Origin of the sequence: Mucilaginibacter gynuensis, from assembly GCF_039541195.1 — a bacterium.
Taxonomy (GTDB): Bacteria; Bacteroidota; Bacteroidia; order Sphingobacteriales; family Sphingobacteriaceae; genus Mucilaginibacter; species Mucilaginibacter gynuensis.
The window spans coordinates 173,015-230,685 of record NZ_BAABFT010000007.1; the positions used below are offsets into that span (position 1 = coordinate 173,015).

Consider the following 57,671-nt stretch of genomic DNA (forward strand, 5'->3'; position numbering starts at 1 on the left):
GGCAGGGAAAAGTTATCTTTAGTATGATGAAAGCAGTCTGAATTTCTTATCTTTCTTTCGGATAGGATTTTACAGGCTATATTCCAACGTAAGAGAAGAGGATTGGGTACTATGGCAATTATTGGAGATTGCCCGCGATATTAGGGGATTAGTGATCGAATGCTATCCAGGGAATTGAAAGAAATCGAAGCGCATCAATTAATGGAAAGACAGGTATACGATTTCTTTCCACCGGTGGTGGAATACAGCGCAAACAGTCAAACGCAGTCTTAAGAGCGTGATTACCGCTCTTAAATAATGGGGACATATTCATCGGGATAAAATTATCGGCAAGCCCATGTAAGGCAGCGATCTGCGGAAATGCCAGTCATGATGGAAATCATCCGGCCGCCTGCTTTGAGCCGGCTTCCCTTTGGAATTCAGGGCATTTTTCACCTGAGGGTAATGTCCCCGCATTCGCTTGCTGATAAGCAAACAGTGCCTGGTACTATAAGCATTCTCTTTTGCGAATACAAATCCTTTCAGTGATATTGAAAAGATTTGTTCGACTGAACCGGATATTGTTCATTTAAATTATCTTAAGAAATGTTACCATTGTGCGGTAAAGCCATTGGATCAGGATCGGAAGTGATTTATATCTAAAAGTGAATGCAATTTTTAATAAATAGTTTTAAACAGCTCATCAACATTACCGAAGATGAAGCTCAATTGATCAAGGAGACCTTTACGGTAAAGGAGATCAAAAAAGGAGAACATTTCCTGAATGAAGGAGAAGTCTGCCGGTATGCGGCGTTGATCAGGAAGGGCCTGGTCCGCTATTACATCAATAATGACGGGAATGATGGCACTTATTATTTCGGCAGCGAGGGTGATTTTATGTGCGACTATGAAAGCTTTCTACCTCAACTTCCATCTAATAAAAATATCCAGGCCCTGGAGGACACATCTTTGTATATCATAAACCGGGATGGTCTTCAAAAACTTTATAAAGGTCTTAGCGAGGGCGAGCGTTTTGGTCGGGTCGTCATAGAGCATGTTTTTGTCAATGTGCTTCAGCAGTTATCCTCCTTTTACAAAGACGCTCCTGAACAACGCTATCAGCGTTTTATGAACAGCTATGCAGACATCAGTCAGCGGGTGCCCCAATATTACATCGCATCTTATGTGGGTATCAAGCCGCAATCCTTATCCCGCATACGAAATAGAATTGCCCACCAGCGTTAATTAACCTGGGTGAATGAATAAGAAATGAAGTCAACCGAGATTTGCTTAACAAAAAAAAGTTAAAGCAAATGAAAACACAGCACATCAATTTTTGGGGGCCGCGTTCGGCTTCGTATTGGCTTACTGCCTTGTTAGCCATAGGCATTATCTTTATAGGGGGCAGGTTTATCGTGGCTCCGCAGGCAGGCGCAGATGGGTTTGGCATTCCGCTGGCTCAGACGAAAGAAGCGCTGGCCTATGGCTGGATCAAGGGAGTCAGGGATATTTTCTCCGGTATCGTACTTCTTGTATTCCTGATCCGTCGCCAACCTCACGCTGCCGGTATCGTCTTCGGTGCGGCGACCATTATCCCGATCTCGGATGCCCTAACTATACTTGCCGTCAATGGGACCGGTGATCTGACGCATTTAATGATCCATGGCTTTACCGCTGTTTATATGGCGATTACTACCGTGTTTTTATTTAAAGCAAAAGCTGAAAAATAAGGTCATGCAGTCCATGATACTTAACATCTTCAACGGCCTGGCGATAGTCGCTACAGCTGTTGTCTTCGGCACAGATGTGTTTTTTGCTGTGGTGGGTAGAAAAGCTGTAGCTAAAAGCAAAGATGGATCGATAGCTGATCTGATCGGCCATTTTCATGAAATAGCCGACCAACGAATGCCCGTATTTGGTGTATTGGCGATAATTACCATCTTAATGCAGGTGGTTTTAAATGGCTTATCCACCCTTCATGGGCAGTTCTCTGTCTTATCGCTGATCGCTTTGCTTACGCATTTGATGATCTACGTTAAGATCTCGAAACCCATAAATAAGATCATGGTGGAGGGAATAAAATTCGGAAGGATGATCGGCAACATCAGGGAATTACAGCAACGCTGGGACAGTGTTATCTATTTGCGTGCAGGCGTATTATTGATAGCCCTGACCGGATCGATACTAATCAACTATTTATAAAAGGTGCCGGGCGGAATCACATAAACGGTATGAAAGATTATGTTTGATAGCTCATCAAGTCTTTCCGTCTGATCTGTTCATCAGATCAGACGAAAGGACGCTTCCACTGTTGAATGGTCAGGATCCGAAAATAACGGTAGTTTCTTTCGTGGTCAGCATAACAACTTTGCGCTCATCGAAAAAATTAGCGTGATCCGGTTGCACATTTTTCAGGAAATTCTCTGATGAAAAAAACTGTCGGTAATCTTCAAAAGAGTCGAAATAGATATCTGTGATCGCATCAAAAGCAGGTTCTGGAGATCCCGGTTCAGTGATCGGGTGGCTCACTACATACTTACGAACATATTGCTGCGCTTCAGGTATCGAAGAGAATAGCGGGGCGTGCTTATTTTTGTGATGATCGACGAATGTTTCCAGGCTCATGCCCGGCAGCTTTTTAATTAAAAATGAAAATTTGATCATATCTTTATTTTTTTTGGCAAAGCTATCTCAACTCAGGCCCGGGGTCAAGTACGCATAAATTAATCACTATACTGATCATGGGATACAATACAGAAAATCATGTATGAAAAGAAAATACCGCTTAGGTTAGATTGCGGCCTTCACCTGTTCAAGGAATTATTGAACGGTAAATGGAAACTCATGCTGATCTACTATATCTCAGCCGGGCTGAAAAGACCAGGAGAATTACAAAGAAAGATTCATACTGCGGACAGGCGGGTACTCACGAATCAACTTAATGAATTGGTCAAGCACGGATTTGTTGATAAGACTATTTATGACACGAAAGTGCCAAAAGTTGAATATAAACTTACTGCGTTAGGGCAAAGTCTGCTTCCGATCATCTTAACCCTGGAGTCATGGGGAGAAAATAACAGAATAGTCCTGGAGAAGGCGCTTGAAGCATCAATGTAGTTCAATTTCGGATCGACCTCGCAAAAGATCACTTTCCCTTTTTTTAAGACTACAAATGAGAATAACTTACGAATGCTCTCATCCGTAAGTTATCAGGTAGCTATCCTCACAAGACATTTTGGGGATAGTATACCGATCATTATAATAATTTCTCCTGAACAGCCTGATAGACCGTTCTGATCATTGGCTGAAAGCCAAGACTTCGCGCAAGCGAACTGTCAGAATGGAGATGCCAGGGGTTGATCAAAGGGTCGGCCGACGGATCCATTTGCTCACCTACGAGCTTTAACAATTCATATAATGTTGTTGGTGCTTCATCGCTGATGTTCACTATTTGTTGATCCATGATTCCATCCAAAGCCATGCTGACAGCGGTATAAATGTCACGGTGATGGATCGTGCTCATTCTCATAGCCGGATGAAATTTTGCCGCCGTTACATGCTTTGGCAAATTCTCCAGATGACCATCGCCGTCGCCATAAACAAAAGGGAACCGCAATATCGCCCAGCTCATCTCGCTATTCCTGACCTCTTTTTCTGCGGCTACTTTGCTGGCGGGATAGGCATGCTGAGGATCGACCTCATCGTCTTCACGACCTGGATGCGGGTTGTCGATGTTATAAACGTGACTGGTGCTTGCAAAAATGAAGCGTGCATCAGGCGCATTATTCCTGGCTGCTGAGATCAGGTTGCGGGTGCCCTCCAGATTGCTTTTCCAAATGAGATCAGTATCCGCTGAACGGAACACCGCCGCTAAATGTATAATGGCTGATACGTCCTTCACCGCTTCAGTGAGCGAATCGGCATCGAACAGGTCGCCTTCAACGGTCGTTACGCCATCCGGGACTGCTTTGCCGCCACGCACCAGTGCCCGGCACTCCAAACCAGCATTTACCAAACGCGGTAAAAGACGCGAACCCACCAGGCCATTACCGCCTGTCATTAATATTGTTCTTTTTTGCTTGTTCATTACGATATATATTATTGAACAAAGCTCAGCATCCTGCGATGGGGAATGCCGGACAGATCCAATTAATTCCCTGACAGATCCTGTGAGAATTGTGCGATGGTCTGACCGGTGACCTTCCTGAACAAGCGGGAAAAATATTCCGGATCATTAAAGCCGAGATCAAAAGCCAGCTCCCTGATCGACGAGCGCTCACCATAATATAAACGCCGCCTGGCTTCCAGTATCAAACGATTGGTAATATACTCCTTAGGTGAAAGTCCCGAATATTGTTTAACAACCTGATACAACCCGTTAATGTTGGTACCCAATTCAGCTGATAGCTGACCGATACTTGGATGGTCGGTAAAATTTGTTTCCACCAAGGTTTTGAACGCGGAAAAGGTCGAAAGTTTTTCAGTTAAAGGCTCCTGACCAGTGCTGAAATATGCTGTATTTATTTCTGTTAATAAGCTGTTCAGATGCGCAAGGATGAGTTCGGGATCCGTATTCCAATTACTTAACAATTCCAGGAGTATCCCTAAAACGGTTTTCACACGCATGGCCGCCGACCCATCAAAACTCACTTTCTGGGAGTTTAAAGGGTTCACCAAAAACGGATATTGTTTGGGCAGCAAGGATAGGCAGGCCTCATCAAAACCCAATTTTACATAATCTGCGCCTTTTTCTTTTACCGGTAATTCATGTATTTGGTGGGGCATAACAAAGATCAGATCGTTATTACCTAATTCATAAGTGTTCAGATCTATCGTATGCGAACTGCTGCCATTGATCATGAACAGGAAAAAATAATACGGCAGATGGTGTGGCGCCTTGTAGCTTGCGGCCTCAACTGCGGTGAGATGGCCAAACTCCGGCGACACGATCCTGATCGGAAGTTTATCGTTATGCCTCAGATCATACAGGAAAGACCTCTTGCTTTGCATATTCAAAGGTAAGGACTTTGTATCCAATTTTTTGGATGACGACATTCAGCCTTTTGGCTACAAACCCGCGACTTTTGCACACATTCCGCCGCCGATCTTCCTGCAACTTTGCAGTAACAAATAACAGCAGATATGGATCTACAAAATAGCACAGTGCTGATCACCGGCGGAACCAGCGGGATCGGTTTAGAACTGGTCAAACAGCTTACTGAACTCGGCACGCGTATCATTATTACGGGCCGCGACCTTGATAAACTGACCGAAACACAAAGACGGTTCCCGAAAATCCACTTTTTTCAAAGTGATGTCAGTATTCCCGAAAATATTAGTGAATTGTATAATAATGTCACCCGGCAATTCCCCGACCTGAATATCATCATCAACAATGCCGGCGAAATGCGTCTGCTTGATCTGCAGGATACCGGGAAAAGCCTGGAGAATATGACCCGTGAGATCGATATCAATCTCACGGGGACCATCCAGATGGTGCACCAGTTCTTACCGCACCTGATCAAAAAGCATTCGGCAGCCATCGTGAATGTTTCCTCCGGCATCGCTTTTATGCCTTACTCTGTAGCTCCGGTCTACAGCGCCTCCAAAGCAGGGGTACGTGCTTACACACAGGCTTTGCGTTTGCAACTAAGAGGCACCAGCGTAAAGGTTTTTGAAATGATCCCCCCGGGTGTTAACACCAACCTGCAGAACGACTGGGTATTACCCACCAACCCGTCCATGATGATGAATGTAGACAAAATGGTGAGCCTAACTATTAAAGGGTTGCAAAAGGACAAGCCGGAACTCAAGCCTTTCCTGATCGGCGTGATCAAATGGGTGAGCAGGATCATCCCCGGTGCCCTGATCAATTTCGGGCACAAAGAATTTAAAAAATTCAAGCAATTAAATAATAACTCAAGCGCTAACTAACATGAAAAGAACAATTTCAGCAGCTATCCTGCTGCTTTTAACGATCACATCTTTTGCTCAAAAATTACCTGCGGATCAGATATTGGGGACCTGGCAATGCAGTGATTACAAGATCGAAGTGTATAAGGCCGGTAGCACCTATTCAGCCAAACTCTTATGGTCAAAGGGTATGTTCGAGGCTGACGGGAAAACATCCAAAAAAGATATAAAGAACCCCAACGAAAAACTAAGAAGCAGGCCGGTAGAAGGCTTAACACACATCACCGAACTCGTTTACAAGGATGGCGAATATGTGGATGGCAAATTGTATAGTGTGCAGGATGGCAATACGTACAGCCTGAAAGGAAAGCTAAACGGCGTTAACGATCTGGAAACACGCGGATACAAAGGTGTCCCGATGTTAGGTAAAACTTATAAGTGGAAACGATTACAATAAAAAACTTTAAAACTATAAACATGAAAAATATTCATAATGACAGCTTGTCAAGGTTTTGGTTCTTGGTTTCCAATGCCATGCCGCCTGTAGGTTTTTTCCTGTACTTCAAACACAGGAAGCAATATCCTAACAAAGCAAAAAGAGCCTTAACAAGTGCCATGATCGGTATACCATTGGCATTGGTAATGGGTTACATCATCAATACACATATCCTGAAATGATCATGATAAAAAATAGCATCTCCTTACTCTTGCTAATCGTATCTGTATCGCTCAGCTTCAAACACGCCTGGGATACCGCACATTATCAGTCCAATCCTGCATCACTCACCATGATGACCAGCCTGGGTATCAACAGGTCCGCCGTTCCTGTCTTTGTGTTTTTGACGGTGGCAATTGGTATTCTTTTGATTATGCCCAAAACATTCTTTTTTGGGAACATGCTGAATGCCATGTCTATCGTTTTGATCATGGGACTGGCTTTGCGCGCGGGTAATTACCGGATCGCATTGGTCGAGATCCCGTTCTTAGCGATGCCGCTGATCATGATCTGGCTGAAATATCCTTTTAAAAATTAATTAAATTGCCACATGTCCAAGGCTACGCCATATAGAATAAGTTCGATAACAGAGATCCATCGTTTAATGGGGCTGCCCAAGCCTCACCATCCGCTGATCAGCATTGTTGACCTCGAAGGATTTAAAAATGACCACGACATCGATGCCGTGATATTCGATCTGTATGTGATATCCATGAAACGGGGCTGCGATAACCTGTTTTACGGTCAGCAGAAATATGATTTTGATGAAGGCTTAATGGGGTTCATGTCGCCGGGCCAGGTATTGCGTGGTGAGGAGAACGGCGTGCCACTAAATCTGGAAGGATGGATGCTTTTTATCCACCCCGATTTTCTCTGGAACACATCGCTTGCCTCCAAGATCAAAAAATACGAATACTTCGGTTATGCGACCAACGAAGCACTGTTCCTTTCTGACAAAGAAGAAACCGTTATCAATAACATCATCAGGAACATCAGAAATGAGTATCATTCCAACATCGATAAATTCAGCCAGGATATAATTATTTCAAATCTGGAAACACTGCTAAACTATGCCGAGCGTTTTTATCAGCGCCAGTTTATTACCCGGAAGATAACGAACAGCAAGATACTGGACCGGTTAGAGGAAGTATTGACCGGGTGCATCAATGATGAAGCTATGCTTTCGAAGGGAGCGCCAACGGTGCAATATCTTGCTGATGCATTGCATATCTCATCTAAATACCTGAGCAGCCTGCTGAAACAACTCACCGGGCAAACTACGCAGCAGGTCATTCATGAAAAGCTGATCGAAAAAGCCAAAGAAAAACTCTCGACCACAGAACTATCGGTGAGCGAGATCGCTTATAGCCTGGGTTTTGAACATTCACAGTCGTTCAGTAAGTTGTTCAAAAGTAAGACCAGGCTGTCGCCGCTGGAGTTTAGAGCATCTTTTAATTAGCTTTCATTCTACAGCGGTGACAAAAGGTACGACAGCAACTGTTGATGCAGGTGCTGTCGTATGCTCAGATCGGACTTAAATTCCCTTTATTCACAATGCGCATAGATAGTTCCGGGAACCGGATCACTGCGGTGATCCAGACCAGCGCCTCTATAGCCGCCGGGAAACAAATGCTCTGCCCGTGCTGCAAGTGTGTGGCAATAGCTCCGCCCAGATAAGATGATAATAGCAACAGACCCGGCAAACCTGTCCTGGGGATCATGAACAGCACCGCGGATATCAGTTCGATAATTCCCAGTGAACGGTACGTATCCGGCGAGATCCCGAAAGACCTTGTCATTGCTAATGCGTGTTCACTGCCGCTGATCTTATCTGTAGCTGAAGCGGTCAGCAATAGCAGCACGATACCACTCAGCGTCCAGCCAACAATATTCTTTATTTTCTTATTCATAGCCATTGGTCAGTTAAACAGAACGGGTATGACCACCGTCAACACGTAGTAAAGCCCCGGTAATGTAATTCGTCATCGGACTGGAAAGATAGGCTACAGCGGCGGCAACCTCTTCCGGTCTGCCGAATCGCCCGACATCGTTCTGTACAAATTGCATGACGGCATTCCGCTCGATATCCGCCCATGCTGTGCCCCAGCCATATTGCCCGGCCATATTGAGCAGCATGTTGCGTGTGTTCTCTACCAGCATAGGCCCGGGTGCAATAGTGTTAGAGGTGATCCCCGTACCTTTCAGTTCCCTGGCTAATGATACCGTCAGGTTATGACGGGCAGCGGTAGCCGCCAGATAATCGGGCTGCAGGGCAAAAGGCTCTATGCCGCCTGAGGAACCGATCTGTATCATTCGCCCCCAGCCCAGCGTTTTCATGGCTGGCAACAAGCGGTGGATCATACGCACATAAGCGAGTACGTTGATATTGTAACTTTTTCCCCATTCGGCAGCACTGACATCCATCCAGGCCCTTGGCTGATAGGCGCCCGCATTATTGACCAGGATATCTACCGGCCCGTCGGCCAGCACATTGCCTGCTACAGCGTCTGCGCCTTCATCCGTTGAGAGGTCACCCAGCACAAAGGTGGCCTGGCCACCATCATTTTTAATGCCTTCTGCTACTGCAGCAGCACGGCTTTTATTTCTACCATGAACGATCACTGCAGCGCCCTCGGCAGCCAATAAACGGGCGATCGCTTCACCCAAACCCGCACTGGAACCGGTAACCAGCGCTCTTTTCCCTTTTAATTGAAGATCCATTTTTTCTTTTATTACTTTTGTGTATTAACTTACTTTAAGTAAGTCAAAGCTACACTGTTAGTTAAGTGTTGTCAAGAAGGTACTTGAATATCAGCTACTTACTTATTAGTAACTATTGCTGAAAATGAGCGGTATATGAAAAAAGAAATTTCAAGAAAATGTGAGCATGACCGCGACAACTGTCCGGTCAAGGATGTGCTGAACCGGGTTGGCGACAAATGGTCCATGCTGACGGTCATCATGCTTGCTGATCATGGGGTATTACGTTTTAACGAATTGCATCAGCTGATCGATGGCATCTCGCAGAAAATGCTGACTGTTACGCTTAAGACACTGGAAGCCGATGGCCTGGTTTCGCGAAAAATGTACACCCAGATCCCGCCAAAAGTAGAATATACATTGACATCATTGGGTGAAAGCCTGGTACCCTCACTCTTGCATCTGTACGACTGGGCCAATACCCATATGCCGGAGATCAAAGCCTCCCGTGAACGTTACGAAAAAAACATTTCCCTGTAAGGACAGGCGGTTAAGCCGGGATTTCCGTGAATTGAATATCGGTTAAGGACCTACTTTTTATCCCTAAATAAGACGGTACGATCTCCGTTCTTATAAACCCTTCAACGACCAGCGTCATTATAATTCGTAAGATTCCCGGAGGTAAACAAACAAACCCGGCCGGATATCATCCAGCTTGGAAACCCGGATATGATTTTCGAATTTTTTACCCGATGCCATGCTTTTGATGACCGGTTTTTCGGGATGCGGCACCTTTGAATAAAATTTCAGGTCCAGTTCCTTTTTCATTGGCCGGATAATGAGAAAACCTACCCGCCGGGTAAACACAATGCAATTGGGGGTAACGCCAATCAATACATTTGGCCAGTCCGCTACTTCGGCAATTATCTTGTCAAAGACAAGCACCAGTTCCGCTGAACGCCCTTCAAATAAGCTATCCAGGCTGACCCGAGCGCAGTAATGCCGATAGTCCTCCCAGGGTAGTTCGCGATCACATTTTGGACAGGTCCAGCTCATATTGATAAAACTCTCCGCAGGAAGACTTGTTCGTTACTTATTTACTTTTTTATGAGCAGTTTTAAACAACTATGATTTTGACTGTTCAACGCTGATCTTTAGCGTTTCTGACAGACAGGGTTTGCCTTGCAGGGAAGCCAAGCGCTGGGTTCCGGTAAGCCCGTGATTCAACCAGGTCTTGATATCCCCGCGTTCCAATATGGCCTGCATCCGGTCATGGATTTCCGCCATCCGGCGATTCGGTGGCATGGTGATCATCACAAAGGTGTTGACCATAGCACTTAAGGGAAAAGCCAAAGACCCCGGCACTCAGATTGAAAATAAAACCATTACCGTGGAAGGCGAAGTGATCGATTACAAAGGCAAACCGGAAATCATCGTGACCGATCCCGCTAAAATCAAATTCTGATATGAATGAGCCGTTTATTTTAACAGTTAGCTATCAGGGATCAGAGCACGAATTTAAAGCACGTTTCGAGCGATGGGGTTATACCCATCGCATCGCAGTGCTGATCGATGAAGAAACCCTGATCTTTGAACCCGACGAAGAAGGAAGTTACCGGGTACTGGGCAATTCGACCACTCCAATCAGCTTAATGCAGGCCATTGCTCAAAAACTGTGCGCGCTGCAGGATTAATCTTCAATTGCCTCGATACCCTGTTCCTTTAGCTTCAATAATGCGCTTTTCATAGCCTGGATCTGGTCTTCGGTATGTCCCTGCCAAACAGTGACCTCGCCGACCACCTTAAAAGGGGCTTTGGAGCGGTATGACATCGTTGGATTTCCCGGGAATTTTTTGTCGGTCAGGTTAGGATCATCCTCAAGCCTACCTGTCGCTTCCACCAGGTATATTCTCTCCGGACCATCACCGACAGCCAGTTCAGCACCCCAAACCGCCGGATCGAGCGTGGCGGCAAGGTAAATATATTTGGCATTGTTTCGTTGGCCGTAGTTCGACCGGATACCGGTCTCGATCAGGTCGCCCATTTTAAGATCAGCTTTCGTTCCGTGGAAATAAGTTTGTGAAAATGGTGTATGCATAACCGAAAATAGTGGCCTGAAACCTAAGATCAGCAGGTTTCGAACTAAATTTTTTCAGACGCAATAGTATGCCGGTCAAGACGTTATCCTTACAACGGATCAAGCGATATCAGTTGATCCAACAAATCACCATTCCGTGTGTTTAAGCCGAATGGAAACCACCAGACATCGTTATTCAGACACCGAACTAAAGGCGTTTAAAACGCTCATTGAAAACAAGATCATCGCGGCCAAAGAGGAAATGGTCCATTTAAGTACTACCTTAAGCCAGTCAGATCCTGATGGCGGATTTCATACATTGGAAGATGGTGCAGCTACGCTGGAAAAAGAAACAAATCACCAGATGGCCGGCCGACAAAAGAAATTCATTGAGCAACTGGAAGCTGCTTTAGGCCGCATCGCCAACAAAACCTATGGTATCTGCCGCACATCAGGTAAACTGATACAAAAAGAAAGATTGATGGCCGTGCCGCATACCACTCAAAGCATGGAAGCAAAAATGAGTCAGCATTGAAACCCTCTTATCTCGGCTTTGACAAACCCCGATATGCGTGGAAACCGGATATCAATTACCGGGAACAACCGGAACTTTACCACGTGGGCAAAGGTGAACAGGGAGTATTGATCTGTGAGCCCTATAAGAGCGAGATCGGTCAATACTGGCGCTTTAAGACTGTGCCTATCGCTGAGGAAAGCAGCCGGAAGATATTTGAGCTGTTTAAGGATTATTTGTTGTCGGATGATTTTGTCGGTGCAGATATGGCTCGTAAGTACCTTCAGATGGGTTATACCCGCGCCCGCAGATATGCGAATTATAAAGGCGGCAAGAAATACGATGCCGATCGTAACTACGCACCATTACAACGCGGCACGGGCGATCCCGAAAAAGCGGCCGCGGCAGCTGTATTTTATGAGAAGTATAAAGCTGCCGAAGCCGAACCGAAGTACGCCACATTAAAAAAGCAGTGGAAGCATGAACGGGGTTAAAAAACAAGATCTGCCGGAAAAGGTATGCGTGACCTGCGGCAAACCTTTCGCCTGGCGTAAGAAATGGGAAAAGGTTTGGAATGAGATTCGATACTGTTCGGAAAGATGCCGGAGGCAGAAAAATAATTGCTGATATGTTTTTCCTGCCGAAAGGCTGTTGACGAAACGTGTCTAAAGATATCCGAGAAAAGCGATGAGCAATCTGATCGCAAATACAATAAACTTAACATTCCGCCAAAAAGACTACACATCCGCCAATTTCGGCTACACAGGCATCGCCCGGTTCGCTGACCTTTGACCTAAACAAAATATTTATGAAAAACGGAATTCAGGATAAAGTTATTGCGATAACGGGAGCAAGCAGCGGTATTGGTAGAGCGACAGCAGAATTATTAGCGGCTCAGGGTGCGAAGGTGGTTTTGGGCGCTCGCAGGGCGAACCGGTTGAAAACGGTCGTTGATGTTATTGAACAAAATGGTGGTGAAGCTGCATACCTCGAAATCGATGTAACCCGCCGGGAAGATTTGACCAAATTAACGGCATTAGCTCTTGAGCGGTTCGGCAGACTTGATGTTATGATCAATAACGCGGGCATCAGCCAGTTACACAAGATGGAAGAGCTGGATGTAGAAGGATGGGAACAAATGATCGATGTCAATCTGAAAGGCACCCTGTATGGGATCGCCGCCGAACTGCCTGTTTTTAAGGAACAGGGTGCCGGACACATCATCAATGTGATCTCTACTGCTGGTATCGCGATCGTTCCCACCATGGGCGTGTATGCAGGCACTAAGAACGCGGTACGTACGATCAGTGAAGCATTGCGCCAGGAGTCAAAGGGGCGCTGGCGGGTAACAGGTATCTCACCCGGCTACGTGGCGACAGAATTTGCCAGCAACATCAAGAACGAGGAAGTGAGGAATGCTATTCAGCAGAATGCCGATCAAATGGCCATTCCCGCTGAAGCTATTGCCAGGGCTATCGCTTACGCTATCGAACAACCGGATAATGTAGATGTCGGTGATATCGTGATCCGTCCGTCCGTTCAGGGTTAAATACTATATTTATACTGATCAAAAAAATACGCGAAGTCAAATTGCAATGGACAAGCCGTTAAAATTCAATAATATCTCTGATCTGATGCGCAGGCTGAAATTAGATCCGCCGGCCCATCCGATGATCACGCTGGTCAATTACGACCAGGTAAAGATCGATCTGCGGGATGCGGGCAGCTTGTTCATGCTGGACTTTTACAAGATCTCGTTTAAAAAGAGTTTTAACGGCAGCGTTAAATACGGGCCGGGTACCTATGACTTTAAAGAAGGCGGTTTGGCTTTTTTAACGCCGGGACAAGTGGTGCAAATGAGCCCTGATTCCGGTGACTACCAGGGCTATGTTCTGTATTTTCATCCGGCGTTGCTGGCCGGCCATTCGCTTGCACAAAACATCCATCAGTATGGTTTTTTTGATTACGCCGTAGATGTCAGTGGAGTTTTCAGTTCATGACAACCATTCCTATAAAAGTATCCTTTCGCTGTTCTTCCAGCCGCTGACGCGTGATATCTTACACCACGCCTGAAAAAGCGATAATCCCTTGATTTTCTCCACCGGAGATTTGTCCGGTTGAACGAAGCCAGATCACCTTCCCATCATTGAATCTTTTATGCTGGTAAGTTACATCGTAGTAGTACCCGTTTTGTATTGCAAGCGCTATCTCTTTTACGAGATGATCCCTGAATTCCGGTTCTACCTGGGCGATGGCCTGGTCATAGGTCATCGGTTCCGAACCTTCATAGCCGAAAATATCCGCCAATACCGTATTGTAGGTCAGCGCTTTGCTGTCAGGTTCAATAAACCAGGTCCCGATACGTGCAGCTCCCGCTGCCATGAGCAGTTGCCCATTTACCTTTTGCAACTCATCATTTAATTTGACAATTTTTGTTTGGTTTTTAACATGGTCGGTAACTTCATATGCCAGATTCAATACCCCGTCGATCTCTCCCTTATCATTATACCACGGCACAAAATTGAACGTAAAATAACGCTCATGCGTAGGCCCCGATTCATACTCAGCTATCGGCACCAGTGAATCTGCAATACTGAAGGGTGTGCCTTCATGATAAACCTTGTTCAAAATATCTTCCAGCGGGGTGCCTGTTAGTTCGGGTAACGCTTCAAAAATCGACCGCCCTTCCAGATCACGGCCGGGCACGAGTTGTTGATATTTTGTGTTGAATATGTCATAGATAAGTTGCGGGCCGCGCAGTAAGGTCAGGGCTGCCGGAGCCTGCATGATGAAGCGCTGCAAAAAAAGCTCGTTTTCCTCTGATTTTGATAAATGTAACTGCAGGTTCAGGTTGATCTCGGCGAGTTCTCCCTGCGTTTTCAGAAGCTCCTTATTGGCTGCGATCAATTCGTTTTTTAGTTGTTCCTGCTGAATATCCTGAGCTTGTAACTGCTGCAAGGTACTCAGCCGTTCGGTTACCTCCGTCGTTGTATTGATAATAGCTTGGACACTTCCCGCACTATCAAAAACCGGGCGGTATTCAAAATCAAAATAATGCGTGGTCAGCTCACCATGCCGATCGATGTTTGCAGGCGTGTCGACAGCAATATAAGGTTTGCCTGTCCGCCATACTTGTTCCAATAATGGAATAAAAGGTGCAAATTCGGGAGCAGCATCAATGAGCGGTTTCCCTACGATAAGGGTGGTTTTCTGCCATAACTTCATCATTGCATGATTAATGAACCCAATACGCAGATCCGGACTTGTATATATCGCTGTAGGCTCTTTTGTATGCTTAAGTATTTCAAGCAATGCAGTGTCACCGGGAATGAGTTTTTCAAACGACATTAAAAGCAATAATTATGTTATAAATATAATAATTCCCCTAAGTCTGCAAATACTACGCCATTTATAGTTTCTCGTAAAAGTAATAAGTCTGTAGGTTTTCAGGTTTTCGGCGTAGGATGAGCCGATGATTCGCTGAAAAATAAAGATTCTAACCGGCCGGCTGTATGTCCGACTCAGCTCGCACATGCGGTTGACGGATCAGCCGTCTTTAATGGAAATTCCGCCCTTTGTGAAAAGCATTACCTGCCGGAATATCAGGCATAGTTGAGCGTCCATCGTAATTGACCGGCTTTGTCGTCTCATCACCGCGTGCCAGTGTCTGGGGTAGTTCGGTAGCTGTCATACTGCCCAGCAGCGCCGTTATATTAAAACACTGACGCACCACCAAATGCGTTACCCCGTTAGCCACCTGCAATTTACCCGCGACCATTAATAATTTCGACTGCACGATCTCCTTCCGGTATTTGTCAAATAACTGCTGCCAGACCACCAGGTTCGCCGAACCTGTCTCGTCGTCCAATGTCATAAATAGAACACCTTTTGCTGTTCCCGGTCGCTGGCGGACCGTGATCAGTCCGGCCAGACGAACAAAATCGCTGTCCTTACACTTCACCAAATCACTCACCTTCACATTCCGTAAACGCGTCAGAGCCCCGCGCAATAAACCCACCGGATGGTTTTTTAGCGATAAACCCGTCAAAACATAATCCTGAACTACATGGTCTCCCCGGGGACATCAGCGGCAGTGGTATCGTATCTTCCAATACCGTTTTCGATAACTGACCATCGAACAACCCAATAGGACGATCCGCTAAAGCAGAGACCTCCCAAAGTGCCATTCGCCGGTCGGCACCCTCCTGACTGTCCGCCAATTTCATCGATGATCCGTTTGCGTTCAGCCCTGCCGAGTTTAAAAAAGTCAAGCTGGTCATGGCCCAGGCTTTTGGACTATGCCCTTAGTTCTTTTGCGGGATAAACAACACATTCCGGCAAAAACAGCTGCGCTTTTACCCATTGTGGCTAAGATTCGAATCAATGAGCTAATAGTAAGGGCACAAAGCGATTACACCTGAGGGCAGTCCGTGAAAGAAATCCAAAATGATGGCGGAATTAGTATTGTTTCTTACACCATGATTTGCCAAACTTTATTACATGACTTAGCGGGCAACATCAAACAGATCACTGTACCATACCCACAGAGACTGCCTACAAACCGGTAAGGGAGGTGGTAAAGTTGAAATTAAATATATTAGTGAAGAAGGCTATGATGATAGTTGTCAAAGAAATCAATAATAAACCGTGATAGCGTATTAATCTGGAATATTGATTTAAGCTATAGATTATGCGAACCTGATAAGAAATCTTACCTAAAAACTTTGATAATCCACGTATTGAAAAACGTTCCCTACTTGTTGCTTATCAAGAGAGATAGGGATGGTTTGATATTTGTTTATCATTAGTTTTGGTTAAAAAGAAGATGTATAACGAATATTATTTGTAATAAACTATATTACAATGGGTTATACTTTATGCTCCTGTTTTTAAAACGACCAATTATAAACCAAATAATATGAATTATCGATTTTTATTCGCCTGTGTACTGGCGTTTTTTAGTGCTGATTTATTCGGTCAGACCAACAAAACGCCTATCGTAAATTTTACGAAATATGTCGACCCGTATATCGGAGCCGGATCACATGGGCACGTTTTTGTGGGCGCTAGTGTGCCGTTCGGGGCTGTACAACTGGGGCCGACCAATATGTCTGAGGGATGGGACTGGTCTTCCGGGTATAACATATCTGATTCTACCATCATTGGATTTCAGCATACCCACCTTAGCGGTACGGGGATCGGCGATCTTGGTGATATTTCGTTTATGCCAACCACCGGAGATATCAAAGTGATCAAGGGTACGATGGAAAACCCTCAAAGTGGCTACGTTTCGCTCTTTAGTCATAAAGATGAGGTGGTGAAGCCCGGGTATTATAAAGTTAAGTTAAAACGGTATGATATTGACGTTGAATTGACGGCCTCCACGCGTGTAGGAATGCATAAATATACCTTCCCGGCATCAGAAAATGCGCACATTGTCATTGACCTTAAGGAAGGAATTGGCTGGGACGAATCAGCAGACACGTATGTTAAACAGGTTGACAAGAACACCATTGAAGGCTATCGTTTTTCTACTGGTTGGGCTGAAGCGCAACGGATATATTTTACCGCGGTTTTTTCAAAACCCATAAAATCTTTTGCCGTATATGATGATGCCGAAAGCAAGCAGGGCTCGCAGCTTAAAGGCAAAAAAGTTAAAGGAGTAATAACATTTGAAACAATAAAAGGCGAGGTAGTTTATGCCAAAGTTGGGATCTCGCCGGTAAGTTCGGCCAATGCCATGCTGAATATTAAAGCGGAAATCCCCGGATGGGATTTTAGCAAAGTAATCAGAGATGCCGATAAGGCCTGGAACCTACAACTATCCAAGATCAACATTAAAACCGATTCTATATCTCAACTTAAAAAATTCTACACGGCTTTTTATCATACCATGATAGCGCCATCCATTTTTAATGATGTTAATGGTGAATATTGGGGAACAGACAAAAAGGTTCACAAAAATGTGGGGTTTGATAATGTAACAACGTTTTCTTTATGGGATACCTACAGGGCAAATAATCCGTTGTTCACCATTATTCAGCCTAAACATGTGAATGATATGGTCAATACTATGTTAGCCATTTATCAGCAGCAAGGCACATTACCCGTTTGGCATCTCATGGCAAATGAGACTAATACGATGCCCGGAAACAGCGCGCTGCCGGTTGTTGCCGATGCCTTGTTAAAAGGTTACAAAGGCTTTGATACCAAGCTTGCGTACGAAGCCCTGAAAGCCACCGCTATGGACGATTCCCGGGGTCTTAAGTTTGTAAAAAGCCTCGGATATATTCCGGCTGACAGTGTTGCTGAATCAGTTTCAAAAGGGCTGGAGTACGCTATCGATGACTGGTGCGTAGCACAGGTAGCCAAAAAAATGGGCAAGCAGGATGATTACGCTTACTTCAGCAAACGTGCCGGATATTATAAAAACTATTACGATCCGAAAAGTGGTTTTATGCGCGGTCGGGTTTCAGAAGATCAGTGGCGCACGCCTTACAGCCCTTTCATCTCTATACATGAGCACGGCGATTTCAGTGAAGGCAATGGCTGGGAATATACTTTCCTGGTGCCACATGACGTGGAAGGTATGATCAACCTGTTGGGCGGTCGAGATAAATTCAACAAAAAACTCGATTCATTATTTACCGCAGAAGGTGATATGGGGGCATCCAAATCGCCGGATGTATCCGGTTTAATAGGCCAGTATGCGCATGGTAACGAGCCGGGGCACTCTATGGCCTATTTATATGATTATTCGGGCCAGCCATGGAAAACAGCAGAAAAGGTCAGATTTATTCTGGATGATTTTTACACCGATAAAGCGGATGGAATTATCGGTAATGAAGATGTCGGTCAGATGTCGGCCTGGTACGTCTTGTCTGCTTTAGGTTTTTTCCCGGTTAATCCTGCAAATGGATTATACGTATTTGGGAGTCCTACCGTTCAGGAAGCTAAACTGGCATTGGGCAATAATAAAACGTTTCACATCATCGTGAAAAACAACGGTCCTAAAAACAAATATATCAATGCGATGAAACTTAATGGTGTTGACTATACAAAAACCTATTTTAAACATTCGGATATCATGAATGGTGGTGTACTGGAAATCACGATGGGAAGCAAACCGGGTACCGTTTGGGGTGTAGGGAATGCCAATAAAGCGGTGTCTGCTTTGTAAGTAGGTTACTTAGAAGATAATTAAGCCTGTAACGTATATCATGAATTTTCAAGTCCCATAGATTTGCCCTTGATCCGGCGTTGCTGATACCAACACTACAATTCTTCCAGGTTTTAAGTCGGTTACCAATGATCGGCCTTTTCCTGACTTTCCATGTAAATATCCGAACTTAATTATAATAATTGATTGCTCTCAAAATTCAGAAAATGAACCTTAAACCAAAAGTTAGTTTTTACATCGTAATATTTTTACTTGGTTTAATTACTGCTGGTTTCGGCAAAGATCCGGATCTAAAAATAGCCAATTTAAAATGCGAATATTTAAGCGATCCTATAGCTATTGAAAGCCAAAATCCGACCATCAGCTGGCAATTAACCTCAATACATACCGATAAAAGGCAAAAAGCATATCATGTATTAGTAGCAAGCAGTATTTCTTTATTAAACAAGAATATTGGGGACTATTGGGACAGCCGTATCGTTAATTCTTCCAATTCAACCCAGGTAATTTACCAGGGCAAGCCGCTAAGCTCCAGGAAAAAGGTTTACTGGAAAGTGAAGGTATGGGATGAGAAAAACCTTCCGTCCGACTGGAGCTCCCCGGCTTCATGGTCGATGGGCTTGTTAAACGCCGCCGACTGGAAGGCCAAATGGATCGGATCATTCATTGATCAGCATCCTGACTCGGCGATAACTTATCCTGCGCCTTATTTCAGGAAAGACTTTCGGGTGAAAAAGAAAATAAAGCAAGCGGTGGTGCACATCAGCGGACTTGGTTTTTACGAATTATTTTTAAACGGTAAAAAAGTAGGCGATCAGGTGCTGGCACCGGCTGTTTCAAATTATGATGAAAGGCCGCTCAAGAATTTGCTTTATCCTCATGATGATCAATCGACAAAACGGGTGTACTATAACACATTTGACATAACTGGTAGCATCATTGAAAAGCATAATGCCTTAGGGATAATCCTGGGTAACGGGTGGTATAACCAACGGGAGCGGACGGTGGAGGGTAAGTTATGGTATGATGTCCCGAAATTGATATTCCAGTTGGAGATTACCTATAACGATGGAACGTCAGACATCATCAGTTCCGATAATACATGGAAAACGAACAACGGCCCGCTGTTAAATAACGGAATTTTCACCGGGGAGAATTACGATGCGAGGTTGGAACTCGGCGCCTGGCACAAGGCAGGATATGGTGATGCGAAATGGAAAAACTCCATTATAGTGACAGCACCTACAGGAACTTTACACGCGCAGACGGCACCTTTTGACAAGGTGTTGCGTACTGTGACCCCAATTTTTGATGGCCGGATCAATGACTCTGTATATCGATATCATATAAATGAGACAGTGGCGGGCTGGGCAGCCTTGCGTGTGAAGGGCAAAGCCGGAAGTGAAATCAAAATAAGATACATAAGTGAAGAAGGCGAGGATTACGGGCAGTACGATCATTACGTATTAAACGGGAATGGATCTGAGTATTGGGAACCCAAATTTACCTGGCATGCATTTAGAACAATAGAACTTTATTCAAAAGACGTGGAGCTTGACGCAGCCAGTATTCAGGTGAAAGACGTGCACACCGATGTGGAATCAAACGGACGTTTCGAGTGTTCAAACCCTTTCTTAAATAAAATCAACACGGCTTATTTAACAACGCAAAAAGCGAATTTTCACGGTAGCATAAGCAGCGATTGCCCGCACCGGGAGCGACTTGCTTACACAGGTGATGGACAAGTAGCGATGGAGAGTGCCCTGTTGTCTTTTAATATGCCTCAGTTCTACAATAAATGGTTAGTAGATATGGATGATGCCAGAAACCATAAGACAGGGTTTGTTCCGCATTCTGCGCCATTCGCGGGAGGGGGCGGTGGCCCCGCATGGGGATCAGCCTACGTAATTATGCCTTGGCTGTATTTTGCGTATTATGACGATAAGAAGATATTAAAGCAGCACTATTCAGGTATGAAACAGTGGGTGGAATACTTAAAAATGCGAATCAATGAAAACGGCCTGATCGTCAGAGAAGAACCCGGTGGCTGGTGCTTAGGCGATTGGTGTACACCTACTGACATTCAATTACCCGAACCCCTGGTCAACACGGCCTATTTCTACTATGTATCAAATCTGATGACAAAGGTTGCCCGTGTTTTAGGGGAAAATGTTGACGAATCTGAGTTTTCGAGCTTAGCCCAACAGATCAAAATTGATTTTAATAAGGCCTATTATAATGAATCAACTAAAACCTATTGGGAAGGAAGACAAGGCGCTGATGTATTTGCATTAGCCTTCGGCCTGGTACCTAAAGAAAAACACGAGGCCGTTTTTAACTCGCTGATTAATCATTTGGCAAAGCTTAACTATCATTTTGATACCGGCATTTTAGCAACGCCGCTATTGTTGAAAGTCCTTTCCCAAAATGAGCGGGATGACATCGCTTACAAAATTATGAACCAAAAGGATCAACCTGGATTTGGTTATCTTTTGGACAGTAAAAACAGTACGCTATGGGAGGAATGGGCAGGCGGCGGCTCACATAGTCACCCGATGTTTGGTAGTGTGATCGAGTGGTTATATTCAGGTATAGCAGGTATAAAACAGGATATAGAAAAAGGTGGTATTAAGCATTTCATAATTAAGCCTAACCCTGTCGGAGATTTAACTTATTGCAAATCATCCTATAACAGCCTATTCGGGAAAGTGCGTGCTGAATGGCGGGTTAGCGAAGGGGGAAATCTGGAAATACTAATAGAAATACCCGCTAATACTTCAGCAACATTTGTTTTACCCGGGAGCAAAATGAATTTGGTGGACAGTTCCGGCAAAAGCATTGCCACCAAAAGAACCAACAATAATCATGAAGCTGAATTTGGATCCGGTGTATATCATTTCAAAGTGTTATGAAGCCAATTAATTAACTTTACTAATTTTCCACGCCGTTAATAGTCAAATGCGTAACCACGTCACAGGCAGGGTGCTAAATTGTCTTCATGATTGAAATAAAGGAAAACTCTGCCCGGAGTTTCAGCAATACTATGCTTACAATTGGGCCGAATACGCGTTCTATTATAAATCTGTCATGAGATTATCAGCGATCTGTTTTTCCAGGCATCTCCGTCGTTTACGCAGTCAAGAAAAAATAATATTCTCATGAAGGCAAATCAAATGGCCCGTCAGATCATTGCCTTAAAACGGGATGACCTTCAATTGAGGAATGAGCTTAGCAGGAAAGAAAAACTTTCTGGCGGATATGATGGGGCAATGGTGGATTGCACAATCGGAATGCGGAAATATTATATCATATTGTTGACCAGATCGTTCCGGACCATCGATCAGGTCTGTCCTTTTACGCCAAAACTTATCAGTATAGACCCCCACATAGGATTTAATTCTACCAATTAACCGTATATGTTTTGAAAAAAATCTTTTAAACTGACCGGACTTCTGCCTATGAGGAGTTTTACGTCACTTCTTTGGGTATTGAACTCTCCGTTAGCGATCGCTCTACAGAACCTGGAAATGTACGCTGCATCATCTTCAGAAGCACCTGAGTCTATAAGTTGTGCGATATATGAACTTAGTTCCGGTTGGTGATAAGCTATTGTTTTTCCGGTAATGTCTGATAGCAGATCAGCTATTTCTGCGAAAGAAAAAGCGGTTTCTGCAGCGATGACATATTCTTTGTTTTCATGACCCGCTGTAGTCAGAACGACAGCGTTCGCTTCAGCCATTTCGCTTATTGGCAAAAAGGGGGTTTTGCCTTTTCCGGCAGGGGTGGATATCCCATTTTTCAATATATCCTTCCCAACAAGGAATGGGATCATATCAGCATACATGGTATTGTTCATCAAAGTATATGGAATCGCTGATCGTTTCAAATGATCAGCAGTGTATGCATGATATTCCACCTCTTCACCCATTATACTTTGTTGTAAATTTTTCATGTCAAAGCTTGTATAAATAATATGGCCAACACCCGTTTCCATGGCTGCATTGATAGCATTTTTGTGCTGCTCGAACCTCTTGCTTATATCTGATGATGAAGAAACCAACAGCAGCTTATCCACACCCTGGAACGCATTTTTTAAAGACTCAAAATCCTGATAGTCGCCAATTTTTATTTGAAGTCCTTTCAATTTCAATTCTGCCGACTTGGTTTTATCTCTTACCAAGGCAGTAATGTCGTTTGGGGATATACCCCTGTCTAATAAAGAATCAATAGTGGCTTTACCCAAATTACCTGTTGCACCTGTTACTAAGATCATATTTTTTGTTTTTAGATTAACTACTTTTGTTAGGCAAAGAAACAGATATTGATCTTGAAAAATTACCCTTGCTTTGGATCACAAGACAAAAAGCGGTAACCTAAAAGTGACTAATGGAAAATAAATTAGATGATGCTGACTGTCCGGTTACTGCAACGATAGCACTTTTCGGAGGGCGATGGAAGCTGCCGATCTTATATATACTTTCAAAAAATACCAGACGTTTTGGCGAGATCCAGGCAAGGGTACCTTCTATTTCAAAAAAAGTGTTAACCGAACAATTGAGAGAGCTTGAAGCTGATGGCTTGATTAGCAGGAAACAGTATAAGGAGCTTCCTCCCCGAGTAGAGTATACGCTCACTGATTTTGGAAAAACTCTTTGCCCTTTGTTAATTGATATAGCAGCTTGGCAACGAAAAAGCATTGATAATCTTAACAAGGTGAAATAAAGCTTTTCGATTGAAGTCCCACCAAAATTCTTTACCAACAAGTTCGTGAAGTAGATTTCTGTGACTTTTATTTAGCAGGCGATAGGCTGATGGTGAAATTATTGCGCCTTTTATCCGGAAATGTTTTCGCCTGGAAATCCGTTCAAATCTTTAATGGAATTTTCGAGTTTATATCTCCTGTCATTCGAATTTGTCCAATGCCAATTTTGTTAAAATAGTTCAATAAGTCAAAATTCTTACTTGAGCTTTCTATATCGTTAAGTTTATTTCCGATATAATAAGCTGCTACAGCTACCTGTAAATATTATCAGCATGACTGGTAAAATAAATAAATAACCTGCGAAGACGATATCGCAGCGCTCTCATCATTTTTTATAACGTGTTGTTTATATTTTTTTGTAGAACAGATCTGAAATTTTCAACATTTAACAACGTCGAAACCACAGTTTTTTAGTCGCAGGTTACAAATCTTTCTGATATTCCGAAAAAGCGTGATAGTATATTAGTGCAATTATGTTTTAAAATTATAAATTAAATACTAAATTGGACTATATTTGATTGAGCCATTTACTGCCTTATCAAGCTGCCTTATCCAAAAAGCGAAGATTTAGTGGCTCGGAATTAACACATATTCTGTAACTATTTGCCTGAATGAATGATATCGACTGGCAGAATTAAAATAATAAAAATTGAAAGACAGTATAATAATCGTCAATGCTGAAGGCCAGGCAAAAGGGACGATGGATAAAATGGCAGCACACCGAACAGGCACATTGCACAGGGCCTTCTCCATTTTTATATTCAACCGGCAAGGGCAGTTATTACTGCAGCAACGCGCATTTGATAAATATCATTCCGGCGGACTTTGGACAAATACCTGTTGCAGCCATCCCCGGTTAGGTGAATTTACGCTTGATGCGGCGCATCGGCGTTTACAAGAAGAAATGGGAATGATAGCTGAACTTAACGAATTATTCCAGTTCAGCTACCGCCATGAATTTGATAACGGACTGATCGAAAATGAATTTGACCATGTGTTCCTTGGTGTAAATGATGACATCCCACAACCTAATGCCAGCGAAGTGGCCAGCTTCAGATACGTTGATCCAGATGAGCTTTTGTCAGAAATTGCAGCGAACCCCGAGCTTTTTACCGCCTGGTTTAAAATATGTCTGGAAAAGGTTTTAACACACTATTATCAACTATCGGATCATGAATTTTGCAGGTAAGAACATATTGGTGGTAGGCGGTAGCTCTGGCATTGGACTATCATTAGTAAAGCTGCTTCACGAGGAAGGAGCGGCGGTCTACGTGGTGTCCAGGTCAGCGGCCGAAGCATGGCCGCCGGAGGTCCGTTTTTTACAAGCTGATGTATTGGGTGATCTGAATGCTGTCGAACCCTTCCTTCCACAGCAATTGCATGGTTTCGTGTATTCGGTTGGCAGCATAACCCTCAAGCCATTCGCCCGTTTAACTGACGACGATTTTTTAACTGACTATCAATTGAATACTTTAGGCGCGGCGCGGATGCTCCGTCAATCTTTCAAGCCGCTAAAAAATGCCGCCGGTGCGTCTGTTGTTCTGATCAGTTCAGTAGCCGCCAAAACAGGCTTGCCTTTCCACGCGAGTATCGCGGCCGCCAAGGGAGCTGTGGAGGGTATGGCCATTTCCCTGGCCGCCGAACTGGCTGGTCAGCAGATCCGGGTAAATGTCGTCGCGCCATCATTGACCGACACGTCATTGGCGCAAAACCTTTTGAGTACGCCCGAAAAAAGGGAAGCATCCGCTAAACGGCACCCTTTGGGAAAAGTGGGGAAGCCGGAAGATATCGGGCAGCTGATCGCTTTTTTATTGTCGGAGAATAGCAGCTGGATGACCGGGCAGGTCATCGGGCTGGATGGTGGTTTAGGAAATCTAAAGACAAGCTAATGGTAAATATCACAAGCGAAGATATTTCGCGCCTGGAAAAGCAATACCGCGTCAACTTGATTAACAGCCTGATCGGCTTCCGGGCACTGAACCTATTAGGAACCATCAGCACAGATGGTATGACTAATGTGTGCATCGTCAGTTCGGTGTTTCACCTCGGCGCTAACCCGCCGCTGATCGGCATGGTGATCCGCCCTGAGCGTGAACATAATGATACCCTGCGCAACATTAAAACGACGGGACAGTATACGCTCAATAATGTAATGCCTGAATGGTTTATGCAGGCACACCAAACAAGCGCCAGCTATCCTTCTGGTGTTTCAGAATTTGATACCTGTGGTTTTAATCAAAAATATCTTCCGGGCTTTAAAGCACCGTTTGTCAAGGAGTCTGCTATCAGCATTGGCCTTGAGCTTCGCGAAATGATCGACATGGCGCTCAACGGCACCACCATCATTGTTGGCGAGATTACCCATATATTAGTTGCAGATGCTTTGATAGAGGAAGACGGGACTGTTGATCACGTTAAAGCGCAAACCATGACCGTTGGCGGTTTGGACAGCTATTATCTTCCGGAATTAGTGGGGAGGCTGGAGTATGCCAAGCCGGATATTGCGCCACATTTACTAATTAAGAAATAAGATGAACACCAAAAAGCCATGAATTGATGTATCCCCGGTCACCATATAATCATCAGCTGCTGGACTTAAAAAGACTTTCCGGCGACCCGCAGGCCGACGAGTTTATCCGCCGGGTTTTTGCAGATTTGGAAAAGAAGAAAAAGTTAATGCATTGGATGAATGGCGAACCAGGTCCCGAAAAGGTACATTTACTCCGGGAGTTATTTCCTGATGATGCCTTTATCAGCAAGGCTGCCGATCTTCCATCATGGGCGCAACCCCGGTTGATGAGATCGGGCGCTGCTTTTTTTGCCAGGCATTCCGAGATCATCATGAGCTTGCTTGGCCTGCTCTCCCTGCCTTACTGTTATACCGCGGCAAACGGTGCAATGGTTTTACATATATCCGAGTTGATTCGAAAGCAAACCACCAAACGGCTTTATGATACGGCTGTTTTTGTTTGGGAGGTAATGGGGCCGGATGCTTTCGTTGCGGACGGAAATGCTTATGGCGAGATTTTAAAGGTGCGTATCATGCATGCCGCAGTACGCCACTATACGTTGCAAAGCGGAAAATGGGATAACGGATGGGGTTTGCCTGTTAACCAGGAAGACATGGCCGGAACGAATCTTTCTTTTTCTCTGATCGTAATCCGTGGATTACGGATGATGGGTTACAGCGTGAGCGAGGAAGATCAGGCCGCCTTTATGCACATTTGGGCAGTGGTTGGTTACCTGACGGGTTTAGATGAAGACCTGATTCCGCAGAACGCGCGCGCAGCACAGCAGCTGGACCTCCTGATCAAAGAGCGGCAGTTCTGTACTTCGGCGCACGGGAAGGAACTGACCCGCTCTCTGACCGCTCATCTCCTGTCTATTAATGAAAGTAAGGCAACCGCCAACGATATTATAGGCCTTATGCGTTACCTGTTGGGTACTGAAATAGCCGATATGCTGGATATCCGGGCACGAGATCTGCCTGGCTATAAACGGACGCTGATCAGAACTATCAATTCGCTTAAAGGGCTTAAACCCCGGGGTGACAGCCGGTCTGCTTACAGAAAAGCCTACGCTGCCTTTAAATTGCGAAACCCGGAATTCAATAAAAGAAGCTAAATTTGAAATCGCCCCAATGCTTAATCTTACCAGGACATGAAATCATACCCGCTTATTCACCAATTGATCGATCTTGTAGCCGAACTGGAAACAGAGAACGAGGGTAAGGAGATCTCTATGCAGGATTTTACAGGTTTTTTGCTGAATAGGGTAGGTGAGCATAGTGAGAACCGGGTAAATAACGAGGTAAGGTTTGGTGATGACAACAGTGCTGCATTGGACATCGCCTACCAGCTGGACAATAATATTAGCCGGTTGTTTGTTTTTATGAGCCGGTATGCACGGTCTTATATCAAAAAAGCACTGGAAGGTACGTCATTGCAAACCGCCGAAGATTTCACAGCGCTGGCTATTTTACTCACGCACCCACACTTATCAAAGAGTGGGCTCATTGCTCATAATTTACAGGAAAAAACTTCAGGAACCGAAGTGATCCGGCGGTTGATCGCATCGGGGTTGGTTAGGCAATGGGATGATAGCAAAGATAAAAGGAGCAAGCATATTGCCATAACCGATGAAGGGAAAAAACTATTATTCCAAGTATTCGAGCACACGAACTACGTAGGAAAGATCATCACCGGCAGGCTCACAGTTGCCGAAAAGTTTACTTTGCAATACCTGCTGCAAAAGCTGGAGCATTTCCATTTGGAGCATTATGAGAAAAAAACCATTGGCAGCAGAGGGGACCTTAAAAGCCTGGCAGCGGAAATCACACCAACTATATGAATAAAGCCATTTGCTTTAATGCCGTTGATACGGACCGGATCATCGAAATGGCCTGGGAAGACCGGACGCCATTTGATGCTATCAAAATACAATTCGGGATTTCGGAACAACAGGTTATTCAACTGATGCGAAAGGAAATGAGATTATCCAGTTTTAAAATGTGGCGGGCCAGAGTGCAGGGGAGATCCACCAAGCATCAGCAGCTGACTTTGCATGAGGAAATCACGTTCAAATGCAGCAGGCAAAAGCAAATAAGTCTGAATAAAGTCAGTAAAAGAAAATAAACTCCCATATGGTCGGTCATCCGGTGAACTAATTAAGCTTATCTTAACAGACTAATGTAAGTGCTACTTTAGCATTGAAGCAGCACTTACATTAGTAGTAACACACCTAATTGTGAATTATCTTATTCATAACCACATTGCCATTAGCGTCGTCTGTTAAATATAATGTATAAATCTTGCCGGCTTCGAGACCGGTAAAGTTATAGTTACCCACATTGTTTTTTGATGTAAGGCCATCTACCTCAATAGTTAATACCCCCGGAGATACATATTTGTAACCTGTTTCCTGATTTTTTACGAGAGAACTGGAATAATTATCTCCATTAGAGTTTTTAATTGTTACAATGTTTGGCGCCTCGTCACTTAAATGAATAAACTTAATTTTAACCTGGCCATTGTTTGGAGTGCCGAGGTCGTCTTCAAAATTTTTAACTCTTGCATTTGATCCGGTGCCGGCAAGGTATACGGTGAAATTGACACCATTTGCTGTATATAATGATCCGGATGCATACACCGAGTTCGTCCCGGCATTTTTAAACTCCGTGATCATGTTTTTGCCGGAAGTCGCATTGATATAGGCGGAAGCGTCCATATAATTAAGGCCGCCATTTATCAATACGTTACCTGCGAGTGTGAAGCTTTGTGCCCCGGCAGTAGCCGATGCGTTTACTACCTTAATGTTAAATTGTCCGGAAGGATCGATCGAGTTCTTTTTGCAGGACGAAATAGTTATTGTTGCTATCAACAAGGCGGCGCCAGTAAGCAGTTTTTTATAAATTGATGTCGTTTTCATGATTTTTCTGATGTGTTATTTCTTTGATTTTGTTTTGCATAAACAAGTTGCCCGGGCACTACATATACTTAACCCGGATATCTATGTTTGACTTTGTTTTCAGGTCTACTTTAAAATTGTCGAATGATGGCTTTTTCATTTTCTCCATAAAAAAATTGGAGAAGCCGAATCCTTCCTTGGGTACACTGATAATATTTTTATCAATTTTCCCATTACCGTTTTCATCGTCCAGCAGGGTTATGCCATAAATTCCTGGCTCCAGAGTTAGCTTTACCGTCATTGTTCCATTGTCTATGGAGTTTTTGTCAAAGGTTATTTTTCTATAAGGCAACTGTTCCTCGTAAGCTGCCTCATCCTTAAATATGCTGATAATGATTTTTCCTTTTGATGACCTTATGCCGGTGATTTTAACTGGTAATTCCTGCGCCTTGATAGTAGAAGCAAAGAAGATCATGAGTAAACCTGCTAACAGGTTAATGCTAAACACTTTTTTAATCTTTTTCATTTTTAATGTTTTATTTGGCACAAACTTATTTGCGGCGGAAGAGGGGTGGTTAGGAAAACTTAGCGAAGCGGGCAAATGACAGTGTGAATTGCATATGGCTTGTTTTAAAATATCACATCAGATTGCTGTAATGCATTTTTGCGGTAATCATATTAAAGCAGCATGTCCGCTTCAGTGTTGCCAGGTAAATATTCAACCTTGATTTTGCCCGCTTTAATATCTTAATAATTAAGCATCAATAACTTATTTATACCTTCGCATGCATGCAGGATAAATTACCGCTAAAGCGCCTGGTTCGCCTTACATGGCTGCAAACGATCATCATTGGATTCATTTTTTATCTGGTTGCATCTAATACAGACAGGCCGGTTCATCATGTTATCGCCTACACTTTGCTTACCATGTCCGGAATTTTGCTGGTAGGGTATTCGGATATATCCCTCATGATCATTATTTCAAAAAAGTATTCGATCAGGTCTAAAAAGTTTTCGCTGCTACGACGGGTTTCAACTTATCCGGTCAGTATACTTATTTATCTTATCTTAAGACCTGCATTTGGTTATGCAGGGAATATTCCATGGTCTTTTCTGGATACTGGATCGTTTTTCGCTTTCGTCGGGTCGGGAGTTGTAATTAATACGCTCATAACCTTACTGCATGATTCTGTGTTGCTGTATGAACACAAAATGTACAGCGAGCTTGAATTATCACGGTTGAAGACAGCAAATGCAGAGGCGATGAACCTGGCTTTAAAGCAGCAGATCCATCCTCATTTTTTATTTAATGCATTAAATACTTTAAAAGCCCTTTATCATAAAGATACCCAAATTGCCGACGACTACATTGTTCACATGGCTAACTTTTTGAGGGCCTCCATTTATCATAATACCGCTAATATTTCTATGCTGAAAGATGAGGTAGCTCTGTTAATGGATTATCTGGAAATGCAGCGTATCAGGTTTGGAGCCGCGCTTGATTGCACCATTGATGTATCAAATGAAACGCTTAATAATTATTATCTCCCTTCGTTTTCGCTTCAGCCGCTTTTAGAAAATGCCATCAAGCATAATACTTTCACATTGGAGGATCCGCTCAAAGTAAAGATCAGTCAACAGGCGGGATGGCTGATTGTGAGTAACCATATTCAAAAGAAAAAAATGAAAGTTGCTTCTACCGGTTATGGCCTTGCAAATCTTGCGGAAAGATATAAGCTATGTTCCGGCAATGAAATAATTATTGAAGAAACTGCAAGTATATTTTCTGTAAGTATTAAATTATTAAGTAATGAATATAGTAATCATTGAGGATGAAGGTATTGTTGCTGACGACCTGGAATTGAATATACGCAAACTGATTGACGAAACGGTTGAAATTGTTAAACTCCGGTCTGTAAAAGAAGGTATTGCCTATCTCCATAAAAATGATGCGCCCGATCTTATCTTTAGCGACATCCAGTTAGGTGATGGGTTGAGTTTCGAGATATTTGTAAGTGAGCCGGTTTCCGTTCCGGTCATCTTCTGTACTGCTTATGACGAGTATGCTTTAGATGCATTTAAAGCCAACGGGATAGATTATATCCTGAAGCCTTTTACCCGCCAAACATTGAACGCCGCGCTACAAAAATATATGCAATTAAGGAAGATATTCTCAACGGATCAAATGCCCCAGTATGATGCACTGCTCAAATTGCTGTCGGGAAAAGAAGGGCAAAAAGCCGCCTCTGTTTTGGTTTATCATCTGGATAAGATCATACCAATCAGCCTTGACGATATCGCTATGTTCTATCTGGATAATAACGTTACCAACTTACTCACCCATTCCGGAAAGACGTATTTTCCAAATAAAAACCTCGATGAACTTGAACGCTTAGCCGGCAGTACTTTTTTCCGTGCCAACCGTCAATACCTGGTTTGCAGAAAATCGATCATTGATGTTTCCAGCTTTTTTTCAAGAAAGTTATCTTTAAATCTTAAGGTCGCTCATCCGGAAAAGGTAATAGTGAGTAAAGGAAGAGCAGCCCAATTTTTAAGCTGGCTTGCTAATGGATAACGTGCCATCCGTTTCTCAAAAGTGCAATTTACTCCATAAATTTCTAATCAGCGTTTTTTTAAAGGGGCTTCAATTCACCTTCGGGTGTGGATTTGCCCGCTTCGTTTGCTTTTTACTGTAATGCGTGTTTGCCCTGCCGCACCTTTGGATAAATATCAGCCGGCAATTAGTCAGCATGGCTTAATTAATCACAGTAAAAAAGAGAATTTATGAAAAAATTAATCTTGAATTTAATTATCTTATTATCGTTATCCTTAAAAAGTTTCAGTCAAACAACGTCGACCTCTGCCACTACCGAAAATCAAAGTTTTGGGCAAAAGCTCATGAGCAAATTAGAGTTTGGTATTAAAGCAGGAGGCAACTATAGCAATTTTACAAGTGCCAATTTCACCACCGACCCGCTTCCGGGTTTTAATGCGGGCTTTATAGTCGCTTATAAGTTTACCGATAATTTTTTGGTACAGGAAGAGTTCCTTTATTCGCTTCAGGGTGCTAAAGTTAAAAGCGGAGAACTCGGCATGCAGGATATTAAACTTTCTTATGCTTCGGTTCCCATCCTTTTTAAATATCGCACGAACTCCGGGTTTTACTTGGCTGCCGGTGGCCAGGCAGGTTTCAAGATAAAAGAAAATGTTGGAGGTAAAACTGATTTGAAATTCGCCAAAAAAGTTGATTTTGGTGCGGTGGGCGGTATTGGCTATCAATCTAAAATAGGATTAGGAATAGATGCGCGGTACTATTATGGTGTACAAAAAGTGTCTGAAACACCATCCGCAAGTCTTGGCGACTTTAAAAACAATAGTATACAGGCTAGTATCTTTTACATTTTCTAATTTAGATAAGCTCCATAAGCAATGTGATCTATATTCCGTGATTGTCGGGTAATCTAACGAAGTTCCATCAACAGATTCATGTTTGCCAAAAATCAAAGCTTAGTTCTGAGTACGGGTCATACGAGCGTTCCCGGAACTAAGCCGGGCAAACAGTCGTTGGCATTATCGCCATTAAGGCCGGGTTTAATATTTTTCTGCTGGCAAATGATAACAACTTTCATTTACTGAGTGGCGCGAAGTGCTTCTTTCAGCTGATGCAGTATACCGGACTTATTATTTTTTCTACAAACAGATTAGGAAGGGTGTTTGATCAACCATCCTGCAGACATAGGCGTTCACTTCAGGATCGTCGTCTATTACTAGGCAATTAAGCACTTGTCCGTACCAGCTATTGTACGGTACAAAAAGCCTTTTGTTTCAGTTTACCTGGCTATAATTTTTCAGATAATTTAAACCGGAGGTAAAAGGTTTACCACGTTTATAAGCCTGGCTACTTGATATGCTGAATTGGTTAATGCATACGGAATTGTATATCCGAGCCTTGCGGATTATACAACTTAGGCGACTTGCAGGTTTTGCATTGCTCTTCGATTCTCACATTACGAATTTTTATTGCTCAGCTTTACTTAAACAATTGTTTGGCAGATACATTTATTTCGGTAGATTTATGTATTCGTGTTGTTTTAACCATTATTAACCATTGAGAGTACTTGTAGCAATTGCAATAATTGTGGGTTTGTTCCGTACAACCTACGCGCAACATAATAGATACCAATTTTCGCACCTCGATATCAGTAATGGCTTGTCGCACAACCAGGTGAATTGTATTTATAAAGACCGCAAAGGATTTATGTGGTTCGGTACACTTTCGGGCCTTAACCGGTACGATGGTTATACCTTTAAGGTATTAAAACATGATGCTGTAAACAAAAATTCAATTAAAGACAACTTTATAGTAAACATATTTGATGGGCCCGGGCAAAACTTATGGATCTTAACGCGTACAGGTATCTCCATTTACAACCCTGATACCGAACAGTTTTACAGTGATGTAACGCAGGTGCTTAACGCATTGAAGCTACCTTGGGGCACACTCATGAAGATAAAGAAAGATAGTAAAGGTAATTATTGGTTTGTTTATGATAATAATGGTATTTACCGATACAACGAAGCCAATCGGCAAACGTATCATTACAACAATACAGCCGGTTCCCGTCCTGCACTTTATGCCAATAATGTTGTTGACATAGTTGAAGACTCTAATGGCAATTTATGGATTGCTTATGACAACGGTGTTGTTGAAATGATGGATGCGGGCTTGAAAAGCATTACGTATCAAAAAGCTATTGTTAATCAAGCACCGGGCATAAAAGTGCAGGATTACGCCCTTACTATTGATAAAGATGATGATATATGGTTATATGCACCCACCATTGACATGGGGGTATTTTATTTTAATACCACGACCAAAGTTGTAAAGCACATTGATAAAGAAACGCCGGGAAGCAGCTTAAACACTAATGTAATAAATACCGTTGTGCAGGCCGACGATGGATCGATCTGGATAGCTACCGATCATGGCGGCATCAATGTGCTGAATAAACATGATTTTAAGATAACTTATTTGCAGCACCGTGAAGATGATCCCAAATCGTTAAAGCAAAACAGTGTGATGCTGTATAAGGATAACTCCGGGATTATGTGGGCCGGTAGTTTTAAAGAGGGAATAAGCTATTACCATAAAAATATTCTCCGGTTTCCGCTATACAAACACTACGGTTCAGACCCCGGGAGTTTGAGCTTTGAGGACGTTGATAAATTTGCCGAAGATAAAAACGGCAACTTATGGATAGGCACCAATGGCGGCGGACTAATTTATTTGAACCGTAAAACAGGTAAATACACACAATACAAGCATGATCCGCAAAACAGCAAAAGCCTTAGCAATGATATTATTGTCAGCCTTTGTATCAGCCACGATCAAACGCTTTACATAGGCACTTATTTTGGCGGGATGGATAGCTTTGATGGTAATACCTTCACACATTACAAGCACCAGGATAATGTTGCCACATCTGTTGCCGACAACAGGATTTACAGCATAATTGAAGATTCATCGAACAAACTATGGGTGGGTACTTTTGCCGGCGGCCTGGATGTGTTTGATCCCGCTACCAAAATATTTCATCATCCGTTTAGTCAAACGCAGATCAGGTCGCCTTATGTATCTTCTATATTTGAGGATAGCGAAGGCGATATATGGGTAGGAGGATATCTTGGGGTAGACAAAATATCAAAAAAGACGGATCGAATCATTCATTACAGGCACGAAGAGGGGATAGCTAACAGTCTTATCAGCGATAATGTAAACAGTATTACCCAGGATAGCCGCGGACTGATGTGGATAGCTACCCGTGATGGGCTAAGCATCCTGAACCCCAAAACGAATCAGTTTACCTCAATGGTTACGCAAAACGGACTTCCCGACAATTCTGTACTAAATATACTGGAAGATAACAGCAACAATATGTGGCTGAGTACTTCGGGAGGGATTTCAAGGATAAGCCTTACACCTAAAGGCAATGGTTATACTTATCAATTTAAAAATTTTGACGAAACTGATGGCCTGCAGGCGCGTGAGTTTAATGTAAATGCGGCGCTTAAAACAAGCGCAGGCGAGCTGATATTTGGTGGTGGGCACGGGTTTAATATTATTGATGCACGGAGTATCCGCCCGGCGATAAATAAACCCAGGTTAATTTTTACCGACTTATTGTTATTTAATAAAAGTGTAACAGCCAGTGAAGATTTTAATGGTCACGTTATTCTTAACAAAGCTATTTCAGCAACCAGTAGCATTACCTTACATCATAACGAGAACGTTTTTACCATTGAATTTGCCGCCCTTAACCTTTTTAATCCTCATAAAGCAAAATACCAGTATATTATGCAGGGTTTTGACAAGGGATGGATAAATGCCGATAACACTGTTCGTAAAGCAACCTATACCAACCTCGATGCAGGCAGCTATGTTTTTAAGGTGCGAACCTCCACAAACGGAAACTGGAGCAATGATTACATATCATTAAATATCAACATCAAACCGCCGTTTTGGAAATCGCCATTAGCCTACGTGGTGTATGCAGTTTTATTTTTTGGCGCGTTGTTATTGATTCGGCAACGGGGGATTCAAAAAATAAGAAACGAATTTGCTGCCGAGCGGGAAAAAAAGGAAACCCAGCTTATTATAGAACAGGAACGGCAGGAAATTGAGCGTATGCATGAGATTGACCGGCTCAAAACCAAGTTTTTAACTAATGTGAGCCACGAGTTCAGAACGCCTTTATCGCTCATTTTGGCACCGGTTGATAAGATGCTGACCCAAGCCGGCGGGGCCGATCAGAAGCTACAACTTAATATGATCAGGAAAAATGCCAGGCGTTTGCTCAATCTGGTTAACCAGTTGCTTGATTTTAGGAAAATGGAGGTGGCTGAACTAAAGCTTAATAACAAGCCTGGCGATATCATCAGGTTTATAAAAGAGATAAGTCTTCTGTTTACAGATATTGCCGAAGAAAAGGGGATAGGGTTCATTTTTGATACGGAAGCAGATAGCCTTAAAACCAATTTTGATCATGATAAAATTGAGCGTATCCTGTTTAACCTGCTTTCCAATGCCTTCAAGTTTACGCCATCAGGCGGTCATGTTAGTGTTTTGCTGAATAGCGTTATGGCTGGCAATGAACAACAATCACAATTTTTAGAAATTAAGGTAATAGATACCGGCATAGGCATACCTAAGGATAAGCATAAACGCATTTTTGAACGGTTCTTTCAAAATGATATACCCGGCTCTATGCTTAATCAGGGTAGCGGTATTGGCTTGGCTATTACTAAGGAGTTTGTTGCTATGCATGGGGGTGAAATCCTGGTAGAAAGTAAGCCGGGAGAGGGTAGTTGCTTTATTGTTCAAATACCGGTTATGATTGATGAGTTGATGCCTTCTGAAATAGAAGTAAAAGGTGATGATCCCGTGCTAACAAGAAGCGGTGAGTTACAAAAAAGGCCATTAAAAGCAAGTAAAAAACAAACCGTGTTGCTGGTTGAAGATAATGACGATTTCAGGTTCTATTTAAAAGATAATTTAAAAGAAGTGTTTCATATCATTGAGGCATCAAACGGCAAGGAAGGCTGGCAAAAAGCACTTGCCCTGCACCCGGATATTATGGTGAGTGATATTAGCATGCCCGAGATGAATGGTAAGGACCTTTGCAAAAAGGTAAAGAACGACAGCCGTACATCACATATCCCGGTAATATTGCTTACCGCGCTTATTGGCGAAGAAGAAGAATTGAAAGGTTTGGAAATTGGCGCGAATGACTATATGACGAAGCCTTTTAATTTCGAAATTCTTATATCAAAAATAAAGAATCTGTTAAACCTACAGGCAAGCTTTAAAAAAACCTATGCACGGCAACTGGATGTGCAGGTGAACGAGCCTGCCATAGTATCAATTGATGAAAAGTTCGTAAAGGAGATTGTAACCTACATCGGCGAAAATATGCTCAATCCATCACTTTCGGTAAATGAACTGAGCAGGCATTTCGGCATGAACCGTAATACGCTTTATAAAAAATTACTCAGCATCACCGGTAAAACTCCAGTTGAATATATTCGGTTGTTGAGGCTTAGGAAAGCGGCTTACCTGCTGGAACATAGTCAAATGAATATTGCCGAGGTTGCCTATGAAATTGGGTTTAATACACCTCAATATTTCGCCCGATCATTTAAAGAGGAATTTGATTTGCTTCCATCCGAATTTGTGCTGCAAAAGCGAAAACAGCATCATGAAGTTTAAGCTTTTAGTGCGTTAAAGTGTAAATAGTGAATTATATATCAAATAATTAGGTTTGAGTAAACATCTGTTACATGCTTAGTTACAAATGTTCCCTTTGTGTTATATGCCGGCTGTTATCTTCACTTTTAAATAACCAGTTAATCTCATATCAAGCATTTACATGATGTCACATCGTAATTTCCAGGCAGCTGCGGAAAGGGCCGCTCTTTTTTTAATGGTATTCATAGGTATCATTTTTACAACTCAAACCCATGCTGCTATACGCAATTTTAAAAAGCAGCCGGACGGTGTACTTTTTAATTTAGATAAAGGCCGCCTGAAGATAAAGATTTGCAGCGCCGATATCATTGAGGTGAAATACACCATATTCGATTCGTTTTCTGATCAAGCTTCGCTGGTTGTAAGTAACAAGTGGAAACAGGCTACGGCATTCAAGGTAACCGATGCCGTCAGCAGTATAATTGTTGCAACCACGCGTTTGAAAATTGTGGTGAATAAAGCAACAAATGCTATCAGTTATTTTACCACGGATGGTAAACTGATTACTTCAGAAAGTAAAACAGGCGGCAAAACCATGCAGGCGGCAACCATTGCGGGTATAGATACCTATAATTGTAGTACGGCGTTTAATTCACCGGGCAATGAGGGTTTATTTGGATTGGGTTGCCACCCGTTAGATTCCTTGTCTATCAATAACAAAGGCCGTAACCAGGATATGGCCATTAAGTATTTAACGGGTGCCATCCCTGTAATGCTTTCAACCAGAGGTTATGGTTTAATGTGGGATAACTATTCGGCCTCCAATTTTTATGGAGGAGAAAATGGTAATACTAAATTCAGGTATGTTTCTGAAAGTGGCAGGCAGGTTGATTATTTCTTTTTTTACGGACCTGATTTCGACCGTATTATCAACCTTTACCGCACTGCAACCGGCAAAGCACCTATGTATGGAAAATGGGCTTATGGATTATTTCAATCGCAAGACAGGTATTTGAGTGAAGCAGAAATACTTACTGTTAAAGATAATTACCGCAATAACCACATCCCGGTTGACGTAATTGTGCAGGACTGGTACTATTGGGATCCATTGCCCATCGGCTCGCACATTATGAAGCCCGAACGTTACCCTCATCCTAAAAAAATGGTCGACGAGTTGCACAAATCTAACATACATGCCATGATATCTATATGGCCGGTATTTGGTAAGGGTACACCCAATTACACGGCGCTGGAAAAAATGGGTGGTTTAACCAGCATAACCTGGGACAATGTGGTAACCCATACCTTCGATACTTATTACGATGCTCATAACCCTGCAGCACGTGAACTATATTGGCAGCAGGCCAGGGATAGTTTGGTAAAACGTTATGATTGGGATGCCTGGTGGATAGATCAATGCGAACCCGATAACGGCCTCTTGCTAGATGAACGCCGTAAGGCCAACTTTTCAATTGGTAAGGGTATAGATTACTTTAACACCTATTCATTAGAACATACAAAGGGAGTATACCAGGGCTGGCGCATGGATATACCGGGTAAAAGAGCTTTTTTTTTAGTAAGGCAGTCGTTTGCCGGCGAGCAGCGTAATGCCTCTACATTATGGTCGGGCGATATTGAATGTACCTTTTGGAACTTTAAGAATCAGGTACCACAGGGTATTAACGCCTGCGCGTCGGGCATTCCGTACTGGACGTCGGACATCGGCGGCTATCATTATAAATGGGGTGCACCGGATTGGTCGAAACCCGAAAACCGGGAGCTTTTCACCCGTTGGTTCCAGTTCGGTGCCTTCTCGCCAATTTTCCGAATCCACGGCAAGGGTGAGCGGGCTATGTTTTCTAATAACTGGGATGATAAAACAAAAGCGATCCTGCTGAAATATGATCAGTTGCGTTATCGCCTGCTGCCCTACATCTATTCCCTTGCCGGCCGTGTAACGCAGGAAAATTACACCATTATGCGTGCGCTGACCTTTGATTTCAGGAATGATGCAAACGTTTACAATATACCTGATCAGTATATGTTTGGTCCGGCGTTTATGGCCAACCCGGTAACCGAACAATTGTATACCGGCAGCAATGCTTCGGCAGGTAAAACAACCCGGCAGGTATATTTCCCAAAAGGCGCGCAATGGTACGATTTCTGGACAGGTAAGATATATAAAGGTGGTGAAACCATTGCTGCTGCTGCACCCATTGAAACCATGCCGCTGTATGTAAAGGCGGGTTCTATAATACCGATGGGGCCGGTAATGCAATATGCTACCGAAAAGCCCGATGATACCATTGAACTGCGAATTTACCCGGGTGCAAACGGCGATTTTACTTACTATAGTGATGAGAATGAAAATTACGATTACGAAAATGGCAAATTTGCAACCTTTAAGCTGAGTTATGATGATGCGCGGCATCAACTCACCATTTCCAATACCAAGGGTAGTTATGTGGGAATGCTTAAAACGCGTAAGTTCAATATAGTGCTGGTGAACGGCGCGCATGGCTCAAACCCTACTGAAGTGCTCAAAGCCGATAAAAAGATAACCTACACAGGTAAAATGCTTGTTGTTAAGCTGTAGTTCGTGCTACTGATCACTATGTGATACAATCGGGTATTACGAATACTAATGGACCGCATCTTACTAAGATGCGGTCCATTGCGGGTTTATGTACAGCGATTGCTGCTAACATGTTTGGCTTATAAGTTTCTGTTCATCAATATCCGAACAGCCATTGCCTTGCAGGTATGTTTCTGCCGGGCAACCTGTGAGTAATTTGATAATAGTGCATTTTCTAAATCGGAAACCCAATTTTGCAATCATAAGTATCTTTAAATGAGTGTTTTATATATTGATAAACATTTGTTACATCAATAATTACAAATGTTCCACTCCTCTAAAATAATGCATTATATCTTCATGCAATAATAATACAGGTAACGGTTTTCAGCCATTTGCCTGCATTATTAACCAATTGTATAACCAATTCCCATAAACCGGGATTAGCAGATTTTTGATAAATGACATGTTGCCAGTATACACTGTAATATAGCCTGTTTCTCTACAATCGATTGCGGAGAAAGCAGCATATATGTTAGCGTAATTTTTAAACATGTTATTTAATAAATAGCTAATCCTTTAAACAACGAATTATGAATGAAAACTTACATTAAATCCCTCATTACCTAACCTATTGATCAAACCAAAAATGAACCAATTTTAACATGAAAAAACATTTACGAAGAAAATTAACATATGGTGTATTGCTGGTGGCAGCCTTACTGGTGCTAAGCCTTGACGGCTACGCCCAAACCATTAAAATTACCGGCAAAATCACCAGTTCAGACAACTCAATGCCGCTGCCCGGGGTAACGGTAAAAATTAAAGACGCTTCTACCGGTGCGGTATCGGGTACAGACGGTACTTATACCATTAACGCCAAACAGGGCGATGTGCTGGTGTTTAGCTTTTTGAGCTTTGCCACTCAGCAAATTTATGTGGGCTCAAACCCTATTATCAATGTAACACTTAAGTCATCAACCAGCGAATTAAGTGAAGTGGTGGTAATAGGCTATGGTACCAGAGCGCGTTCAGATCTTACCGGTGCGGTATCGTCAATAAAGGCAAGTGATATTATGCGAGCCCAAGCAACCACCTTTGACCAGGCTTTACAGGGTAGGGTAGCTGGCGTGGTGATTCAACAGGTATCGGGCCAGCCCGGCGGCGATGTCAATGTGCAGATCCGTGGTTTAGGAGGATTTCTGGGTGCGCCGCCATTGTATGTTATTGATGGTGTGCAAGTACCCCCAAACGGTCAGTCGGCAATTCCAGGCAATGGCACCAATCCTTTATCCACTATCAATCCATCAGATATTGCTTCTATTGATGTGCTGAAAGATGCCTCGGCAACCGCTATTTATGGCTCGCAGGCATCAAACGGAGTAATTATTATCACCACCAAGAAAGGAACAGCAGGGGCGCCGCAGATCAGTTATGATGGTTACAGAGGATGGCAAAAGCTACCCGGCTATTATGATGTGATGGATCTGCGTCAATACGCAACCTTTATGAACGAGAAATCGGCAATTATAGGTTATGATGTTCGTCCGCAGTTTGCCAATCCGCAGTATTTGGGCGTGGGTACCAATTGGCAAAAAGCCTTATACCGTACCGCACCTATGCAAAACCACAACCTGGCCATTAGCGGTGGCGATGCACGCACCAAATATTACCTGTCCGGAACCTATTTTTCTCAGCAAGGTATAGCATTGGGGTCAGACTTTAAACGGATCTCAGTTAAAGCGAATATCGATAACAAAACCACCAACTGGTTAAAAGTAGGTATAAACACGCAGATGGGGCATGTGGTAGAAAATGTAGCGACTACAAATACCGGGGTAATTCTGCAGGCACTTAACCAAACGCCCGACGTTGCCGTGAAAAATCCTGATGGTACCTGGGGTGGTAACGACCCTAATATTTACGGTGCAACAGGTACCAACCCCTTTGCGATAGCAACCATTGTAAAGGATTTGAAAAGCAGATACCAGTTATTGGGAAATGCATACGCCGAAATTCAATTTACTAAAGACCTAACGCTGCGAAACGAAGTAGCCGGTAATTTTGATTTCGCTACCGAAGATTACTTTAACCCTACCTACGTAATGGGCGCTTATACTAAAAATACCAATAGCGGTACGGCTACAAGTGCTCAAAACTTCTACAATTCCATTTCTAACTACTTAACCTACCAGCATACGTTTGCCCGTAAATATTATGTAAATGTGGTGGCGGGCCATGAGGCCCAATTGCTAAAAAGCAATGGTGTATCGGCAACGCGTACTAATTTTGCAAGTAATAACGTGCAGGTAATCAGCAGCGGTGATGCTACTACGGCAACTAACACAGGCGTAAAGGGTCAGGGATCATTAGAAGCTTATTTTGGCCGTGCGAATTTTACGTATGATGACCGGTACCTGCTTACAGCCACCGTGCGTCATGATGGCTCATCTAAATTTGCAGAAGCCCACAGGTGGAACACCACTTACTCCGGCGCTTTGGCCTGGAAAGTGAATCATGAAAGTTTCCTGAAAGATGTTAAAGCTATTAATGACCTGAAATTACGTGTAGGTTATGGTTTGGTAAATAATCAGAATATTGCTGAATACGCTTATGGTTCAACCCTAAATACGATAGCAACAGGCTTGTCGGGTAATTCGCAAATTACTACTACAACAGGCAACCCGGATATTAAGTGGGAAACTACAAAGTCATATAACGGCGGGCTTGACGCTACTATTCTAAAGGGCCGAATCAGCTTTTCAGTTGACGCGTATTACCGTAAAACAGATAACCTGTTATTAAGCCTTACACTACCTTATTATTCGGGTACCTTTCCTAATGGCGGCTATTCGCCGGGTGCTGTACAGGCGCCTTATGTTAACATAGGTGCGGTAAGCAATAAGGGATTTGAATTTACCTTGTCAACCCAAAACGTTAAATCGAATAGTTTTAATTGGAACACCAATATCACTTTATCGCGCAATATCAATAAGGTGCTTAATTTGGTTGATGGTACGCCTGCCATTTACGGCTCGGTTACCAAAACAGTGGTGGGCAGGTCAATCGGTGAATTTTACGGTTACCAGGTATTGGGGATTTATAAAGATGCCGCCGATTTTTCCAAATACCCTGCATTGCCGCAAAACGGAAGTGGTGCAATTCCTATCACTCCCGGCTCGGGCGGCGTTTGGGTAGGTGATGTTATATTTAAGGATCTCAACAGTGATGGTAAAATTGACGCCAGCGACCAAACCTATTTAGGCTCACCGTTACCTAAATTTCAGTATGGTATCAACAATAGCTTCAGCTATAAAAATATCGACCTGAATGTTTTCATGACCGGCAGTTATGGCAATAAAGTGTACAATCAAATAAAGGTTAACGGTAACAACCCCAATCAAAACTTTGGTTATTTCCCTGCAGCGGCCAATTATGCCAGGATCGGGTTGATCGACCCGGCCGGTTCAGCCTCAGATATCAATAACGTATATATAACCAATCCATCCACCATTATAACACGGATAAGCCAAAGCAGCGGTAATGATAATCAGCGTTTTTCTGACAAATACATTGAAAGCGGTTCGTATTTAAAATGTAAGAGCATTGCCCTTGGCTATAGCTTTTCAAACAGCCTTGTAAACAAGATCCATTTAAAATCGCTGCGGGTATATGTTAACGTTACCAACGTATTCACCATATCAAAATATACCGGTTACGATCCGGAGATAGGTTCGTGGAATCCTTTGGCGGCAGGTATTGATAATGGCTATTACGCACAGCCGCGCGTTTACTCAGTTGGCCTTAACGTATCGCTAAATAATTAAAACTGATAATTATGAAACTTATTAAACTAAATATATTCCTGTTGCTTGTCAGTGTTATCGCGATAAGCAGTTGCAAAAAAGATTACCTTAACAGGCCCCCTTTAACCGGTATTACAACAGATAACTTTTATAAAAGCACATCAGATCTGCGGTTGGCCACGGCGGCCCTGTATGCCCAGCCATGGTTCAACTGGAACAATTTCCCGCTGTTAGGGGTGGGCGATATTATGAGCGGCAACATGCTGCAGCCGTATAATGCCGATCTGGTACAGTTCACCACTTTTTCTATCACCAGTCAAAATACTTATATAACAGGATCGTGGCAGTGTTTTTATGATATTGTAGCACATTGCAACATCAATATAAAAGCCATCAATACAAAGCTGCCTGATAGTGTAGCCATAGTAGGTAAAAACGGTGCATTGGGCGAGTTAAAGTTTCTGCGTGCCACAGCCTACATGCACCTAGCCATGTTATGGGGCGCAGTACCCATTATTGAGGACAATGATAAGCTGATAGCCAATCCCTTAGTGCCACGTCACAAACTTACTGATGTTTACAAATTCATTATAAATGATCTAAGGTTTGCTGCCGCTAACTTACCACGTACCGATCAGCCTGGGCGGGTAACCACATGGTCGGCCCAGGGGATGTTGGCCAAGGTTTATTTAATCCGTGCCGGTTTAGGCCAAAATGGTAGCCGCAATCAATCAGACTTGGATAGTGCCGCTTATTATGCCGGTAATGTTTGTAATACCAGCGGTTTAACGCTATTACCAAATTACTATAACGTTTTTCGCACCCAGTTTAATGATAATCCCGAATCATTATTTGCCTTTCAATGGGCTCCGGGAGTTGGATATGGTAATGGCAATGCCATACAAACACAGTTTGCCCCAAGCAGTTCTATTATTACCGGTGGCGGAGGCTGGGGTGGCGCTATTGGCCCAACGCTTGATCTGGCAGCATTATATACTGCGCAGGATTCTATACGCCGAAAAGCCACTTATATGCTTACCGGTGATAAATATCCCGAACTGAACGCGGCTGGCGGCGGTTACACCGCCACTGGCGTAAACGTTAAAAAGCATGTGGTAGGTACAGCGGCCGACAATAATGCACCTACTATGGATCTATGGTCATCAACCCAGCACAATGCCATATTGCGCTTGGCTGATGTGTACTTAATATATGCGGAAGCTTTATTAGGCAATAATGCCTCAACCACCAATAGCCAGGCCTTACAGTATTTTAATGCAGTACGCGAAAGGGCGGGGGTTGATAAAATAACCAGTCTTACGCCTGCAATCATTAGGAAAGAAAGGCGTGTAGAGCTGGCTTTTGAAGGGCAGTACTGGTTTGATCTTGTTCGCCTTTCGTATTACGACCCGCAGGCGGCAATTAATGCCATCAACGGGCAAAACAGAAAGCAATTTACCTACAGCCCGGGTACAGGGATAAAAACACCAGTGGAAAATAATCTGATCATTACACCGGCCACTATAGCCAATTTTACCTTGCCTATACCGGCAAACGATCAAACTGCCGATCCGAAATTATTGGAAGAGCCGGTACCTTATTATTAGCATTAGCTGTATTCAGAATCATTTATAAATAATTCTTAAATCATGAAAAAATCAAAATACTATACCAAAAGTTACCGGATGCTCACATTGTTGGTCATGGTGCTTTTTATACAGTTGGGATGTAAAAAGGACGATAATAATGTTTCGAAAGGGACACCGGTTATTACCGCTATACGCAACTATGTGGCCAGTCCGGGTGATTCGTTGCTATCCAGTGTGGGTACAGGGAAATGGGTAGTTATATCGGGCCGCAATTTAAAGGGTGCGCTTTCCATTAGTTTTGATGGTGTTAAAGGTGCTTTTAACGATGCCTGGTTTTCTGATACCAGCGCCATAGCTTTAATTCCTGCGGTTATCGCTTTCCCGTCGGTACCTTCAGATAAGCTGAACACTATTGAGTATGTTACCAATCATGGGCAAACTACCTTCTCTTTTTCTATTGTACCGCCTGCACCAAGCATATCCGGCGTATCAAATGAAAACGCCAATGCAGGCGATTCCGTGAAGATTAACGGGTTTAACTTTTTCTTTATTAAAAAAGTGACCTATGCAGGTGTTGATATAACCGGCTACCGTGCATCAAATGATGGTACAAACATCACGCTTCCTGTACCTGCGGGTTTAACCACAGGTGGTACCGTTTCGGTCACTACAAATTCAGGCGGCGATACCTCTGCCTTTATTGTACATAATTACACCACAGGCGTGTTTAACAACTGGGATAATATCAACACCTATCCATGGGGGTCTGATACCAAAAACAGTTCGACTGATTTCCCGGGTAATAATGGAAATTATAATGTGATTACTGCAAGTAACCTTGCCCCCAATAATTTTGAATGGTATGCGGGCGGCCGTGGTGTAAACATGGGCGAAGGCCAGTGGGTGCCTGCTGCAGATATTAACGCTCCGTTATCAAGCTATGCCGTGAAATTTGAAATTTCGGTACCAAAAACCAAACCATGGACTAATGGATCTATTTATGTAGCAGTTAACTATAGTTTTAACTTTATAGGGGTGTACACGCCATGGAAAAATGCCAATGGCTCGACAACGCCATTTATTACCGATGGCTGGATGACCGTAACTATACCACTTTCTAATTTCCGTAAAGATAATGGCTCCGGCGATCCGGTAGGCTCAATAACCGAGCTGGTAGGAGCAAGTGGCAGAAACGGTATGAACATTTGGTTTATAAACGATACTTCTAAACCGGTTACCGAATTTACGGCTGCCATTGATAATATAAGAGTAGTGAAAATTGTAAAATAGTTTAGACCCACTCATTTTTGGCCCCGGCTGTATATAGCTGCCGGGCTCAAATATGATCGGATTAATATGTAAAAATGAGAAACAGATATATTGTTGCCGCCTGCCTGGTGTTATTGGTGGCTGCATGTTCAAAAGGTAAAAGCGTAACACAGCCAACACCAGTAATACCCAACGATACCACGGTAAGCGTAGTGCCACAAAAGGATCCGGCGGTTGCCAAATCAGCAGGGTTTTTTTTAGATGACTGGGCTCCGAAAACTTTAGTACTGCCTACAGGTGCAGACATAGCCAAGCCAGCGGGCAACGCAGCCATAACCGTTAATGTTGATTACAGCAATGTGATCACAAAGGTATCTAAATACCTGTTCGGCAATAATATTAACCCCTATATGGGGCAAATGGTTACCGAGCCTAAACTGATCAACAGTATTAAAGAGCTTTCGCCCAATATACTGCGTTTTCCTGGCGGCAATATCAGCAGCATTTATTTTTGGGACGGCGTACGACCCGCCGATGCGCCGGCAACATTATATAATCAGGATGGCAACACTTATAACGAAGCCTACTGGCTGGGCAATAATACAGCCGCTTGGACAATATCCTTGGATAATTATTATAATGCACTGCAACAAACCAATAGCACGGGAGTTATCACGGTTAATTACAGTTATGCCCGCTATGGTATCGGCGAACACCCCGATCAGATTGCCGCGCATCATGCCGCAAATTGGGTACGGTACGATAAGGGAAGAACAAAATACTGGGAAATTGGTAACGAGAGTAATGGCCCGTGGCAGGCAGGCTGGCAAATTGATGTAGCTAAAAATAAAGATGGACAGCCTAAAATAATAACCGGCGAATTGTATGGCAAGCATTTTAGAGTATTTGCTGATTCGATGCGCAAAGCAGCAAGCGAAGTGGGAGCGCAAATAAAAATTGGCGCGCAATTAGTTCAAACAGATCCGGTAAATTCATGGAACAGTGTTGATAAAACCTGGAATTCGGGCGTTTTCGCATCGGCGGGTAACTATCCCGATTTTTATATTGTGCATGATTACTACACCCCGCAAACTAATTTAGATGCCACCACAATCTTAAACTCGCCGATTGCAGAAACAAAAGCAGTTATGGATTGGATGAATACCACCACTACCCAGGGCGGCGTAGCGCTAAAACCCATCGCGCTAACCGAATGGAACCTGTTTGCTACCGGGTCAAAACAAATGGTATCAAACATAGCAGGTATTCATGCTACAATGGTTTTGGGCGAGATGCTGAAAAATCAGTTCGGCATGGCCTGCCGCTGGGATTTGGCAAACGGATGGGCAATCGGCGATGATCATGGCCTGTTCAGTAAGGGCGACGAGCCTGATAACGCCACCATGTGGAACCCGCGCCCTGCATTTTTTTATATGTACTATTTCCAGAAGTATTTTGGCGATAGGATGGTTGCATCAACAATAAGCACCGGCAGCGATGTGATTAGTTACGCATCGTCATTTACATCGGGCCAGGCCGGTGTAATTTTGGTTAACAAAGGTACAGCCTCACAAGTGGTTGCCATCAATATCAAAAACTTTGCTCCGGGTACTAAATATTATTATTACACACTGATTGGCGGTACCGATAATGGCGAATTTTCGCGTAAGGTATATATCAATGGTAATGGCCCCGTTGGCGCTTCCGGCGGACCTGAGAATTATACAAAGCTGGTTGCAAATGCTGCAGCCATAAGCGGGGGAATTAAAATTTCGGCTCCTCCACGCTCTGTTATTTTTTTGATAGCTGATGGTAAAAAATGATCAGACTTTGCTATATAAGTATCAAGCTCCGGTAACTAAATTATTTAGGTTTGGTTGAATTAATAATATCCGAATTATATATCAATTGCTTGTTTTCAATATAAAGCATCTTGTAAATTAACACCTGTACTTCTTACTATGAAACATAAAAAACTACGATATATAACCTTCGTGTTAGTGTTTGCCGCCTGTTTAAATGCAACAGCACAAAAGAAAGCAACCAACACTGTAGACGTTAAGATAGCGGCTATTATTAAAAAGCTGACATTGGAAGAAAAAATCGCGATGGTTCACGCCAATGGATTGTTCTCATCCGCCGGTGTTAAACGTTTGGGCATTCCTGACTTAGTGAGCGACGATGGGCCGCTGGGTGTGCGCGAAGAGGTAAAACCGGGTTGGGGATCGGCAAATTTAGCTACTGATTCGGCCACTTTTTTTCCTAACGGATCGGCAATGGCTGCCACATGGAACCCCGATCTTTTATATCGCTACGGTCATGATATTGGTGAGGAAGCGCTGATCCGCGGCAAGCAGGTCTTGTTGTCGCCGGCATTTAACATAACCCGTACACCGCTTAATGGACGCACTTACGAATACTATTCGGAAGACCCGTTTTTAAATGCGCGGCTGGCCGTAAGTGCGGTAAAAGGTATTCAAAGCCAGCATGTGGCTGCGTGTGTTAAGCATTATGCGGTAAATAACCAGGAGGTTGAACGCGGGCGTGTAAACGTTGAAATTGATGAACGCACATTAAGGGAGATTTATCTCCCTGCCTTTAAAGCCGCCATAACTGAGGGTAACGCATGGACGATCATGTCGGCCTATAATAAAATAAGAGGTGAGTATTGCGCTGAGAACGATTATCTGTTAAACAAAATATTAAAGCAGGAGTGGGGTTTTAAAGGTTTGGTAATGAGCGATTGGGGAGGTACGCACAGCACTGTTGCCTCTGCGAACAACGGTTTAGATGTTGAAATGGGTTCGGGCGAAAAATATGATGAATATTATTTTGCAAACAAGCTGCTCGATTCGGTTAAGGCCGGCCAGGTAAGCATCAAAGTTATTGATGATAAAGTGCGCCGCATTTTATGGGTAATGTATAAAACATCATTGAGCAACAATAAACCTGCAGGGAAAATAAATACACCCGGACATAGCAAAACCGCGTACGATATAGCTGTAGAGTCCATCGTTTTGCTAAAAAATAAAAAAAATATGCTGCCGCTTAATATGCCGGCTATTAAAAGTATAGCTGTAATTGGCGACAACGCCATACGCAACTTTCATTTGGGGGGATTTGGTGCCGGTGTAAAAGCGCGTTACGAAGTAACTGCACTTGCAGGCTTAAAAAACAGGCTCGGTAATCAGGTAGCCATTAATTTCGCACAGGGGTATTCCGGTGATTATGATCCGGAAGGTGGCATCAATGTTAATACAGATACGCATCCGGCCGATCAGGTAATGATTGATGAAGCAGTGGCCCAGGCTAAGAAAAGCGATATCGCCCTGCTGTTTGTTGGCGGCAACCGCGATTATGAAAGTGAAAGCCGCGACAGAAAAGACTTGTCGTTACCATTTGGTGAACAGGCTTTAGTTAACGCCGTTACGGCTGCTAACCCTAAAACCATTGTTGTGGTTATAGGCGGTGCACCTTATGACATCGGCGCGATCAAAAAAAATAATCACACCATCGTATGGTCGTGGTATAATGGCGCCGAAAATGGGAATGCGCTGGCCGATGTTTTGGTAGGCATAGTTAATCCTTCGGGTAAACTGCCTTTCACTTTTCCGGAATCGTTAGACAAATCTCCGGCTCATTCGGCAGGAAGCATGGCATATCCGGGAGAAAATTTAACCGTAAATTATAAAGAAGGTATATTGGTAGGGTATCGATGGTATGACACAAAAAAAATTGAGCCCCTTTACCCTTTCGGGTTTGGCCTTTCATATACCAGTTACGATTACAAAGCCATCCATACCAATAAACAACGATATAACCCTGCAGAAACTATAACCGTTACTGTTACTATAAAAAATACAGGTAAATATTCAGGAAAAGAGGTTGTACAGTTATATGTAAGCAAACCTGTTTCAGCCATTGAGCGTGCCCAAAAAGAATTAAAAGCGTTTAAAAAAGTTTGGATAGGGGCAGGCAAAACTACTGTGGTTAAATTGCGCGTTGCGATTAAAGATTTAGCTTATTTTGATGTGAAATCTATGAAATGGGCTATTGAACCAGGTAAATACAATATTCAGGCAGCCACATCTTCGAAGGGAATTAGGCAGGCAATAACTATTTCCGTTATATAGAATATTTAACGTATGTTGTCAATGGGAATACCGTTGCTCCGCATGATCGATATTGCGAAAATATGCATTTTGTTGTAATCTTTACGGTCCCCGTAGGTACGGCCAGTTGCGCAGCAAGCTGTAAATGATTGTTGCCCTTTTTAGCGCTGGCGGGGCATGATATAATTGTGAAGCTGATGAACAGGAGGTAATTGGTAGTTTTATGTGCGACGGATTTTGTTATTTATAAGTATCGCGTTGTTTATCATAAAGTTATGCTAAATAATTATTGATCAGTTTCACCGGGGTTATGCAAATAAATATCCTGTTGCGGGAACGGTATAGCTATACCATTGGCGTTGAATAGGACATTTATCGATACAATAAGGTCGCTTTTTATAGCGCCTGCATCTTTCAGTTGCCTTGCCCAAAAAAATATTTTCACATCAATAGCGCTGCTGCCGAATTGTTCATACTGAACAAAGGGGGCGGGAATTTTCATGATCCGGTCGTCGTTGCCCAATATCTCTGTAAGGAGTTCCCTGGCTTTATTAAGATCGGAATGGTAGGCGATGCCAATGGTTATGCTCACCCGTTTGCGATTACCTGCCAATGACCAGTTGACCAGATGCGAATTGAGCAGGTCGCCATTTGGCATTACCAGGTCGGCGCCGTCCCATGTAGCAATTACGCTGCTGCGGAAACCAATGGATTTCATGGTGCCGCCTTGTCCGTCAACATCTACGATGTCGCCTACGTTAACCGGTTTTTCAAAAGCGATGATCAGCCCGCTAACCAGATTGTTCACCAGCGTTTGCAAGCCAAATCCGATACCGACACCTAATGCGCCCAGTACAATGGTGATGCGGTCGAGCGGTATCCCCGCCGCGGCAATAGCTAAGAAAAGGCCAAGGGTAAGAATAGTGATACGGATCAGTAAAACCCAGCTGCCCAGTCCGGCCTTGCCGCCATCTTTGTCTTTGTCGGCAGATAAATGATTGTCAGAAGCGAAGAAGGATACGATTTTTGAAATGATCACGGAAGCGATCATGATGGAGATGAACAGCAGCAATTTGTTAATACTGAAGGTGTAATCGCCAATGGTGCGGTCAATGTTAAAAAATTCACTCAGTGGTTTGGCCAGGTATTCAAATCCTGCAAAATTGCGGCCTATCAATACACCCCAGCCCACAACAAGCAATATGTAAAATACCGGATGAATCTTTTTACCAACCTTATCAAAATTGATATAGAACAATCTTTTGTCCTGCCGGGTGTAAACGTTAAATGCCAGGAATAAGCCTTCGTTGATCAACCGAACCACCCACAGGAAAAGTATGGCAACCACCACATTAAGGTAACCGGCGATCATCAGCGATTTCGACAAATTATACCTGCCGAACAGGTTAGCAGTAAACGCTGCCAGTTCTGTAAATGTCATTAAGCCAATAGAGATCACAATCCATTTCTCCCTCAGTTCGTTACGTTTGCCCTTCCATACCACAACCGTGCCTGTTATTATACCGGCTATTGCGATCGCCATCATAAGCCATCTTTCTATACGCGATGCCTGTAAGATCAGGTTATCTGTTGTGGCTATCAGAAATAACATCACCATGATCACCCAAACATTCATCCAGTAACGCGTAATGAATTTTTTGAACAAGATGATGAGGCTGATACAGCAAATAGTCCAAAAAATAACGCTTAATATAAACGGCGGCGACCAAAATGCGAACTGCATTAGGCTGATGATGATCAGCAGTGCAGAGAATAGGGGGTAACGGAGCACCAGCTGCCCTTCGAAGTCATCAGTTAGCAGCTGGTTTTGTATGTAGATGATCTTGAGCGACCTGATGTAAACAAATGATGCGATAATGAGCAGTACCAGTAATGTTAATAAGCCGGCATTGTTTTGCACATAAAATAACAGCGTAAGGCCGCCTTTTGCTTTTGCCTGTGCCAATATTTCATCAAAAGGACGGTATGAGCCGCGCGGGCCCCAAATATCATCAAAATCACGGGCGAAGGTATGAACGGCCATTTGTTTTTGATAAACAGCTATTTCTTCCAGTGCAGTTTGCAGCTTCAGGTTATTCATGCTGATGCTATCAACGATATTCTGCACGTTGTCGCTTGCCAGCCGCAGGGATCTGTCTACCGGCCTAAGCTGGTGGGCAACCACAACAATGTGTTTAAAGTATTTGACGATGCTTGCCGAGTCATTGGGCAATTTGAATAACTGCGGATCGTCTGCAAGTGAGTCCAACTGATAACGAAAAGTGGTTAGGTCTGCGTGGTATGCCGCGAATTTGTTTTTTAATACATTTGACTTGCTGAGCAACTCTGTAATGATCTTTGAGCTTGCGGTGAGGTTCCGGAAGGTTTGCGCGCTGCCTTTATTTACCAATACGCCATCGCTGGCAATAATAAAATTCCTGTCTATGGCGGCAAGTTGCCTAATGGCATCGCTGGTATCGATACCATGTTTGAGATAAGCGCCGGCCTTTTGCATGGTCTTCTGCATTTCAGCAAAGAGGCGGGTTTGCACGGCTGCTGCTTTATCAGTCGCAAAATCATCTGTGCTCTCTTTCGCCATTTTTTTGGCGAGTGCCTGCATCCTGACGATGGTGCCGCCATGCGAGGTATCGGGTACGGCCGGTCTGGCTGAATCCACCTGTTGCGCAATCGCAGTTGTGCCGCAAAGCAGGCATAAAATACAAATCAAACGTACGTGTAAGGTAAAATTCATATAGTTCTGCAGGCTGGTAGCTACTTTTATACGGCATTGCCAGGTAGCAGGTTCAATTGCCGGTTTTGCCTGTATATCAATCAGTAGCCTGAACGAATATAGCATTCATTTTACACGTATACCTGTCTTTTGTATGAAAAAAGTTATATTTGATAATCCCAAACCCAATCATCCATGAAAAACGTTTTTGCATTATTTGCAGCTATTTTATTGTATGTGTCGGCATTTGCACAGGCCAAACAGGACGTTGTTTTGAAAGTTAACGGCGAAGAGCTCAAAGGAAAGGTCACCAAAATTAGTGACAGCGAGATCACCTTCATTTATCCCGGTGAAACACTGGAGTACACCATCAAGAAATCTGACATTCAAAAGATCACCCACGCGAGCGGGCGAATAGAAACATTTGACCAGCCCGCATCACCGGCGCAAACCAGGCAGGGCGATGCTGTGGCAATGACAGCAAGCCCTGCCGATCACCATAATAAAATAGCGATACTGCCTTTTACCTACCTTATGGATAATCAATCAGGCGCGGATGAGATAGGCCTTAAGGCACAGCAGGATACTTATGCCTATTTATCGCAACATTCAGCCGGTTACACCATTGTTGATCCGCGTACCGCTAATGCCCTGCTGATCAAAGCCGGCGCAACCAGGGAGAAACTTGCCGGATTCACCATGAAAGAGCTGGGTGATATTTTAGGAGCCGAATATATTATTGACGGAACGGTAACTCAGAGTAAAGCGGCGCAAACCAGTTACTCCAGCGGAAGTGGTAATTCTACTGTAAAAAGAGATAAGGATAAAGATGTTAAAGGTGTTTCCGGTTACAGCTCAAGTTACAGTTCTGCCGAGCAACGTTACCAGGTGGCTGTTAGTTTGCATATTTATATGGATAACAATGCCAGCATATTTGAACAAAGCCATAAAGCTTTCTGGACCAATACCGACGGTTCTTATAGCAGCCCGCTGGAATATTTGTTAAAGAAATGTCCGTTGTATCGGAAGTAAGGTCTTTTATAGCGCCATCTGATTCTCCTTGCTTAGCAATACCGGCCTTTTTATGCTGCCCTTTTTACCTTTAGATGTTGTAGTTGGGGCGGTACCGGGTATATTGTGATCGCTGAAAATATATGGCACTTTGACACCTCACCAGGCGGTCCCTGACTACTGCTGTGATTTTAATAAATTCTCAATGAAGCAACCCGTTACTATATCCGCGCCTGGGCAGGCCGGCATCCTACTCCCTATGATTTCTTAATTGTATGAACCATGGTGCCGGGATGAATCTGAACTGGTACTGGCAGAAATGGTATTTTGATAAAGCCATTCCTGATCTGGCGATAAGCAAAGTCATAGTAACTGGTCAAAATTGTGTAGTGAACGTATCTAATATTGGCGGTGCACCTGTTCCTGTCCATTTGAATATTTATTATGCGAACGGGAATATGCAAACTGTATCGAGAAACATTACCGTATGGCAAAAAAACAACAGGTACGATTTAAAATTCAAAGCAAATTTTAAAATTGTTAAGATTATACTTGGAGACCCTTATGATACTGATATTCACTCCTTAGATAATGTATGGACAATCGGTAATAAGGCTAGGAGTCATCGGTAACGATAAAAATTGTTGCACCCTAGTGTCCAGCGTCTTTTTCTATTTGTCACCTTAATATCGTATAATTTATAATAAAAATTTTAAATAAGGTTTTGGGGTGTGGGTACTGTGTTATTTATCTATTTTACAGTTTAAGTTACAAGTAGCTTGTAGGTTTCTTACAGCAATAACTTGTTATATATTGTTTATAGGGCATGTCCGTTGATGATAAAGCAAATAAGTTGCCGCATAGATGATTTCAGCCATGAAATGGTTATTGCACAGATTGAACTACTGTTAAGCTATGAGCTATGCCAAACGATTTTACAAAAGGAAGTTCCTTACTAGGCAGGCGGCCAGCAGAGATCTGCTTCAGCAATTGGAGGGCTTCTGGATACCTATTACAGCGAAGAAAAACCTGTCAATTATGGTTTACCCTCGTTACAGTTCCTCGCTGATAAATTAAATTATACCCTAATTATCTGAGCGATATGTTGCGTTCGCTCACCGGCTTGAACGCGCAGCAGGATATTCATCAAAAACTGATCGAAAGGTCAAAAGAACTATTGTCTTGTCTGCTTCCAATCTGACTATCGGTGAAGTTGCCTTCAAGTTAGGTTTTGAGCACCCGCAATCCTTCAGCCGTCTTTTCAAAACAAAAACGAAGCTTTCTCCAGTGCAGTTTAGGGCTTACTTTGCCTGATTGATAAGCTGAACAGTCTGATTTGGCCGGCAATTGTTAATGGCTTTTCACCTGTGTGTCTCTCTTATAATTAAAAACCATCCCGTATCCGGCGCGGCAACAGTTGTATGAAAAGACGCCCAACGCGCGGCTAAAATAACTGGTTTAATGGGCTTTACCATAAAATAATAGACTTTATTTTGGAGTATTGTTCCGTGGTAACGCAAAAATAAAAGAGCAGGGTCGTCATCGCCCCGCTCTCTGAAGAAATCTTTAAATATTACTGATCCCGCCGTCGACCACTAGATCCGATCCGGTCATGAAGGAACTTTCGTCCGAGGCCAGGAATATGGCGGCCGCAGCCGCTTCCTCTACCCGTCCCAAACGCAGCATAGGCACATAATTCGCATAATGTGTATGCAACGCGGCAAGAGCCTCAGGGGTATCTGCCTGACCTTCCATGATCGCCGTCGGAAAAGGCCCCGGGCTTAAAAGATTAGCGCGGATGCCGTTGTCTTTAAACTCCGCCGCCCAAGTGCGGACAAAAGAACGCAGGGCCGCTTTGGCACCGGCATACGTGGAGTGGTTGGCCAGCCCCATGTAATGCATGGCAGATGAAAACAGGATGACCGAACCGCCGCTTTCCATTAAGGGCAGCATTTTTTGCGTAAGGAACAGCGGCCCCTTGGCCATCAAATCAAAGGTACGGTCATAATGATCTTCGGTGATTTCGGTTAGTGGCACCTGCTCGGTAAATCCTGCGTTGGAAACAACGATGTCTACTCTTCCTTTTGCGTTACGAACGATATCGCGGACATGGTCAAGGTCAGCGAGTTTGGAGGCATCCGCCTGGATGGCGGTCACGCTGCCGCCGATTATTTTGACGGCTTCATCCAAAGCCTTTTGCCTTCTTCCGAAAATGAATATATCTGCACCCTCTGCAACGAAGCTTTTGGCAATGGCTAATCCAATGCCGCTGGTGCCGCCGCTGATCACGGCTATTTTATTTTTTAGTCTCATAGTTTTATATTTTTATTGAGACAAAATTAGGGCGGCGGATTCTTGTAGGACGAGGAGATTTGACGCAAAATACCCGTGACAAAAGTCACGTTAGTCACGTATTTACCATTTTTAGGGTTCAAAATTGCGAAGCGGGTAAATTTGGATAGCTTTGTTCGACAGGCTTAACGATGTTTGAGGCATTTGAAAAATATTTAAAGGAAAAAGCAGGTTTGGATTCCGAACAGATTGCTGCGGTGCGTGCTGTTAGCATAGAGAAAAAGCTGCGAAAAAGGCAATACCTTTTGCAGGCGGGCGATGTCTGCCATTACAACTGCTTTGTTACCAATGGCTGCCTGCGCATGTACACGGTGAGTGAAGACGGCGTGGAACACATGTTGCGCTTTGCGGTGGAGAACTGGTGGATCAGTGACCGGGAAAGCTATAATAATAGCACCCGTTCCAATTGTTACATCGATGCCCTAGAGAATGCTGAGGTGATTTTGATCGATAAGCCGGACTTCATACAACTGCTGTCCACGATACCTCAATTCAAGAACTTTATTGACAGCCTTTTGGCCAGAAGCTACGATGCTATTCAACACCGGGTGATCGGCGCGATCAGTTACACCGCAGAGGAAAAATACCAGAATTTCATTAAGCGGTTCCCGGATATTTTCTACCGGGTCCCTCTGCATATGATCGCATCATACCTCGGCGTTTCCAGGGAAACCTTGAGCCGCGTGAGAAGCCAGTATGTTCAAAAATAACGTTAATGATGCCCAATCAAAAGCCCCTCATCCGGATCCATCGCGCTCGCGTGAACAGTTGGTCGCTTTTTTTGGCGCTTACATTCCTTTAAAGCGCAGTGAAAAGGAAGCGATCGGTGAAAAGTTTACACAGAAAACGATTAAAAGAAGGCAGTTTATCCTGCAGCCCGGTGATCTTTGCAAGCATTATACTTTCGTAGTTTCCGGCTGTTTCCGCCTGTACGGTGTCAGCGTGGATGGGGTG

57 protein-coding genes (1 of these 57 cut by a window edge) are annotated in these 57,671 nt (G+C 43.4%); 42 read left to right on the forward strand and 15 right to left on the reverse strand.

Going from position 1 to position 57,671, the window contains the following annotated elements:
- The first annotated feature begins 147 nt into the window (after positions 1–147).
- The 4 genes from ABD894_RS28190 to ABD894_RS15285 all read left to right on the forward strand — a co-directional run bounded on the left by ABD894_RS28190 (position 148) and on the right by ABD894_RS15285 (position 2,181).
- Positions 148–273: a winged helix-turn-helix transcriptional regulator gene (locus ABD894_RS28190; RefSeq protein ID WP_425562970.1), complete on the forward strand. Its 126-nt coding sequence runs from the start codon at positions 148–150 to the stop codon at positions 271–273.
- Positions 274–648: 375 nt separating this feature from the next.
- The gene (locus ABD894_RS15275; RefSeq protein ID WP_345211926.1) at positions 649–1,224 is read left to right on the forward strand and encodes a Crp/Fnr family transcriptional regulator; all 576 of its coding nucleotides are present in this window, start codon (positions 649–651) and stop codon (positions 1,222–1,224) included.
- 68 nt (positions 1,225–1,292) lie between these two features.
- Positions 1,293–1,709 carry a DUF4267 domain-containing protein gene (locus ABD894_RS15280; protein WP_345211927.1) on the forward strand — a complete coding sequence of 139 codons (417 nt, stop codon included), beginning with the start codon at positions 1,293–1,295 and terminating at the stop codon, positions 1,707–1,709.
- A 4-nt stretch (positions 1,710–1,713) separates the two neighbouring features.
- Positions 1,714–2,181: a hypothetical protein gene (locus tag ABD894_RS15285; RefSeq protein ID WP_345211928.1), complete on the forward strand. Its 468-nt coding sequence runs from the start codon at positions 1,714–1,716 to the stop codon at positions 2,179–2,181.
- 117 nt (positions 2,182–2,298) lie between these two features.
- Here ABD894_RS15285 and ABD894_RS15290 read toward each other — a convergent pair whose 3' ends face one another.
- Entirely contained in the window at positions 2,299–2,643 is a 345-nt protein-coding gene (locus ABD894_RS15290) for an EthD domain-containing protein (RefSeq protein ID WP_345211929.1), read from the reverse strand.
- A 99-nt stretch (positions 2,644–2,742) separates the two neighbouring features.
- On the opposite strand from ABD894_RS15290, the gene ABD894_RS15295 reads away from it, so the two are divergent.
- Entirely contained in the window at positions 2,743–3,096 is a 354-nt protein-coding gene (locus ABD894_RS15295; protein ID WP_345211930.1) for a winged helix-turn-helix transcriptional regulator, read from the forward strand.
- A 139-nt stretch (positions 3,097–3,235) separates the two neighbouring features.
- Here the strand turns inward: ABD894_RS15295 and ABD894_RS15300 are convergent, their stop codons facing one another.
- Complete coding sequence (locus ABD894_RS15300; RefSeq protein WP_345211931.1) at positions 3,236–4,066, reverse strand: NAD-dependent epimerase/dehydratase family protein; 831 nt, start codon at positions 4,064–4,066, stop codon at positions 3,236–3,238.
- 62 nt (positions 4,067–4,128) lie between these two features.
- Positions 4,129–4,989, reverse strand: a complete 861-nt coding sequence (locus ABD894_RS15305) for an AraC family transcriptional regulator (RefSeq protein WP_345211932.1) — start codon at positions 4,987–4,989, stop codon at positions 4,129–4,131.
- Positions 4,990–5,121: 132 nt separating this feature from the next.
- Between ABD894_RS15305 and ABD894_RS15310 the strand changes: the two genes are divergently transcribed.
- The 5 genes from ABD894_RS15310 to ABD894_RS15330 are packed head-to-tail and all read left to right on the forward strand — an operon-like array spanning position 5,122 to position 7,847.
- Positions 5,122–5,913, forward strand: coding sequence for an SDR family oxidoreductase (locus ABD894_RS15310; RefSeq protein ID WP_345211933.1), 792 nt, complete (start codon positions 5,122–5,124; stop codon positions 5,911–5,913).
- Position 5,914: 1 nt separating this feature from the next.
- Positions 5,915–6,349, forward strand: coding sequence for a DUF2147 domain-containing protein (locus ABD894_RS15315; protein ID WP_345211934.1), 435 nt, complete (start codon positions 5,915–5,917; stop codon positions 6,347–6,349).
- 20 nt (positions 6,350–6,369) lie between these two features.
- Positions 6,370–6,570: a hypothetical protein gene (locus ABD894_RS15320; protein ID WP_345211935.1), complete on the forward strand. Its 201-nt coding sequence runs from the start codon at positions 6,370–6,372 to the stop codon at positions 6,568–6,570.
- Positions 6,567–6,926, forward strand: a complete 360-nt coding sequence (locus tag ABD894_RS15325; RefSeq protein ID WP_345211936.1) for a hypothetical protein — start codon at positions 6,567–6,569, stop codon at positions 6,924–6,926. Before ABD894_RS15320 ends, ABD894_RS15325 begins: the two co-directional genes overlap by 4 nt.
- A gap of 12 nt (positions 6,927–6,938) precedes the next feature.
- Positions 6,939–7,847: a helix-turn-helix domain-containing protein gene (locus ABD894_RS15330; RefSeq protein ID WP_345211937.1), complete on the forward strand. Its 909-nt coding sequence runs from the start codon at positions 6,939–6,941 to the stop codon at positions 7,845–7,847.
- Positions 7,848–7,911: 64 nt separating this feature from the next.
- Here the strand turns inward: ABD894_RS15330 and ABD894_RS15335 are convergent, their stop codons facing one another.
- Both ABD894_RS15335 and ABD894_RS15340 read right to left on the reverse strand, forming a co-directional pair.
- A complete protein-coding gene (locus ABD894_RS15335) occupies positions 7,912–8,298 on the reverse strand; it encodes a DoxX family protein (RefSeq protein ID WP_345211938.1) in 387 nt (128 codons plus the stop codon).
- Between the two features lie 13 nt (positions 8,299–8,311).
- The gene (locus tag ABD894_RS15340; RefSeq protein ID WP_345211939.1) at positions 8,312–9,109 is read right to left on the reverse strand and encodes an SDR family NAD(P)-dependent oxidoreductase; all 798 of its coding nucleotides are present in this window, start codon (positions 9,107–9,109) and stop codon (positions 8,312–8,314) included.
- Positions 9,110–9,244: 135 nt separating this feature from the next.
- On the opposite strand from ABD894_RS15340, the gene ABD894_RS15345 reads away from it, so the two are divergent.
- Positions 9,245–9,628, forward strand: coding sequence for a winged helix-turn-helix transcriptional regulator (locus ABD894_RS15345; RefSeq protein WP_345211940.1), 384 nt, complete (start codon positions 9,245–9,247; stop codon positions 9,626–9,628).
- Positions 9,629–9,745: 117 nt separating this feature from the next.
- On the opposite strand, the gene ABD894_RS15350 is transcribed toward ABD894_RS15345, so the two are convergent.
- Together ABD894_RS15350 and ABD894_RS28195 are read right to left on the reverse strand one after the other, a co-directional pair.
- Positions 9,746–10,144 (reverse strand): DUF5655 domain-containing protein, encoded by a 399-nt coding sequence (locus ABD894_RS15350; protein WP_345211941.1) that lies wholly within the window; start codon positions 10,142–10,144, stop codon positions 9,746–9,748.
- Positions 10,145–10,213: 69 nt separating this feature from the next.
- Entirely contained in the window at positions 10,214–10,420 is a 207-nt protein-coding gene (locus ABD894_RS28195) for an SOS response-associated peptidase family protein (RefSeq protein ID WP_425562966.1), read from the reverse strand.
- On the opposite strand from ABD894_RS28195, the gene ABD894_RS15355 reads away from it, so the two are divergent.
- The gene (locus tag ABD894_RS15355; RefSeq protein ID WP_345211942.1) at positions 10,344–10,553 is read left to right on the forward strand and encodes a hypothetical protein; all 210 of its coding nucleotides are present in this window, start codon (positions 10,344–10,346) and stop codon (positions 10,551–10,553) included. The two genes, ABD894_RS28195 and ABD894_RS15355, sit on opposite strands and share 77 nt — an antisense overlap.
- Position 10,554: 1 nt before the next feature.
- Positions 10,555–10,782: a hypothetical protein gene (locus ABD894_RS15360; protein WP_345211943.1), complete on the forward strand. Its 228-nt coding sequence runs from the start codon at positions 10,555–10,557 to the stop codon at positions 10,780–10,782.
- On the opposite strand, the gene arr is transcribed toward ABD894_RS15360, so the two are convergent.
- Positions 10,779–11,186, reverse strand: coding sequence for an NAD(+)--rifampin ADP-ribosyltransferase (gene arr / locus ABD894_RS15365; protein WP_345211944.1), 408 nt, complete (start codon positions 11,184–11,186; stop codon positions 10,779–10,781). The two genes, ABD894_RS15360 and arr, sit on opposite strands and share 4 nt — an antisense overlap.
- A gap of 151 nt (positions 11,187–11,337) precedes the next feature.
- Between arr and ABD894_RS15370 the strand changes: the two genes are divergently transcribed.
- From ABD894_RS15370 to ABD894_RS15390, 5 genes are all read left to right on the forward strand, one after another.
- Positions 11,338–11,700 (forward strand): TraR/DksA family transcriptional regulator, encoded by a 363-nt coding sequence (locus tag ABD894_RS15370; protein ID WP_345211945.1) that lies wholly within the window; start codon positions 11,338–11,340, stop codon positions 11,698–11,700.
- On the forward strand, positions 11,697–12,173 hold the full coding sequence (locus ABD894_RS15375; RefSeq protein WP_345211946.1) for a DUF4385 domain-containing protein: 477 nt from the start codon (positions 11,697–11,699) through the stop codon (positions 12,171–12,173). Before ABD894_RS15370 ends, ABD894_RS15375 begins: the two co-directional genes overlap by 4 nt.
- Positions 12,160–12,306 (forward strand): DUF2256 domain-containing protein, encoded by a 147-nt coding sequence (locus ABD894_RS15380; RefSeq protein ID WP_345211947.1) that lies wholly within the window; start codon positions 12,160–12,162, stop codon positions 12,304–12,306. The genes ABD894_RS15375 and ABD894_RS15380 overlap by 14 nt, the downstream gene beginning before the upstream one ends.
- 181 nt (positions 12,307–12,487) lie before the next feature.
- Entirely contained in the window at positions 12,488–13,228 is a 741-nt protein-coding gene (locus tag ABD894_RS15385) for an SDR family oxidoreductase (RefSeq protein WP_345211948.1), read from the forward strand.
- Positions 13,229–13,274: 46 nt separating this feature from the next.
- Positions 13,275–13,679, forward strand: a complete 405-nt coding sequence (locus ABD894_RS15390) for an AraC family ligand binding domain-containing protein (RefSeq protein ID WP_345211949.1) — start codon at positions 13,275–13,277, stop codon at positions 13,677–13,679.
- Between the two features lie 58 nt (positions 13,680–13,737).
- On the opposite strand, the gene ABD894_RS15395 is transcribed toward ABD894_RS15390, so the two are convergent.
- A complete protein-coding gene (locus tag ABD894_RS15395; RefSeq protein ID WP_345211950.1) occupies positions 13,738–15,027 on the reverse strand; it encodes a PAS domain-containing protein in 1,290 nt (429 codons plus the stop codon).
- Positions 15,028–15,235: 208 nt separating this feature from the next.
- Positions 15,236–15,727, reverse strand: coding sequence for an OB-fold nucleic acid binding domain-containing protein (locus tag ABD894_RS15400; RefSeq protein WP_345211951.1), 492 nt, complete (start codon positions 15,725–15,727; stop codon positions 15,236–15,238).
- 870 nt (positions 15,728–16,597) lie between these two features.
- Here ABD894_RS15400 and ABD894_RS15405 point away from each other — a divergent pair.
- Positions 16,598–18,859, forward strand: a complete 2,262-nt coding sequence (locus tag ABD894_RS15405; protein ID WP_345211952.1) for a GH92 family glycosyl hydrolase — start codon at positions 16,598–16,600, stop codon at positions 18,857–18,859.
- Positions 18,860–19,065: 206 nt separating this feature from the next.
- Positions 19,066–21,771, forward strand: coding sequence for a family 78 glycoside hydrolase catalytic domain (locus ABD894_RS15410; RefSeq protein WP_345211953.1), 2,706 nt, complete (start codon positions 19,066–19,068; stop codon positions 21,769–21,771).
- A 494-nt stretch (positions 21,772–22,265) separates the two neighbouring features.
- Here the strand turns inward: ABD894_RS15410 and ABD894_RS15415 are convergent, their stop codons facing one another.
- The gene (locus ABD894_RS15415; protein WP_345211954.1) at positions 22,266–23,132 is read right to left on the reverse strand and encodes an SDR family oxidoreductase; all 867 of its coding nucleotides are present in this window, start codon (positions 23,130–23,132) and stop codon (positions 22,266–22,268) included.
- Between the two features lie 113 nt (positions 23,133–23,245).
- Here ABD894_RS15415 and ABD894_RS15420 point away from each other — a divergent pair, with 113 nt between their 5' ends.
- The 7 genes from ABD894_RS15420 (at position 23,246) to ABD894_RS15450 (ending at position 28,255) form a co-directional block, all read left to right on the forward strand.
- The gene (locus ABD894_RS15420; protein WP_345211955.1) at positions 23,246–23,581 is read left to right on the forward strand and encodes a winged helix-turn-helix transcriptional regulator; all 336 of its coding nucleotides are present in this window, start codon (positions 23,246–23,248) and stop codon (positions 23,579–23,581) included.
- Positions 23,582–24,270: 689 nt separating this feature from the next.
- Positions 24,271–24,810 carry an isopentenyl-diphosphate Delta-isomerase gene (idi, locus tag ABD894_RS15425; RefSeq protein WP_345211956.1) on the forward strand — a complete coding sequence of 180 codons (540 nt, stop codon included), beginning with the start codon at positions 24,271–24,273 and terminating at the stop codon, positions 24,808–24,810.
- Positions 24,794–25,510 (forward strand): SDR family NAD(P)-dependent oxidoreductase, encoded by a 717-nt coding sequence (locus ABD894_RS15430; RefSeq protein WP_345211957.1) that lies wholly within the window; start codon positions 24,794–24,796, stop codon positions 25,508–25,510. Before idi ends, ABD894_RS15430 begins: the two co-directional genes overlap by 17 nt.
- A complete protein-coding gene (locus ABD894_RS15435; RefSeq protein ID WP_345211958.1) occupies positions 25,510–26,151 on the forward strand; it encodes a flavin reductase family protein in 642 nt (213 codons plus the stop codon). Before ABD894_RS15430 ends, ABD894_RS15435 begins: the two co-directional genes overlap by 1 nt.
- Positions 26,152–26,177: 26 nt before the next feature.
- Positions 26,178–27,245 (forward strand): oxygenase MpaB family protein, encoded by a 1,068-nt coding sequence (locus ABD894_RS15440; RefSeq protein WP_345211959.1) that lies wholly within the window; start codon positions 26,178–26,180, stop codon positions 27,243–27,245.
- A 36-nt stretch (positions 27,246–27,281) separates the two neighbouring features.
- On the forward strand, positions 27,282–27,971 hold the full coding sequence (locus ABD894_RS15445) for a MarR family winged helix-turn-helix transcriptional regulator (protein ID WP_345211960.1): 690 nt from the start codon (positions 27,282–27,284) through the stop codon (positions 27,969–27,971).
- Positions 27,968–28,255, forward strand: coding sequence for a TIGR03643 family protein (locus ABD894_RS15450; RefSeq protein ID WP_345211961.1), 288 nt, complete (start codon positions 27,968–27,970; stop codon positions 28,253–28,255). The genes ABD894_RS15445 and ABD894_RS15450 overlap by 4 nt, the downstream gene beginning before the upstream one ends.
- Positions 28,256–28,361: 106 nt before the next feature.
- On the opposite strand, the gene ABD894_RS15455 is transcribed toward ABD894_RS15450, so the two are convergent.
- Positions 28,362–29,048, reverse strand: a complete 687-nt coding sequence (locus tag ABD894_RS15455; RefSeq protein ID WP_345211962.1) for a DUF4397 domain-containing protein — start codon at positions 29,046–29,048, stop codon at positions 28,362–28,364.
- A 58-nt stretch (positions 29,049–29,106) separates the two neighbouring features.
- Entirely contained in the window at positions 29,107–29,553 is a 447-nt protein-coding gene (locus ABD894_RS15460) for a DUF2141 domain-containing protein (RefSeq protein WP_345211963.1), read from the reverse strand.
- 443 nt (positions 29,554–29,996) lie between these two features.
- Between ABD894_RS15460 and ABD894_RS15465 the strand changes: the two genes are divergently transcribed.
- From ABD894_RS15465 to ABD894_RS15510, 10 genes are all read left to right on the forward strand, one after another.
- The gene (locus tag ABD894_RS15465) at positions 29,997–30,857 is read left to right on the forward strand and encodes a sensor histidine kinase (RefSeq protein ID WP_345211964.1); all 861 of its coding nucleotides are present in this window, start codon (positions 29,997–29,999) and stop codon (positions 30,855–30,857) included.
- Positions 30,838–31,602 carry a LytR/AlgR family response regulator transcription factor gene (locus tag ABD894_RS15470; protein ID WP_345211965.1) on the forward strand — a complete coding sequence of 255 codons (765 nt, stop codon included), beginning with the start codon at positions 30,838–30,840 and terminating at the stop codon, positions 31,600–31,602. The genes ABD894_RS15465 and ABD894_RS15470 overlap by 20 nt, the downstream gene beginning before the upstream one ends.
- A 209-nt stretch (positions 31,603–31,811) precedes the next feature.
- Complete coding sequence (locus ABD894_RS15475) at positions 31,812–32,435, forward strand: porin family protein (RefSeq protein ID WP_345211966.1); 624 nt, start codon at positions 31,812–31,814, stop codon at positions 32,433–32,435.
- Positions 32,436–33,135: 700 nt separating this feature from the next.
- Positions 33,136–37,293, forward strand: a complete 4,158-nt coding sequence (locus ABD894_RS15480; protein WP_345211967.1) for a hybrid sensor histidine kinase/response regulator transcription factor — start codon at positions 33,136–33,138, stop codon at positions 37,291–37,293.
- Between the two features lie 160 nt (positions 37,294–37,453).
- Entirely contained in the window at positions 37,454–39,868 is a 2,415-nt protein-coding gene (locus tag ABD894_RS15485) for a glycoside hydrolase family 31 protein (protein WP_345211968.1), read from the forward strand.
- 644 nt (positions 39,869–40,512) lie between these two features.
- Positions 40,513–43,674: a SusC/RagA family TonB-linked outer membrane protein gene (locus ABD894_RS15490; protein ID WP_345211969.1), complete on the forward strand. Its 3,162-nt coding sequence runs from the start codon at positions 40,513–40,515 to the stop codon at positions 43,672–43,674.
- Positions 43,675–43,685: 11 nt separating this feature from the next.
- Entirely contained in the window at positions 43,686–45,260 is a 1,575-nt protein-coding gene (locus tag ABD894_RS15495; protein ID WP_345211970.1) for a RagB/SusD family nutrient uptake outer membrane protein, read from the forward strand.
- A gap of 42 nt (positions 45,261–45,302) precedes the next feature.
- Positions 45,303–46,532: a glycan-binding surface protein gene (locus tag ABD894_RS15500; protein WP_345211971.1), complete on the forward strand. Its 1,230-nt coding sequence runs from the start codon at positions 45,303–45,305 to the stop codon at positions 46,530–46,532.
- A 74-nt stretch (positions 46,533–46,606) separates the two neighbouring features.
- Complete coding sequence (locus tag ABD894_RS15505) at positions 46,607–48,334, forward strand: alpha-L-arabinofuranosidase (protein WP_345211972.1); 1,728 nt, start codon at positions 46,607–46,609, stop codon at positions 48,332–48,334.
- 138 nt (positions 48,335–48,472) lie between these two features.
- A complete protein-coding gene (locus ABD894_RS15510; RefSeq protein WP_345211973.1) occupies positions 48,473–50,644 on the forward strand; it encodes a glycoside hydrolase family 3 C-terminal domain-containing protein in 2,172 nt (723 codons plus the stop codon).
- A 265-nt stretch (positions 50,645–50,909) separates the two neighbouring features.
- Here the strand turns inward: ABD894_RS15510 and ABD894_RS15515 are convergent, their stop codons facing one another.
- Positions 50,910–53,480 (reverse strand): mechanosensitive ion channel family protein, encoded by a 2,571-nt coding sequence (locus tag ABD894_RS15515; protein ID WP_345211974.1) that lies wholly within the window; start codon positions 53,478–53,480, stop codon positions 50,910–50,912.
- Between the two features lie 69 nt (positions 53,481–53,549).
- On the opposite strand from ABD894_RS15515, the gene ABD894_RS15520 reads away from it, so the two are divergent.
- The 3 genes from ABD894_RS15520 (at position 53,550) to ABD894_RS15530 (ending at position 55,679) form a co-directional block, all read left to right on the forward strand.
- Positions 53,550–54,386, forward strand: a complete 837-nt coding sequence (locus tag ABD894_RS15520; protein WP_345211975.1) for a FlgO family outer membrane protein — start codon at positions 53,550–53,552, stop codon at positions 54,384–54,386.
- Positions 54,387–54,640: 254 nt separating this feature from the next.
- Positions 54,641–54,997, forward strand: coding sequence for a hypothetical protein (locus ABD894_RS15525; protein ID WP_345211976.1), 357 nt, complete (start codon positions 54,641–54,643; stop codon positions 54,995–54,997).
- Positions 54,998–55,547: 550 nt separating this feature from the next.
- Complete coding sequence (locus tag ABD894_RS15530) at positions 55,548–55,679, forward strand: helix-turn-helix domain-containing protein (RefSeq protein WP_345211977.1); 132 nt, start codon at positions 55,548–55,550, stop codon at positions 55,677–55,679.
- Between the two features lie 252 nt (positions 55,680–55,931).
- Here the strand turns inward: ABD894_RS15530 and ABD894_RS15535 are convergent, their stop codons facing one another.
- On the reverse strand, positions 55,932–56,678 hold the full coding sequence (locus ABD894_RS15535; RefSeq protein WP_345211978.1) for an SDR family NAD(P)-dependent oxidoreductase: 747 nt from the start codon (positions 56,676–56,678) through the stop codon (positions 55,932–55,934).
- A gap of 170 nt (positions 56,679–56,848) precedes the next feature.
- On the opposite strand from ABD894_RS15535, the gene ABD894_RS15540 reads away from it, so the two are divergent.
- Complete coding sequence (locus ABD894_RS15540) at positions 56,849–57,427, forward strand: Crp/Fnr family transcriptional regulator (RefSeq protein ID WP_345211979.1); 579 nt, start codon at positions 56,849–56,851, stop codon at positions 57,425–57,427.
- Positions 57,414–57,671: the 5' portion of a Crp/Fnr family transcriptional regulator gene (locus ABD894_RS15545; RefSeq protein WP_345211980.1), read on the forward strand. Its footprint extends 381 nt past the window's final position; 258 of the gene's 639 nt are visible here — the first part of the coding sequence; the start codon lies at positions 57,414–57,416; its stop codon lies beyond the right edge, outside the window. Before ABD894_RS15540 ends, ABD894_RS15545 begins: the two co-directional genes overlap by 14 nt.

What these genes read in the sequence shown, in the direction of transcription:
- ABD894_RS15275 (WP_345211926.1), top strand. Translation starts at nt 649, where the DNA reads ATGCAATTTTTAATAAATAGTTTTAAACAGCTCATCAACATTACCGAA.
- ABD894_RS15280 (WP_345211927.1), top strand. Translation starts at nt 1,293, where the DNA reads ATGAAAACACAGCACATCAATTTTTGGGGGCCGCGTTCGGCTTCGTAT.
- ABD894_RS15285 (WP_345211928.1), top strand. Translation starts at nt 1,714, where the DNA reads ATGCAGTCCATGATACTTAACATCTTCAACGGCCTGGCGATAGTCGCT.
- ABD894_RS15290 (WP_345211929.1), bottom strand. Translation starts at nt 2,643, where the DNA reads ATGATCAAATTTTCATTTTTAATTAAAAAGCTGCCGGGCATGAGCCTG.
- ABD894_RS15295 (WP_345211930.1), top strand. Translation starts at nt 2,743, where the DNA reads ATGTATGAAAAGAAAATACCGCTTAGGTTAGATTGCGGCCTTCACCTG.
- ABD894_RS15300 (WP_345211931.1), bottom strand. Translation starts at nt 4,066, where the DNA reads ATGAACAAGCAAAAAAGAACAATATTAATGACAGGCGGTAATGGCCTG.
- ABD894_RS15305 (WP_345211932.1), bottom strand. Translation starts at nt 4,989, where the DNA reads ATGCAAAGCAAGAGGTCTTTCCTGTATGATCTGAGGCATAACGATAAA.
- ABD894_RS15310 (WP_345211933.1), top strand. Translation starts at nt 5,122, where the DNA reads ATGGATCTACAAAATAGCACAGTGCTGATCACCGGCGGAACCAGCGGG.
- ABD894_RS15315 (WP_345211934.1), top strand. Translation starts at nt 5,915, where the DNA reads ATGAAAAGAACAATTTCAGCAGCTATCCTGCTGCTTTTAACGATCACA.
- ABD894_RS15320 (WP_345211935.1), top strand. Translation starts at nt 6,370, where the DNA reads ATGAAAAATATTCATAATGACAGCTTGTCAAGGTTTTGGTTCTTGGTT.
- ABD894_RS15325 (WP_345211936.1), top strand. Translation starts at nt 6,567, where the DNA reads ATGATCATGATAAAAAATAGCATCTCCTTACTCTTGCTAATCGTATCT.
- ABD894_RS15330 (WP_345211937.1), top strand. Translation starts at nt 6,939, where the DNA reads ATGTCCAAGGCTACGCCATATAGAATAAGTTCGATAACAGAGATCCAT.
- ABD894_RS15335 (WP_345211938.1), bottom strand. Translation starts at nt 8,298, where the DNA reads ATGAATAAGAAAATAAAGAATATTGTTGGCTGGACGCTGAGTGGTATC.
- ABD894_RS15340 (WP_345211939.1), bottom strand. Translation starts at nt 9,109, where the DNA reads ATGGATCTTCAATTAAAAGGGAAAAGAGCGCTGGTTACCGGTTCCAGT.
- ABD894_RS15345 (WP_345211940.1), top strand. Translation starts at nt 9,245, where the DNA reads ATGAAAAAAGAAATTTCAAGAAAATGTGAGCATGACCGCGACAACTGT.
- ABD894_RS15350 (WP_345211941.1), bottom strand. Translation starts at nt 10,144, where the DNA reads ATGAGCTGGACCTGTCCAAAATGTGATCGCGAACTACCCTGGGAGGAC.
- ABD894_RS15355 (WP_345211942.1), top strand. Translation starts at nt 10,344, where the DNA reads ATGGCCTGCATCCGGTCATGGATTTCCGCCATCCGGCGATTCGGTGGC.
- ABD894_RS28195 (WP_425562966.1), bottom strand. Translation starts at nt 10,420, where the DNA reads ATGGTCAACACCTTTGTGATGATCACCATGCCACCGAATCGCCGGATG.
- ABD894_RS15360 (WP_345211943.1), top strand. Translation starts at nt 10,555, where the DNA reads ATGAATGAGCCGTTTATTTTAACAGTTAGCTATCAGGGATCAGAGCAC.
- arr (WP_345211944.1), bottom strand. Translation starts at nt 11,186, where the DNA reads ATGCATACACCATTTTCACAAACTTATTTCCACGGAACGAAAGCTGAT.
- ABD894_RS15370 (WP_345211945.1), top strand. Translation starts at nt 11,338, where the DNA reads ATGGAAACCACCAGACATCGTTATTCAGACACCGAACTAAAGGCGTTT.
- ABD894_RS15380 (WP_345211947.1), top strand. Translation starts at nt 12,160, where the DNA reads ATGAACGGGGTTAAAAAACAAGATCTGCCGGAAAAGGTATGCGTGACC.
- ABD894_RS15385 (WP_345211948.1), top strand. Translation starts at nt 12,488, where the DNA reads ATGAAAAACGGAATTCAGGATAAAGTTATTGCGATAACGGGAGCAAGC.
- ABD894_RS15390 (WP_345211949.1), top strand. Translation starts at nt 13,275, where the DNA reads ATGGACAAGCCGTTAAAATTCAATAATATCTCTGATCTGATGCGCAGG.
- ABD894_RS15395 (WP_345211950.1), bottom strand. Translation starts at nt 15,027, where the DNA reads ATGTCGTTTGAAAAACTCATTCCCGGTGACACTGCATTGCTTGAAATA.
- ABD894_RS15405 (WP_345211952.1), top strand. Translation starts at nt 16,598, where the DNA reads ATGAATTATCGATTTTTATTCGCCTGTGTACTGGCGTTTTTTAGTGCT.
- ABD894_RS15410 (WP_345211953.1), top strand. Translation starts at nt 19,066, where the DNA reads ATGAACCTTAAACCAAAAGTTAGTTTTTACATCGTAATATTTTTACTT.
- ABD894_RS15415 (WP_345211954.1), bottom strand. Translation starts at nt 23,132, where the DNA reads ATGATCTTAGTAACAGGTGCAACAGGTAATTTGGGTAAAGCCACTATT.
- ABD894_RS15420 (WP_345211955.1), top strand. Translation starts at nt 23,246, where the DNA reads ATGGAAAATAAATTAGATGATGCTGACTGTCCGGTTACTGCAACGATA.
- ABD894_RS15430 (WP_345211957.1), top strand. Translation starts at nt 24,794, where the DNA reads ATGAATTTTGCAGGTAAGAACATATTGGTGGTAGGCGGTAGCTCTGGC.
- ABD894_RS15435 (WP_345211958.1), top strand. Translation starts at nt 25,510, where the DNA reads ATGGTAAATATCACAAGCGAAGATATTTCGCGCCTGGAAAAGCAATAC.
- ABD894_RS15440 (WP_345211959.1), top strand. Translation starts at nt 26,178, where the DNA reads ATGTATCCCCGGTCACCATATAATCATCAGCTGCTGGACTTAAAAAGA.
- ABD894_RS15445 (WP_345211960.1), top strand. Translation starts at nt 27,282, where the DNA reads ATGAAATCATACCCGCTTATTCACCAATTGATCGATCTTGTAGCCGAA.
- ABD894_RS15450 (WP_345211961.1), top strand. Translation starts at nt 27,968, where the DNA reads ATGAATAAAGCCATTTGCTTTAATGCCGTTGATACGGACCGGATCATC.
- ABD894_RS15455 (WP_345211962.1), bottom strand. Translation starts at nt 29,048, where the DNA reads ATGAAAACGACATCAATTTATAAAAAACTGCTTACTGGCGCCGCCTTG.
- ABD894_RS15460 (WP_345211963.1), bottom strand. Translation starts at nt 29,553, where the DNA reads ATGAAAAAGATTAAAAAAGTGTTTAGCATTAACCTGTTAGCAGGTTTA.
- ABD894_RS15465 (WP_345211964.1), top strand. Translation starts at nt 29,997, where the DNA reads ATGATCATTATTTCAAAAAAGTATTCGATCAGGTCTAAAAAGTTTTCG.
- ABD894_RS15470 (WP_345211965.1), top strand. Translation starts at nt 30,838, where the DNA reads ATGAATATAGTAATCATTGAGGATGAAGGTATTGTTGCTGACGACCTG.
- ABD894_RS15475 (WP_345211966.1), top strand. Translation starts at nt 31,812, where the DNA reads ATGAAAAAATTAATCTTGAATTTAATTATCTTATTATCGTTATCCTTA.
- ABD894_RS15485 (WP_345211968.1), top strand. Translation starts at nt 37,454, where the DNA reads ATGATGTCACATCGTAATTTCCAGGCAGCTGCGGAAAGGGCCGCTCTT.
- ABD894_RS15490 (WP_345211969.1), top strand. Translation starts at nt 40,513, where the DNA reads ATGAAAAAACATTTACGAAGAAAATTAACATATGGTGTATTGCTGGTG.
- ABD894_RS15495 (WP_345211970.1), top strand. Translation starts at nt 43,686, where the DNA reads ATGAAACTTATTAAACTAAATATATTCCTGTTGCTTGTCAGTGTTATC.
- ABD894_RS15500 (WP_345211971.1), top strand. Translation starts at nt 45,303, where the DNA reads ATGAAAAAATCAAAATACTATACCAAAAGTTACCGGATGCTCACATTG.
- ABD894_RS15505 (WP_345211972.1), top strand. Translation starts at nt 46,607, where the DNA reads ATGAGAAACAGATATATTGTTGCCGCCTGCCTGGTGTTATTGGTGGCT.
- ABD894_RS15510 (WP_345211973.1), top strand. Translation starts at nt 48,473, where the DNA reads ATGAAACATAAAAAACTACGATATATAACCTTCGTGTTAGTGTTTGCC.
- ABD894_RS15515 (WP_345211974.1), bottom strand. Translation starts at nt 53,480, where the DNA reads ATGCTATATTCGTTCAGGCTACTGATTGATATACAGGCAAAACCGGCA.
- ABD894_RS15520 (WP_345211975.1), top strand. Translation starts at nt 53,550, where the DNA reads ATGAAAAACGTTTTTGCATTATTTGCAGCTATTTTATTGTATGTGTCG.
- ABD894_RS15525 (WP_345211976.1), top strand. Translation starts at nt 54,641, where the DNA reads ATGAACCATGGTGCCGGGATGAATCTGAACTGGTACTGGCAGAAATGG.
- ABD894_RS15535 (WP_345211978.1), bottom strand. Translation starts at nt 56,678, where the DNA reads ATGAGACTAAAAAATAAAATAGCCGTGATCAGCGGCGGCACCAGCGGC.
- ABD894_RS15540 (WP_345211979.1), top strand. Translation starts at nt 56,849, where the DNA reads ATGTTTGAGGCATTTGAAAAATATTTAAAGGAAAAAGCAGGTTTGGAT.